Below are 47,781 nucleotides of genomic sequence, written 5' to 3'. Positions count from 1 at the left end.
CTCGGGCCGCAGGTCGACGAGCGCGCGGCCGACGGCCGCCGCGGGTTCGACCCCGAGCGCCGACGCGAGCCGCTCGTTGATCGCCTCCACGCGGCCGCGCGCGTCGAGCGCGACCACGCCGTCGCGCAGGTGCTGGAGCAGGTTGTCGAGCCGCTGGCGGCGGAACGCCTCGGCATGCGTCGCGTACGCGACTTCGAGCGCCGTCTCGACGGCCTTGCGCACCGACGCGTGCGAATACAGGAACACCGCGCCCATGCCGGCGCTGGCGGCGAGATCGGTGACGAGGCCGGGGCCGACGATCGTCTCGATGCCGCGGTCGCGCAGCTCGTGCACGCAGGCTTCCGCTTCCTGCGCGGACTGATATGACGCAAACTGCACGTCGAGGCCGTATGCGGCGACGAAGCGGCGCACTTCGGGCGGCGTTTCGCCTGCGCTGACGAGCGCGATCCGCGACGCGTCGCGCCGGGCGCGCGCGAGCGCCTGCATCACGTCGAAGCCGGTCGGCGACACGACCACCACCGGCACCTGCGCACGCGTCTTCAGGAAGCCGCCGTTCGAGCCGGCCGCGACGATCACGTCGGGCCGCGCGGTGCCGGCCTCGGCGATCGCGCTGAGCGCATCCTCATAGGCGCGCGTCACGATGCGCACGTCGGCGCGTTCGTCGAATTCGCCGGCGATCTCGCGAAAGAGTTCGCGCAGGCGGCTGATGCCCATCGCCCAGATGCGCGGGCGCGCCGCGCGATCCGCCGGGCCGACGGGCTTGGTCGAGGAGAGGTCCATGACGGTCGATTATGCGCGCGCGATTTCATTTTTGAAACATGAAATTGCTGAATTGAAATCGCCGGGTGCGGCATCGCCCGTGCCGGTTGCTTAAGAATCAGAGGGTTAGCGACATTCCGCGAGCTGGCCCGGTCCTTGCTGTTATCGGGCATTCCATCAGGAGGCCGTTCATGAGCAACACGCATCTTCAGAGCGCCGGCGCGAAATTCCGCGCGGCAGTCGCGGCCGAGCAGCCGCTGCAGGTGGTCGGCGCGATCACCGCGTACGCGGCCAAGATGGCGCAGGCCGTCGGCTTCAAGGCCGTGTACCTGTCGGGCGGCGGCGTCGCCGCGAACTCGCTCGGAATCCCCGACCTCGGCATCAGCACGATGGAAGACGTGCTGATCGACGCGAACCGGATCACCAACGCGACCGACCTGCCGCTGCTGGTCGACATCGATACGGGCTGGGGCGGCGCGTTCAACATCGCGCGCACGGTGCGCTCGTTCATCAAGGCCGGCGTCGCGGCCGTGCACCTGGAAGACCAGGTCGGCCAGAAGCGCTGCGGCCACCGTCCGGGCAAGGAAGTCGTGCCGGCCGACGAAATGGTCGATCGCATCAAGGCCGCGGTCGACGCGCGCACCGACGATCAATTCGTGATCATGGCGCGCACCGACGCCGCCGCCGCCGAAGGGATCGATTCGGCGATCGAGCGCGCGGTGGCCTATGTCGAGGCCGGCGCGGACATGATCTTCCCGGAAGCGATGAAGACGCTCGACGACTACCGCCGCTTCAAGGCGGCCGTGAAGGTGCCGATCCTCGCGAACCTGACCGAGTTCGGCTCGACGCCGCTGTTCACGCTCGACGAGCTGCGCGAGGCGAACGTCGACATCGCGCTGTACTGCTGCGGCGCGTATCGCGCGATGAACAAGGCCGCGCTGAACTTCTACGAGACGTTGCGCCGCGACGGCACGCAGAAGGCGGCCGTGCCGACGATGCAGACGCGCGCCGAGCTGTACGACTTCCTCGGCTATCACGAATACGAGCGCAAGCTCGACGAGCTGTTCGCGCAGGGCAAGAAGTAACGCGGCCCGCGCGCCGGGCACGATTCCCGGCATGCCTTGCATGAAACCGGGCCGCGCGCACCCGTGCCGCGCCCGGCGGACATGACACCCACGATACATATTGGAGAACGGAAAGATGAGCGAGACGAAAGACGCAGCAGCACCGGCCGCCGCAGGCGCATTCAAGCCGAAGAAATCGGTGGCGCTGTCGGGCGTGACGGCCGGCAACACGGCGCTGTGCACGGTCGGCAAGACCGGCAACGACCTGCACTATCGCGGCTACGACATTCTCGACGTCGCCGAGTCGTGCGAATTCGAGGAAATCGCGCACCTGCTCGTTCACGGCACGCTGCCGAACCTGACCGAACTGGCCGCGTACAAGGCGAAGCTGCGCGCGCTGCGCGGCCTGCCGAACGCGCTGAAGGCCGCGCTCGAGCAGATCCCGGCATCCGCGCACCCGATGGACGTGATGCGCACGGGCGTGTCGGTGCTCGGCACCGTGCTGCCGGAGAAGGACGACCACAACCTGCCGGGCGCGCGCGACATCGCCGACCGCCTGATGGCATCGCTCGGTTCGATGCTGCTGTACTGGTATCACTTCTCGCACAACGGCAAGCGCATCGAGACGGAAACCGACGACGACTCGATCGGCGGCCACTTCCTGCACCTGCTGCACGGCAAGACGCCGTCGAAGTCGTGGGTCGAGGCGATGCACACGTCGCTGATCCTGTACGCGGAGCACGAATTCAACGCGTCGACGTTCACCGGCCGCGTGATCGCGGGCACGGGCTCGGACATCTACTCGGCGATTACCGGCGCGATCGGCGCGCTGCGCGGGCCGAAGCACGGCGGCGCGAACGAAGTCGCATATGAAATCCAGAGCCGCTACAGCTCGCCGGACGACGCCGAAGCCGATATCCGCCGCCGCGTCGAGAACAAGGAAGTCGTGATCGGCTTCGGCCACCCGGTCTACACGATCTCCGATCCGCGCAACAAGGTGATCAAGGGCGTCGCGCACAAGCTGTCGAAGGAAGCGGGCGACCTGAAGCTGTACAACATCGCCGAGCGCCTCGAATCGGTGATGTGGGAAGCGAAGAAGATGTTCCCGAACCTCGACTGGTTCAGCGCGGTGTCGTATCACATGATGGGCGTGCCGACCGCGATGTTCACGCCGCTGTTCGTGATCTCGCGCACGTCGGGCTGGAGCGCGCACATCATCGAGCAGCGCATCGACAACAAGATCATCCGCCCGAGCGCGAACTACACCGGTCCGGAAGACCTGCAGTTCGTGCCGATCGAGAAGCGCTGAAACGCCCGCCGCGCGCGCCGGCGCCCGTGATGCGGGCCGCCGGCGCGCGCGGAACGTCTTACCCCGAATTCCGCCCCACATCATGAATACCGCCAACCGCAAACCCCTGCCCGGCACGTCGCTGGACTATTTCGACGCGCGCGCCGCGGTCGACGCGATCGCGCCCGGCGCCTACGACACGCTGCCGTACACGTCGCGCGTGCTCGCCGAAAACCTCGTGCGCCGTTGCGATCCGGCGATCCTCGCCGATTCGCTGAAGCAGATCATCGAGCGCAAGCGCGAACGCGACTTCCCGTGGTTCCCGGCGCGGGTCGTGTGCCACGACATCCTCGGGCAGACGGCGCTCGTCGATCTCGCGGGCCTGCGCGACGCGATCGCCGATGGCGGCGGCGACCCGGCGAAGGTGAACCCGGTCGTGCCCGTGCAGCTGATCGTCGACCATTCGCTCGCCGTCGAGTGCGGCGGCTTCGATCCGGATGCGTTCGCGAAGAACCGCGCGATCGAGGATCGCCGCAACGAGGATCGCTTCCACTTCATCGAGTGGACGAAGAAGGCGTTCGAGAACGTCGACGTGATCCCGCCGGGCAACGGCATCATGCACCAGATCAACCTCGAGAAGATGTCGCCGGTGATCCAGGCGCAGGACGGCGTCGCGTACCCGGACACCTGCGTCGGCACCGACAGCCACACGCCGCACGTCGACGCGCTCGGCGTGATCGCGATCGGCGTCGGCGGTCTCGAAGCGGAGAACGTGATGCTGGGCCGCGCGTCGTGGATGCGCCTGCCCGACATCGTCGGCGTCGAGCTGACCGGCAAGCGCCAGCCCGGCATCACCGCGACCGACATCGTGCTCGCGCTGACCGAGTTCCTGCGCAAGGAAAAGGTGGTCGGCGCGTATCTGGAATTCCGTGGCGAAGGCGCGGCGAGCCTCACGCTCGGCGATCGCGCGACGATCTCGAACATGGCGCCCGAATACGGCGCGACGGCCGCGATGTTCTTCATCGACGGCCAGACGACCGACTACCTGCGCCTCACCGGCCGCAGCGACGAGCAGGTGAAGCTCGTCGAGACCTACGCGAAGGCGGCGGGCCTGTGGGCCGATACGCTGAACGATGCGCAGTACGAGCGCACGCTGACGTTCGACCTGTCGAGCGTGGTGCGCAACATGGCCGGCCCGTCGAACCCGCACAAGCGGCTGCCGACGTCCGACCTCGCTGCGCGCGGCATCGCCGGCCAGTGGGAAGAGAAGACGGGCGAGATGCCCGACGGCGCGGTGATCATCGCCGCGATCACGAGCTGCACGAACACCAGCAACCCGCGCAACGTGATCGCCGCGGCCCTGCTCGCGCGCAACGCGAACGCGAAGGGCCTCACGCGCAAGCCGTGGGTGAAGAGCTCGCTCGCGCCCGGCTCGAAGGCGGTCGAGCTGTACCTGGAGGAAGCGAACCTGCTGCCCGAACTCGAGAAGCTCGGCTTCGGCATCGTCGCGTTCGCGTGCACGACCTGCAACGGGATGTCGGGCGCGCTCGACCCGAAGATCCAGCAGGAGATCGTCGATCGCGACCTGTACGCGACGGCCGTGCTGTCCGGCAACCGCAACTTCGACGGCCGCATCCACCCGTATGCGAAGCAGGCGTTCCTCGCGTCGCCGCCGCTCGTCGTCGCGTATGCGATCGCCGGCACGATCCGCTTCGACATCGAGAAGGACGCGCTCGGCCACGACCCGGACGGCAAGCCCGTCACGCTGAAGGACATCTGGCCGACCGACGAGGAGATCGATGCGATCGTCGCGTCGAGCGTGAAGCCCGAGCAGTTCCGCAAGGTCTACGAGCCGATGTTCGCGCGCAGCGCCGATGCGGGCGAGCGCGCGGCGCCGCTGTACGACTGGCGCCCGCAGAGCACGTACATCCGCCGTCCGCCATACTGGGAAGGTGCGCTGGCCGGCGAACGCACGCTGCAGGGCATGCGCCCGCTCGCGGTGCTCGGCGACAACATCACGACCGACCACCTGTCGCCGTCGAACGCGATCCTGCTCGACAGCGCGGCCGGCGAATACCTCGCGAAGATGGGCCTGCCGGAAGAAGACTTCAACTCGTACGCGACGCACCGGGGAGACCACCTGACCGCGCAGCGCGCGACCTTCGCGAACCCGACGCTGATCAACGAGATGGCGGTGGTCGACGGCGTGGTGAAGAAGGGCTCGCTCGCGCGCGTCGAGCCGGAAGGCAAGGTCATGCGGATGTGGGAAGCGATCGAGACGTACATGAATCGCAAGCAGCCGCTGATCGTCGTGGCCGGCGCCGACTACGGCCAGGGCTCGTCGCGCGACTGGGCCGCGAAGGGCGTGCGGCTCGCGGGCGTCGAGGCGATCGCCGCCGAAGGCTTCGAGCGGATCCACCGCACGAACCTGATCGGGATGGGCGTGCTGCCGCTCGAGTTCAAGCCCGGCACGAACCGGACGACGCTCGGCATCGACGGCACCGAGACCTTCGACGTGATCGGCGAGCGCACGCCGCGAGCCGACCTGACGCTCGTGATTCACCGCAAGAACGGCGAGCGCGTCGAGGTGCCGATGACGTGCCGGCTCGATACGGCCGAGGAAGTGTCGATCTACGAGGCGGGCGGCGTGCTGCAGCGCTTCGCGCAGGACTTCCTCGAATCGTCGCAGGCGGCCTGACGGGCCTACGGAGAGAACACGGACATGGCTCACATTCCTCAAATCAGGGTTCCCGCGACCTATATCCGCGGCGGCACCAGCAAGGGTGTGTTCTTCCGGCTGCAGGACCTGCCGGATGCCGCGCAGGCGCCGGGCGCCGCGCGCGACGCGCTGCTGCTGCGCGTGATCGGCAGCCCCGATCCGTACGGCAAGCAGATCGACGGGATGGGCGGCGCGACGTCGTCCACCAGCAAGACGGTGATCGTGTCGAAGAGCACGCGGCCCGGCCACGACGTCGACTACCTGTTCGGGCAGGTCGCGATCGACAAGGCGTTCGTCGACTGGACCGGCAACTGCGGCAACCTGTCGGCGGCCGTCGGCCCGTTCGCGATCGGCGGCGGGCTCGTCGATCCGTCGCGCGTGCCGCGCGACGGCATCGCGACCGTGCGGATCTGGCAGGCGAACATCGGCAAGACGATCGTGGCGCACGTGCCGATCGTGAACGGCGCGGTGCAGGAGACGGGCGACTTCGAGCTGGACGGCGTCACGTTCCCGGCCGCGGAAGTGCAGCTCGAATTCATGGACCCGGCCGCCGAGGAGGAAGGCGCGGGCGGGTCGATGTTCCCGACCGGCAATCTCGTCGACGATCTCGCGGTGCCGGGCGTCGGCACGCTGAAGGCGACGATGATCAACGCGGGCATCCCGACGATCTTCGTCGAGGCGGAAGCGATCGGCTATACGGGCACCGAGCTGCAGGACGCGATCAACGGCGATGCGAAGGCGCTCGAGAAGTTCGAGACGATCCGTGCGCACGGCGCGCTGCGCATGGGCCTGATCGACACGCTCGACGAAATCGCGACGCGGCAGCATACGCCGAAGATCGCGTTCGTCGCGAAGCCGGCCGATTACGTCGCGTCGAGCGGCAAGCGCGTGAACGCGGGCGACGTCGACCTGCTGGTGCGCGCGATGTCGATGGGCAAGCTGCACCACGCGATGATGGGCACGGCGGCGGTCGCGATCGGCACGGCCGCGGCGATCCCCGGCACGCTCGTCAACCTGGCGGCGGGCGGCGGCGAACGCAACGCGGTGCGCTTCGGGCATCCGTCGGGCACGCTGCGCGTCGGCGCGGAAGCGCAGCAGCAGGAGAACGGCGAGTGGACCGTCACCAAGGCGATCATGAGCCGCAGCGCGCGCGTGCTGATGGAAGGCTGGGTGCGGGTGCCGGGCGACGCGTTCTGATCGTTGCCGGCGGTATCGGCGCGGATGCGGGCGGCTTCGGCCGCCCGCGTCGTTTTCGTCAGCCGTGCAGGAAGCGGCGCAGCGCGTCGTGGCTCAGGCGGCGCGCCGTTTCGGCGATGCGCGCGCCGGGCACGATGTCGAAACCGTGCACGCCGCCGGGCAGCACGTGCAGTTCGGTCGGCACGCCCGCGCGGAGCAGGCGCCGCGCATAGTCGAGGTTTTCGTCGAGGAACAGGTCGAGCGAGCCGACCGACAGGAACGCGGGCGGCAGGCCGTCGAGCCGCGTGGCGCGCGCGGCGGCCGCGTAGGGCGACACGCCGTCGATGCCCGGCGCGTGACCGAGCAGCGAGGTCCAGCCGAACCGGTTGTTGGCCGCGTGCCAGACGAACTCGCCGGCATGCGGGTGCGGCGTGCGCGTGCAGGTGCGATCGTCGAGCATCGGGTAGATCAGATGCTGGAACGCGAGCCGGTATTCGCCGCGGTCGCGGGCCAGCAGCGCCAGCGACGCGGCGAGTCCGCCGCCCGCGCTCTCGCCCGCCACGCCGATCCGCGACGCATCGATGCCGAGCGTATCGGCGTGGCGGAAGACCCACGCGAGCGCCGCGTAGCAATCCTCGATCGCGCCGGGAAACACGGTTTCAGGCGCGAGCCGGTAGTCGATCGAGATCAGCGCGCAGCCGAGCTGCGTCACGAGCGGCCGGTGCACCGCCTCGAGATCCTTCGCCTTGCCGCGCACGAAGCCGCCGCCATGCAGGTGAACGATCGCCGGGAGCGGGCGCGCGTGATGGTCGGGCAGGTAGACGAGGACCGGGACGTCCGGCGCACCGGCGGGGCCGGGCACCGTGCGGTGTTCGAGCGTGCTGCCGGCCAGGTCGGGCGGCGGCAGCGGCAGCACGCGTTCGCGCGACTGCGCGAGGTTGTCGATGCCGAGCGTGACGGTCGGCCAGGTCTCGAGCAGCGGGCGGATTTCAGGGTCGACGAGATGCAGGGTGTCCAACGCATGGCTCCATCGTGAAGGTGGGCGGTGCGCCGCGGTCAGAGCGCGCTGCGCGCGATGACCCAGCGGTGCACCTCGGTCGGGCCTTCGAAGATGCGCATCAGCCGCGCTTCGCTGGCCATCTGCTGCAACGGCATTTCCTTCGTCATGCCCATCGCGCCGAGCGTCTGCATCGCATGATCGATGACGCTCGACGCCATTTCGGTGGCGAACACCTTGACCATCGAGATCTGCGTGCGTGCATCCTGGCCGGCATCCACGCGCACGGCCGCTTCGTAGGTCATGAGGCGGCACGCGTGGATCTGCGTGAGCGCGTCGGCGACCCACCACTGGACCGCCTGGCGTTCCGCGAGCGGCACGCCGAAGGTCTTGCGCTGTTTCGCATGGTCGCACAGCATCGCGACCGCGCGCTCGGCGCGGCCGATGCACCATGCGGCCATCTCCAGCCGCCGGTTCGCGAGCCGTGCCTGCATCGGCGCGAAGCCGGCACCTTCCTGGCCCAGCAGTTGCGCGGCGGGAATGCGGCAGTCGTCCAGCACGATTTCGTAGGTCGACAGCCCGCCGATCATCGGGATCCGCCGTTCGATGATGAAACCGGGCGTGCCGCGGTCGACGATGAATGCCGACATGCCGCCGCGCTTGCCCTTGCTTCGATCGGTGAGCGCCATCACGATCGTCCAGTCGGCTTCGGGCGCGTGGCTGATCCAGATCTTCCGTCCGTTCAGCACCCAGTTGTCACCGTCGCGCACGGCCGTCGTCGACAGCGCGCCCGGGTCCGAGCCGGCGCCCGGTTCGGAGATCGCCATCGCGGCACGCGTGACGCCGCGTGCGTACGGTTCGAGATAACGCGCGCGCTGCGCGTCGTCGGCCACGTCGCACAGCATCCGCAGGTTCGGCGAATCGGGCGGCAGGATGTACGGCGTCACGGTCGTGCCGATCGCTTCGTTGACGCCGACCATCGCGACGGCCGGCAGGTCCGAGCCGCCGGCGTCGAGCGGCGCGTCGAGGCCCCACAGGCCGAGCTGCCGGGAACGCTCGTCGAGGTGGGCGCGTTCTTCGTCGAGCAGCCCGAAGCGCTGGCCGTCGGCCTCGCGGGCCATGACCGCTGCTTCGAGCGGGATCAGCTCGTCCTGCACGAAACGTGCGACGAGGTCGCGGATCATCCGGTGTTCGAGTTCAAGGTCGAAATTCATGGGAGTCGATGAGGGTGAGTAAAGGGGGGCGATGCCGTCAGCCGGCGTTCGCACGCGACACCGCGCGGGTGCGCAGCGTGCCGAGCAAGGCGACGGCGCCGGCCGCGAGCAGCGCGGCGTTGAAATAGAGGCCGCCGCGCATCGACCCGGTGGCCGTGTTGAGCACGCCCATCAGGAACGGGCTCGCGAACCCGCCGATCGCGCCGGACATCGTGATCGCCGCGATCGCGACCGCCATCGAGCGCTTCGGCAGCGCGAGCCCCGGCAGCACCCAGAACGCGGGCAGGGCCGCGGCGTGCGTGGCGACCGCGACGCAGAGCGCGATCATCAGGTGTGATGTGCCGGCGGTGCTCGCCAGCCCGGCGAGCGAGGCCGCGCACGCGAGCATCGCGACCGCGCCGTGCCCGCGCCATTCGCGCCGCCGCTCGGTGCGCCAGCCCATCGCGAGCATGCCGACGATGCCGCACAGGTAGGGCAGCGCGGACAGCACCCCGATCCGCATCGCGCCATGCAGGCCGCCGCGATGCAGGATCACGGGCATCCAGAACACGAGCGCGTAGCCGGCGGCTGCGATCGCGAAATTGGCCGCGCACAGCAGCCAGAAATCGCGGTGGGCAAGCAGCGGCCGTGCCGCGTTCGCGTCCGGTGTGGCGGCTTCGGCGTGCGCGTGCGCGGCGCGCAGCGCGGCCTTGTCGGCGTCCGACAGCCAGCGCGCGTCGTCCGGCCGGTCGTCGAGAAAGCGCAGCGCGACGAGGCCGAGCACGCTGCTCGGCAGCCCTTCGACGAGGAACAGCCACTGCCAGCCGCTCAGGCCGGCGGCGCCGTCGAAGAACGAGAGGATGGCGCCCGACACGGGGCCGGCGATCAGCCCGGCGAGGTACAGCGCGGTCATGAACAGCGCGAACGCCTTCGCGCGCTGCCGCGGCGGATACCACGCGCCGAGATAGAACAGGATGCCGGGGAAGAAGCCGGCCTCGAACACGCCGAGCAGGAAGCGGCACGCGTAGAACTGCGCGGGCGTCGTGACGAACATCGTCGCGGCCGAGCCGAGCCCCCACAGCACCATGATCCGGGCAATCGTCTTGCGTGCGCCGATCCGCGCCAGCAGCGCGTTGCTCGGAATCTCGAACGCCATGTAGCCGATGAAGAAGATGCCCGCGCCGAGCCCGTAGACGGCGTCGGAGAAGTGCAGTTCGGCGGCCATCTGCGCATGCGCGAAACCGATGTTGATCCGGTCGATGAACGACAGCGTGTAGCAGAGGATCAGGAACGGCAGCAGCCGGCGCGAGATCCGCCGGTAGAGCGCCTGCGTCGCGCGATCGCCGGCGGCGGCCGCGTGAGTGGAAAGGGTCGGGGTCATGGACACTCCGTCAGAAGCGGTGGGCGATGCCGAGCGCGAACACCTGCCCGGTGCCGCCCGGTTGCGGCTGCAGGCCGACGACGACCGTGTTGCGGGCGTCGCCGCCGTTCTTCACGTACAGATAGCGGGCGTAGAGCGACGTGCGCTTCGACAGCGGATGGTCGTAGCCGACGCCGAGCGCGGTCGCGTCGTTCGCCGAGCCTTTCACGTCGCGACGCACGACCGAGACGAGCACGCGATCGAGCGCGCCGACGTTGATCGACGCGCCGGCGCTCGCGGTCGAGAACGCCGGCAGGTGCGCCGCCGTGCCGACGCCGTACAGGAACGCGGCGTACAGCTTGACGCGCGCGAATGCGTAGTTGGCCGCGAACACGTAGTGGCGCGTCGTCGACGGCGAGACGACGGGCGCCAGGTTGCCGGCCGACGTGTCGCCCTGGAAGCCGGCGCCGAGATAGAGCCCGCCGATCCGGTACTGGAGCCCGGCGCCGTAGTTGCGCCCGGCCTGCGTGGACAGCGCGTTGGGCGTCGGAAAGCCGTACGTGGCCATCACGCGCAGGCCGTTCCAGTCGGGGCTCAGGTACGACGCCGCCTGGTTGAAGCGCGGAATCGGCGGCGTCGTGTTGCTCGTGATCGTGTCCGTCGACGTCGCGAGCAGCGCGAGCGGCGACAGCCGTTCGTTGAGCCCGAACGGATCGCCGTCGTACACGATGTAGAACGCGGGCGTGTATTGGCGGCCGAGCCGAAGGTCGCCGTAGCGCGTGTTCTGCAGCGACACGTAGGCCTGCCGGTAGAACAGCGTGCCGCCCTGGAACGATCCGTCGGCCGGCGAGAAGCCGCTTTCCAGCACGAACTTCGTCGACGTGCCGCCGCCGAGATCCTCGACGCCCGTCAGTCCGATGCGGCTCGTCGACGATCCGCCGCCGCTTTGCCGCAGGCTCGACAGGCTGCCGATGCGGTCGAATTCGACGTAGCTGTCGACGATCCCGTACAGCGTGACCGACGATGCGTGCGCCGACGTGGCGCTCAGCACGCACGCGCCGATCAGGAATGCTTTCCGTTGCATGAAGGTGTCTCCGTTCCATGTCTTGTTGTGGCGCGCCCGCGTTCTGGGAGCGGTTGCGCGCGGGGTGCCGCCGTGCCGCGTCGGTTCAGCGCCCCTTGAATACCGGCTTGCGTTTCTCGAGAAACGCGCGGGCGCCCTCGATCCGGTCCTCGCTCGCGTAGACGTCGGGGCCGACGTCCAGCCGCAGCGCGGCGGCCGCCGGCAGCCCCTGGCTGCGTGTCGCGGTTTCCTTGATGCGGCGGATCGTGAGCGGCGCGTTTTCGGAGATCGTCCGCGCCAGTTCGCGCACGGTGTCGTCGAGCGCGGCGGCGGGGACGACGCGGTTCAGCAAGCCGACGCGCTGCGCCTCGTCCGCGTCGAGGCGACGGCCCGTGAACAGCAGCTCCATCGCGATCGCGCGCGGCAGCAGGCGCGGCAGCAGCACGCTCGCGAAGTTCGCGCCCATCCCGACGCGCGCCTCGGGCAGCGCGAAGGTCGCGTGATCGGCGGCGATCCGCAGGTCGCACGCGAGCGCGATTTCAAAGCCGCCGCCGACGGCGAAGCCGTTGATGGCCGCGATGGTTGGCTTGCGCAGTTCCAGGATCAACTCGTGCACGTTGCGGGCGAGCCCGCGCATCGGCCGCATCCCGCGAATCTCGGGATCGCCGAGATCGACGCCCGCGCTAAATGCGCGCTCGCCCGCGCCGCGGATCACGATGACGCGGATCGACGGGTTGTCGTCGAGCGTGACCAGTTCGTCGCACAGGCGCCGGATCGCGTCGGCGGACAGCGCGTTGGCGACGTGCGGGCGATGGATCGTCAGCCACGCGATGCCGTCGTCGTCGTTGCGCAGGATCGACGGGGCGTCGTCGCCCGTCAGCGAGGAAAATGCGCCCGGCGTGGTCATGACGCGCTCCCGGCAGCATTCGCGCGCGTGTCGTGGAGCACGCCCGCCTGCCGCAACGCGTCCCGGCGCGCCGCGTCGATACCGAACGCGTCGAGCACGGCGTCGGTGTCGGCGGCGAACGGCTGCGGCGGCCGGCGTATCGATCCGGGCGTACGGGAAAGCTTGGCGGGGATGCCTGCGCCGGTGTACGTGTCGGTGTCGACGAACATCGCGTTGCGCGCCGCCTGCGGGTGGCCGAACGCGTCGGCGACGGTGTTCACCGGCCCCGTCGCGACGCCCGCGTGCATCAGCCGCTCGACGACCTCGTCGGCACGCAGCTCGGCGGTCAGCTGGCCGAGCAGCGTGTCGAGCGCATCGCGATGCGCGACGCGCTGCGCGTTGGTCGCGAAGCGCGGATCGCGCGCCAGCTCCGGCACGCCGAGCGCTTCGACGAGCCGCGCAAACGTGCGGTTGTTGCCGGCGCCGGTCGCGACCGGCTTGTCCTTGCACGGATAGACGCCGTACGGCGCGATCGCGCCGTACACGTTGCCGGTCGCGACGGGAACCTCGCCGGTCGCCATCCAGCTCGTGCTGACCGGATGCAGCATCGACAGCGCCGTGCTGAACAGGTCGATGTCGACGTGCTGGCCGAGGCCGGAGCGCGTCCGTTCGACCAGCGCAAGCAGGACGCTCGATACGGCGCTCATGCCGGCCGCGAAGTCGACGACCGGAAACGGCACCTTGAGCGGCATGCCGCCCGGTTCGCCGTTGATCGACATGAAGCCGGCGAGGCCCTGCGCGACGGCGTCGTAGCCCGGAAACCGCGCGAGCGGGCCGTCGGTGCCGTATCCGGAGATCGAGCAGTGAACGAGGCGCGGAAAGCGCTCGCGCAGGCAGTCTTCGTAGCCGATGCCCCAGCGTTCGAGCGTGCCCTGCTTGAAGTTGTCGACCAGCACATCGGCTTTCTCGAGCAGGCGGAACAGCACGTCGCGTCCGTCGGGATGCGACAGGTCGAGCGCGAGATTGAGCTTGTTGCGGTTGAGCCCCCAGTAGTAGCTGGAGAGGCCGTTCGGCATCGCGGGCCCCCAGTCGCGCGTTTCGTCGCCCTGCGGCGGTTCGATCTTGATGACGTCCGCGCCGTGGTCGGCGAGCGTCTGCGCGCAGAACGGCCCCGCATAGACGCGGCTCAGGTCCACCACACGCACGCCCGCGAGCGCGCCTTCGTTACTGCTGGTCATGACGATGTCTCCTTCGATGGGGATGCGATGCGCCGGCAGACCGGCACGCGCCGGCTGCACGGCCGTGATGCGTCGGGGTTCAGCTGCGTGCGGCGAAGAGTGCGTCGACCGCCGCGCGATGTTCCGGGGTCGCGTGCGCGAACGCCTGGTACGACGCCGACAGGTCGAGCACCGTGTCGAGGCTTGCATGGCGGCTTTCGCGCAGCAGGCGCTTGGTCAGGCGCAACGCGGTGCCCGAGTGGCGGGCGATGCGGCCGGCCAGTTCATGGGCGTGCGCGAGGAGGTCGGCGTCGGGCACGACGCGCGACACGAGCCCGCAGCGCAGCGCGGCCTGCGCGTCCAGTGCATCGCCCGTGAACGACATTTCCGCGGCGACGGCGGCGCCGACGATCTGCGGCAGGAACCATGCGCCGCCGTCGCCGGGCACGAGGCCGAGGGCGATGAAGCTCTCGGCGAAGCGCGCGCGGTCGGCGGCGATGCGGATGTCGCACATGCACGCGAGGTCGGTGCCGGCGCCGATCGCCGGGCCGTTGACCGCCGCGATGGCCGGCACCTCGAGTTGCTGGAACGCTCGTGCAAGGCGCTGAATGCCGCGGCGGTAGCCGGACCGGATCGCGGCAAGGTCGTGCGACTCCGATTCCATGAATGCGCGCATCGCCTTTACGTTGCCGCCCGACGAGAACGTCGTGCCGGCGCCGGTCAGGATCAGCACGCGGATCGACTCGTCGCGGTTCGCGTCGTCGCAGCATTCGGTCAGCGCGTCGATCGCATCGGTGTCCGAAATGGCGTTGCGGGTTTCGGGACGGTTCATCGTGACGGTCAGGATCGGGCCCTGCCGTTCACGGATCAGAAAGGCTGCCATGATGTCTCCGTGTGTTCTGTGCCGCGGGGCTTCACGCCGCGGGCCGAAGCCTAGTATCGTCACGACGGTTGGCGGCGGGAAATTCCGTTCCACATATGTGGAAGGCCCGTCCCGGTTGCAGCGGAGAGGGCGGGATGAGCGGAAACGTGGTCAAGAGCGCGGCGCGCGTGTTCGAGGTGCTGGAACTCTTCAGCGCATTGCAGCGGCCGCTGAGCGTGCGCGAGATCGCCACGCGTTGCGGGTATCCGGGTTCGAGCGCGGCGGCGCTGCTGACCAGCATGAAGGCGCTCGGCTATCTTTCGTACGACGACGCAACCCACGCGTATGCGCCGACCGCACGGCTCGTCAACCTCGGCGAAGCGCTCGTCGATTCCGCGGCCGGCAGCCGGCGGCACTGGCATGCCGTCGCGAAACGGCTGGCGCTGCGCACGCACGAGGCGGTCGTGATCGCGGTGCAGAGCGACCTGTACGTGCAGTACATCGACGCGGTCGAGGGCTCGCATACGATTCCGATCCAGTTCTACGCGCCGATCGGCACGCGTCGCGAGATCTGCATGTCGGGGCTCGGCTGGGCGCTACTGAGCCTTCAGCCGGACAGCACGATCCGCCGGCTCGTATCGCGCAGCATTCGCCGGATCGGGAAATCGGGCAGGACGATCGACGAGGACGTCGTGCTCGACAAGGTCGAACAGACGCGCCGGCTCGGTTATTCCTATTCGGCGCATACGGTCACGCAGGGCGCCGCGATGATCTCGATGGTGATCGCGGACGGCTGGAACGGCCTGCCGCTGGCCATGGGCGTGGCCGGGCCCGTCGAGCGGATCGGCGCGCGTCGCGACGCGATCGTGCGGGCGATGCGGGAGGCGCTGGACGCGCAGCGTCCGGATGTGGCGTCCGGCTAGCCGGCCGAGGCCGGCGCGCGCCGGCATTCGCATAGAATCGGGCGGTTTCGCCGCTCTTGTCCCGACTGCATTTCAGCGAGGCTGTCATGTCATTGAACGCGCCGCTTTCCGGCATCCGCATCATTGAATTCGAAGGTCTCGGCCCCGGCCCGCTCGCGGGCTGGATGCTCGCGGGGATGGGGGCGCGGATCACGCTGATCGCGCGCCCGGCCGGCCGCACGAGCGCGCCGGACGCATTGAAGGCCCGCGACGGCGACCTGCTGCGCGAAGGCAAGACGATCGTCGAACTCGACCTGAAGTCGCCGGCCGGCCGCGAGGCCGCGCTCGACCTGATCGCGCAGGCCGATGCGCTGATCGAGGGCCTGCGGCCCGGCGTGATGGAGCGGCTCGGCCTCGGGCCTGAAGATTGCGCGCGCCGCAATCCGAAGCTCGTGTACGGCCGGATGACCGGCTGGGGCCAGCACGGCCCGCTCGCGGCCGCGGCCGGGCACGACCTGAACTACGTCGCGCTGACAGGGCTGCTGTCGCTGTCCGCGCCGCGCGACGGCCGGCCGGGGTTGCCGCCAACCGTCGTCGGCGATGCGGGCGGCGCGCTCGGGCTCGCGTTCGGGATCGTCTGCGCGCTGTTCGACGTGCGCGGCGGCGGGCCGGGGCGGGTGGTCGACGGCGCGATCGTCGACATCGTGTCGATGCTCGGTTCGCTCGCGCTGTGGGCACGCGCGAACGGGCAGCTCGACGGTGCGCAGCCGAGCCTGTTCCACGATGCGCCGTTCTACGACGTGTATCGCTGCGCGGACGGCGAGTGCGTGACGATCGGCGCGCTCGAGCCCCCGTTCTACGCGCTGCTGGTCGAACGGCTCGGGCTGACCGACGTCGATCCGGCATCGCAGTACGACCGCGCACGCTGGCCCGCGCTGAAGGCGCGTTTCGCCGACGTGTTCGCGCAGCAGCCGTCCGCGTACTGGCGCGCGCTGCTCGAAGGCACCGACGTGTGCTTCGCGCCGCTGCTGAGCGTGGCGGATGCGGTCGCGCATCCGCATAACGTCGCACGCGGGATCTATCGAACGGACGAGAACGGCCACGTGCGGGCGCGGGTGGCGCCGCGGTTTTTGCCGCTGGCGGGGGATGAGGCCGAGTAGCGCGTCGAAGCTCGCGGTGAGGGAGCAAACCCGGCGTTATCGTGAGGGCATTCTGGATAGAGCCAAAGTTGGTACCGAACAAGGTACGGTGAAATTTCGATCGAATCAGGAGCGGACATGCTCCACACCATTCTGGCCAGCGTGACGGCGAGCGTTTCGGAGCTGAAGCGGAACCCGATGGGAACCGTGGCGGCGGGCGAGGGCTTCCCGGTTGCGATCCTGAGCCACAACGAACCTGCGTTCTACTGCGTCCCGGCGAAGACATGGGAGGCGATGGTCGAACGTCTCGAGGATATCGAAGACAACGCGCTCGTCGATTCGCGCGCCAACGGGAAAGTCGTCAAGGTCAAACTGGTTGACCTTTGAGTTCGCGTTGCTCGAACCTGCGTTGAAGGCGTGGAAGAAGCTCGACCGCACCGTTCGCGATCGGTTCGAGGCGAGACTTGCCGAACGGCTCGAAAATCCTCGCATTCCTTCGGCCAGGCCGTGCGACACGCGCCGTGGCTTCGGCGTTTCGCGGCTTGTCTCGTCGAACCGGCCGGTGCCGCCCGTCAGGCCGTCTCTTCCGGCGCATCCGGCATCTTCCCGTCGCCGACGCGGTTGATCGTGCCTTGCGCGATCGCGACGAGCCGTTCGTGATCGCCGTCGATGACGAACACGTGACACTGGCAGGTCGCCTGGTGCCGGCCCGCGTACACGAGCTTCGCGCGCGCGACGAGCGTGCCGTTCACGGCCGGCCGCAGGTAGTTGATCTTGTATTCGGCCGTAATCACGCGCGGGCCCAGCACGAGCGCGCCGGCGAACGTCAGCGCGTTGTCCGCCAGGTAGCTGATGACGCCGCCGTGCACGAACCCGTGTTGCTGCCGCAGTTCCTCGCGCACGGGCAGGCACAGCGACACTTCGTTGTCGCCGATATGCATCAGCTCCGTGCCCAGCAGCATGCTGAACGGTTGCGCGCGCAATGCGCCGCGCGCGTGATCCGTGATGTCGGTCATCGAACTTCCTTCGAAATGAGCGCCCGCTTGCGCTGAACTCTAGGAAGGGGGCTGCGGATAAGCAAGGAAATTCGTCCGCATTTCGTGCAAATTCCGGCGCGATGCGACGCGATTATTGCGTCGAATACCGAAGATCCCCCGGTTTGCCGGCGATTCCGCGGGAATGCACGAGCAACGTGAACTTTGCCGTCTCCCGGTCCTAAAGTCCGACGAAGAAATGCCGCTAATGCCGGGGCATTGCCTCATCGTCCGCTTTCCAGGAATCTCCCCCATGTTCGGAAAAATCAAGCTCGCGTCGGGTCTGCTCGGCGTGTTGACCGTGTTCTGCCTTTTCCTGTTCGCGATCGAGGCGCTCGGCTTCTGGGCGCTCACGTCGACGCGCAGCGGCGTCGACGACCTGTCGAACGTCGCGATCACGCAGGTCGGCGCGGCGAGCCAGGCCACCCAGCAACTGCTCGACGCGCGCATCAACCTGTCGCGCGCCGGCACGCGGATGGTGCGCGGCGGCCCGAAGCCGGACGACATCATCCGCCATGCCGGCGCGTCGCTCGCGGAAGCCGACAAGGCGTTCGCCGCGCTGACGGCCGTGCAGCCGGTCGACGAGACCAACCGCGCGCGCGTCGCGGCGCTCACCGAGCGTTATCGCGCGCTGCGCGGCGCGCTGGGCGAACTCGTGCAGTTCCTCGACGCCGACAACATCCAGGCATTCCTCGACCAGCCGACGCAGGGCATCCAGGACGCCTATATCGCCGAGCTGCGCCGCTTCACCGACTACGGCGGCACATCGAGCCGCTCGGCGCTCGATACGATCGACGGCGGCATGCTGTGGTTCAAGTCGGTCGGCATCGTGCTGCTGGTGGCGATGCTCGTGGCGAGCGCGGCGATCTACGCGGCCGCGCGCCGCGCGGTCGTCGCGCCGCTGGAAGAAGCCGGCCGCCATTTCGAGCGGATCGCGCAGGGCCGGCTCGATGAAGTCGTGCGGGCAGGCGGCGTGTTCGAGATCGACCGGATGCTGCGCGGCCTCGCGACGATGCAGACGAGCATCGCGGGCACCGTGCGCACGGTGCGCCAGGCGTCCGATGCGATCCACCTCGGCGCGGGCGAGATCGCGGGCGGCAACGCCGACCTGTCGGCGCGCACCGGCACCCAGGCCGCGTCGCTCGAGGAAACGGCCGCGAGCATGGAGGAGCTGACGGCAACCGTCCGTCAGAACACCGACAGCGCCCGCGCGGCGAGCGCGCTGGCCGACGCGGCGCTCGAGGCGACGAGCCACGGCGGCGGCGTGGTCGACAGCGTGATCGACCGGATGCGCGGCATCGCGCAGAGCTCGGGGCGGATCGCGGAGATCATCTCGGTGATCGACGGCATCGCGTTCCAGACCAACATCCTGGCGCTGAACGCGGCCGTCGAGGCCGCGCGGGCCGGCGAACAGGGCCGCGGCTTCGCGGTCGTCGCGGGCGAAGTGCGCTCGCTCGCGCAGCGCAGCGCGCAATCGGCGAAGGAGATCAAGGCGCTGATCGAGGATTCGGTCGCGCAGATCAACGGCGGCGCGGAGCTCGTCGAGCGCGCCGGCGAAGCGATGCGGACGGTGTCGACGTCGATCACGCGCGTCGTGCAGACGATGTCCGAGATCACCTCGGCGTCGGTCGAGCAGAGCGTCGGGATCGAGCAGGTGAACCAGGCCGTCACGCAGATGGATCAGCTCACGCAGCAGAACGCGGCGCTGGTCGAGGAAGTCGCGGCGGCGGCCGCGTCGCTGAACGACCAGACCGCGCACCTGATGCAGGCCGTGTCGGTATTCGAACTGGGCGACGGCCGTGCCGCGCGCGACGAACGCGCGGCGTCGTCGTTCGCCGGGACGGGTTACGAACCGGCCGGCAGCGCCGCGTAGGCGGTCGCGAGGTGGTAGGGCGTCGTCGACGGCATGTCGGCGCGCGACACCTGCCCGTCAGCCGTCTTGCACTCGAACCAGCCGCGCGGATGCAGGAAGCGCGCGGCGAAGCGCTCGATCTGCCGTGCGAGCGGCGCGGAGGCCGGCGTGCCGCCGTGCGTCGCGAGCGCGCGCAGGTACTCCGTCTGCGCCCAGATCCGCTGCGTGCCGTCGACGCACGCGCCTTGCGCATCGAGCGCCGCGCAGACGCCGCCCGTCTGCGGATCGACACCGTATTGCTCCGCAAAGCCGAACGCGCGCGACAGCGCAGCGGGGAGCCCCGTTTGCGCGAGCCGCGCGCCGGCCGCATCGACCAGATAGAACCACTCGAACTGATGACCGGGCTCGAAACGGTTGTCTGCCGCGCCGAGCGGCAGCTCGGCGACGCAGCCGGTCGCCGCGTCGACGAACGTGCGCTCGACGGCCTGCGCGGTGTGCGCGAGCGCGTCGTCGAACGCCGCGTCGCCGAATGCATCGGCAGCCGCGAGCCAGGCTTCGGTCAGGTGCATCAGCGGATTCTGCAGCGCCCCGCTGCCGGATGACGAGAAATCGGCGTGGCGCGCCGCATCGAGCAGCGCGTCGCCGGGATGCGGCGCGAAACGGTCGCGGATCAGCGCGGCGGTCTCCTCGGCCGTCGTGCGCGCGGCGGCGTCGCCCGACGCCGCGTACCAGGCGGCACACGCGAACACGATGAATGCGTGCGTATAGAGATCCTTGGTCGTGTCGAGCGGCGCGCCCTGCGCGTCGACGCTGTAGATCCAGCCGCCGTGGCGCGTGTCGCGAAAGCGCCGGCCCAGCGCGTCGAACAGCGTGGCTGCATGCGCGGTGTCGCCGGCCTGCGCGAACACGAACAGTTGCCGTGCGCACGCCATTGCGCGATAACGGGTCACGGGCAGCGGCGCGTGGGTGGCCGGATCGACGGCTTCGAACGGCAGTTGCAATGTCTGGTCGAACCCTGAACCCCGCCAGATCGGCAAGACGACGTGCGCGAAATGGTGGCGCAGCTGGGCGGCCTGGGCGGAAGCGGAGTCGGAAACGGACATGACGGGGTTGAGCGCTGGGTTCGAAACGTGTCGGCGCGGCCCGGAGGATCGGCGCGGCCGGGGCCAAGGATAAAACATTCCGCGCGGCCGGCACCAAAAAAGGAGATAAATCGCATGCTGAGCAACCTGGAACTCGTGATGCGGCTCGTTCTCGCGGCGGCGCTCGGCAGCGTCATCGGCTTCGAGCGCGAGCGCCTGTCGTGGGCCGCCGGTCTGCGCACGCACATGCTCGTCTGTGTCGGTTCGACGCTGATCATGATCGTGTCGGCGTTCGGTTTCGCCGACGTGCTCGGCAGCAGCGACCACATCATGCTCGATCCGTCGCGGATCGCCGCGCAGGTCGTGTCGGGCATCGGCTTCCTCGGCGCGGGTTCGATCCTGCTGCGCGGCGAGATCGTGCGCGGGCTGACGACCGCCGCGAGCCTGTGGTCGGTCGCCGCGATCGGCCTTGCGGTGGGGGGCGGGCTGTACGTCGCGTCGATTTCGGCGACGATCATCATCCTGATCATCCTGGCCGGCATCAAGCCGCTGGAGCGGCGCTATTTCACGGTGCGGCAGCGCCGTCAGGTCGCGCTGACGGTCGTGAGCGGCACGCTGAACTTCGATTCGCTGCATGCGGCGCTCGGCCCGGACAGTGCGCGCGTGAAGCAGTTCATCGTGCAGCGTGCCGACGACACGGGCGAGCACGACGAGGTGCGCATCGCGCTCGCGCGGGTGTCGGCGCTCGAATACCAGGCGATCTGCGACAAGCTGCGCGCGCTGAAGGGCGTGACGCGTTTTGAAGAGGGCAACGGGCTGTCGGGCGACGAATAGGCTGAATCGGCAACGGGGCATGCGACAATGGCCGACCACCGATTCCGTTCGACATCCGGTTCCGTGTTCGCGGGCCCCGCTATCCGATTTCCATGACCTCTGCCAAGAGTAGCGGATAAAGCCAATAAATTCAATTGGTTATTCGGTATCGGATTTATTGGCCCATCGCGCAGCCTATCATTCGATTTGGGCTTGCGATAGGAGGATGTGGCTGGGGTTAGGGACGTTGGCTTGCTTTCGCATCATGCGATGTCGCAGGCGCAGAGGGGGGGCGACGAAAAGGCCGGCCCTTATACTTGACACATTGCCAACGCACACAAACGGGGCCAAAGTGCAAGTTCGAGTCAAACTCTCGTCCGATCCGCTCATCGACTTCCGAGATTTTTCCTACGCCATTGCTGACGCCGTTTGTCCAACCGGCGAGAAGGGCCTTGAAGGTATCGATTGCGTAATCGGAAAAATCGTGACACGTCAAGTTCCGATCCCGACATCTCCCGGTGCCCCGATCTCGAGTCCGTATTACCACGCTTGGCAGAGTGTGTTGATCTCTGATGGCTGGCACGTTCATTCCGCGTGAGCAAGCTATTGCCTATCTGAAGCGACATGGATTCGAGTACGGTGACGACGCGCCTGACGCAGTTGTACCGGACATCATGACGCAATTCAACAGCGAGGTCGAGAAGGATGGAGCATCAGAATTGTCGGAGGGCAATTCCAAGAGGCGAATCGGCGTCAGCAAACATAGCGCTGCCGAACGCGCAGCCGCCGTGAAGCTGTACTGGGACTTGAAGGAATCGCAGGAACAGGACTTCGCGGCCCAGGTAGCGAAGAAATACGGTGTCACCGAACGCACCGTCAACAACTGGGTCAATCAGGAAGTGGAGAAAGCAACGGAGCAAAAGCGGCGCGCCGCGAGCCCATTCGTGCTCGGAAACAAAACTGGTTCTGAATGAGTTCCGACTTGTTTCCGAGCCGATCGGGCGCTGTTCGATCACATGGTCGGCCATGTCTGCAAGCTCGAGACAGGCGGAGATCATCGCGCGAACCACTTCCACTGCATCTTCTTCTTCGATGGAGCCCAGGTGAGCCAGGCCGAATTGCTCCAAATGAAGTATCGGATCGCCGATCGCTGGCGCAGAGTGACGCGCGGGCAAGGCCTGATGTACGACTGCCACGAAAGAGCCGATCAGGCGAAGCTCAGAGCCGCAGGGCGCTGGGCGATTGATCCGATCGACTGCTCGGATGCCGTGCAGGTCGCCAGATTGATCGAGTACGTCGTCTGGTATTTCGCGAAGGACGACGGCCAGATCGTTCGCGTGAAGCCTACAGCGAAGGCGAGGACGCTGACGATGGGAAGGTGATTCACCCATACGAGCGTTAACAAGTCGCTGCGGCAGGAGGTTGTTCGAAGCGAACTCGATGTCCGCAGGTCGCTCTAATGTCGACCGCAGTCAACTTGTTGCGGGCGCAACGCCGAATTTCGGCGTCCAATATGTTCGGGGTGACGTGGAGGTGCGATGGGAATCAGGATGGCATCGGCGCTTGATGCGCGCGGTCAAGAATGGGCGGCGGAGACATATTCGAAAGGCAAGGGCGTCGAGCCGTTGCGGTGCTTGAGTTGTTCTGCGGGAGTCACGTTCCAGAGCGCATATGCGTGTGAACGACATAACAAGGACATCAAGGTCGACGCCTATTTTCGTCTCCTGAAGGAACAGGAACATACTGGCGGTTGCCCTCATGCAATCGAAGGCAAAATCAAGAAGCTTGTCACGCCATCGGAGGGGTTGATCGAGGCGTTGCAAGAGGGGAAGTATCGTCTCCGTCTCATGATGATTGCCGAGGCGTTATCTGCGGCGGGAAAGCCCGCGTCATCGTCGCCGGCCGGCGCGGCACGTAGAGGCGGAGCGGTTTATCAGCGAAAGTCTGGGAAGTTACCCGCCTACATCAATTCCGCGAAGAACGTGCTCTTGCTTCGAGCCGCGTGTGACGACGACCAGAACATCGCGGAATACCTGGAACTGGTATTCGAGGGAAATACGGTGGTGCCATGGTCCTCGTTCTACTTCGAGGCGGAGCGGTACATGGAAGCGTATCGGGCGGTGTCACTTCAGACCGTCAAGCATCCGATTGCATTGCACGGTGTCGTTAAATCAAAGCGGAGTCCGATCGTCAACGGGCGACCGAAAAGCGTGATAAATCTCCATATTCCGAAGTACGGCGATGATGCTGAAGACGAGTCGCATGGCATGAGCGTGGAACCGAGCATCTGGACGGATCATGCAGATTGGTTCGAAGGCATTGAAGAGGACATGGAGGTTGTCGTGCTCGGCGTATGGAAGGCGAAGCCTGGAGAGCGTGAGGAGTCGAAAGACCCGGACAAATATCGCCATTCAACGTTTACGAAGCATAAACTGAATCTCACGCTATCGTTGAAGGCTCAGATTGCAAGGGTGCCGAAGGGGCGTTGAGGGCTACTGTCGATGCCACTGGCTTTCGAGCGGCTCTGGGCTTGTGGCAGGCAGGCGAACTGCTTCGGCGCGAGTCCCAGAAGCTTTCGCGACAACTGGCAAAATAACTGCGCGTTCTTTCAGCACATGGACACCAATAAACTCACCGACATCGTTAATCAATCCGGCTTCCCGTTGCAGATGGGGGTAGTCGCCCAGATCGAAAAGACAAAAGATTCCCACGGTTGGAGCGTCCGATTTGTGGAGCATGCCTGGAAAAATCAATTTGATGGCGACGGCGGATTCATTGACATCGTACTTGAAGACAGGCATCGCACGACTGTCATGGTTGTTGAGTGCAAGAGGGTTTTGGAATCATCCTGGATCTTTCTCAAGGCCAACACAGGCTCGCCTCTTCGCAGGCATGCCAAGGCATGGGTCACTCATTTCTCGAGCAATGAGTTGAAACACGCTGGCTGGACGGATCTGACGCTTGATCCGTCGACGCCTGAATCCGCATTTTGTGTTGTCCATGGACAAGACTCGAAATCGAGGCCGATGCTTGAGCGGGTCGCTGCCGAATTGGTGTCCGCGACAGAGGCTTATGCGATCGAAGATCAGGCGTACATGGCGAAGCAATTCGACTTGTTCCGGATGTGTTTCGGCGTCATCGTCACGACCGCGACGCTGAAGGTCTGCACGTTCAATCCCGAGGAAGTATCTGTGACTGATGGAAAGGTGGCATCAACAGAATTCCTGGAGGTGCCGTTCTTACGCTTCAGAAAGCAACTGAGTGCACGACCGTTGGATTCGCAATTGACACTGGCTGGTGGCTTCTACGACGTCGCCCGGGCTAAGGAGCATACTGTGTTCGTGGTTAATGCTGCGTCCCTTGCGCAATTCCTTTCGGAGTTTGAAGTGAGCAATGACGCCGTAAGAAGATTCGTTTAGAGATAATAGTTTTTTTCGTACGACTGAGCGCGGCAACATTCTCGCGCGAAAGCGTTGCACTGCCTTCTAGCGTTATGGTCCATCGCTCGACATTCGCGTCAAGTGTAATGAGGGCTGATTCTACGACGCCGATCAAGAATGCAACGGTGCGAATGCGGTTACCGGCGGTCTCGACATTCGCGAGGCAGAATGATCAGTAAAGTTGGTCGAGGTTCCACATGGGGCAGATGGGAACAAAGGAAATTTCTGGGTGTTCTCGCGGCGGATGTTTCTAAGGATGTGACGAGCGTCGACACATTTGCGCTTGCCTCGATTGAGGGGGCCTGATGTGAATGCGATCAAAGTCGTGCAAAGATTGCGGTGAATAAATGGGGTCACAACAAATGCGCGTGGTTGCTCGGCACGGTGACGTGGTCAGGGTGTTCTGACCTTAGCTGAAATAGCTAGGCCGACGGAGTGGCGTTGAATTCGGCTCGGGGTACGGGCGTTGAATTGTCGCTCTCCAACCGCAACCCGAGCGATAATGACAGCGAGATTCCACCACTTCATAGCGAGACCATCATGAGTGACAGTTTTGATTCTTTTATCCGGGAGCAAGCGAGCTCTGCTAACAAGGAGGAGGGGAAGCTTGATCTTGAGCGGGAAAAGCAGACTTGGCTTCTCAAACTCGATACGCTCTTCGATTTGGTTCGCCGCAGTCTAGACGCGTACCTAAAAGATGGCACCATTTCGTTTGTCCCGACGGAGTACAACCTGCATGAGGAGCTTTTGGGGAGCTATGTCGCCAAAGGGGCGGATCTTATTGTTGGGCGTCATCTCGTGAAGCTCAAGCCCGTGGGTACGTTTCTTCTTGGGGCTCGGGGGCGGGTTGATATGATTGGTCCAAGGGGCATAGCAAAGCTCGTTATCGTTCCTCCGGACTCCACCCAGGTAAAAGTCACCGTGACAATTGTCGAGCCTGGTCAGCCTCGTCCTGAATCGAAGCCGGGTGTTCCGCCGGAACAGTGGGTATGGAAGATCGCGACGCCGCCGCCCCGGATAATCTATACAACTCTTAATGAAGATTCGTTTCGTAGCGCACTGATGGGGGTCATGGGGGGCGTGGATGAATGACAGGGTTAGCTTTTCTCGACAGGAGTTGACCATAGAGGCGGTGGCTGCGCATCATGACAACATGAAGGCTGCCTTGTTTGAGTTTTTCTCAAGCGGATCGGATGCGTTGTATGCGCGCTTTGCTTTGGAAAATATCATCGAGGCGCGTGAAAATTCACTTGATGAGTTGGATTTGGGAAGCTCAATGACGGTGATGGCTTCGTTGGAGGCCGCCATCAGGGTTGATTATCTGACGCGAGTGTACGAACGCCGTAAAGATGAACTATCGAAAGCGATGCGGGCACTTCACCAAGAGAAGGCGAACAAAGCAAAGCTTGAGAATGACATTCTCACACTCTGGCAAGACTGCACAACGATTTCGAAGGGCCTTATTGGTCAGGTCAAGGGTGCATTCAAATACCGACATTGGATTGCTCATGGGCGGTATTGGACACCGAAGATCGGGAGAGCCTACGATTTTGACACGCTGTATGCACTGGCGGATACGTTCGTCAACGAAATGGATGCGTATGCATGAGGTATCTCAATTCGAGCGCTTTCCGACCGGCAACAGCGTTGAAATAGCCGATATTGAATGAAAAGCGACTGACCGGTGGCCGATGGACCGTCCTCGCTCATGCCCGCGGTGTCGCCAACATGCCACGCGAGCAGTTGACCAGCGCGGCCGTCGGTCGCCGGTGCCGCGTTGCGACAATTGAACGGCTTGTCCAGTGCTCGTGACGTAGGGCGCGTAATCGATTATGAGTCGACTGCTCTAACCAACTGAGCTACGGGACCGAGAATCGGCATGCCGCAGCGCCGCGAGCGTGATTGTATCCGAGTGTGTGAGGTCAAACGGAGCATTGCTGCGTTATCGGACACACGGAGTGCAAGGTCTGGGCGATTGACGATGCTCTTGGGCTGCTGTTGCAAATCCGGAGACATTATGCTTTGTGTCAAAGGCCGTGATTCAGTGCCTAGGCGATGTTTCGGATTAAGTGTGGCAAGTCTTGGATTAAATTTTTATTCGGATGATCATGTAATAATTTCGCTCCAAAGCTCACTGGTCTGAAAGACTGCGTAAAATACAACGTATCCAACAGTAATTAGCATCGGCCATCCTAGTTTCAGTGATTCTGGAGTTAGCATGGCGAAGCCAAAGAGGCTGGCAATTGCCGAGTTGAACACGAAGTGCCCCTCAAACCAAAGTATGCCTGCCACGAAGCTCAGTAATGACATTGCCCCACCGGTTGCCGCAACTAGCAATAGAGACACGTTGCCATCATTGAAGCGTGATAGCAAGAGAAAGCAGATGGCGAGTGTGCCGAATAATAGGAAAAATCTAGGGACGTCTTGCTGTGTAGTGAAGGAAATTATGGATACGACGATGATCATGATCGGGTAGGCATAGTACAATCTCGATGATTCTGTTAGATACGAGAATCCGCCTGCCAATACAAAAAAGAAGAGAAACGATGTGTAGTAAAATGCAACACCTAGAATCTTGAGTGCCATAGAAAGCTGTTCGCCAAGCGCATAATTGAACAGTGGTAATACTACTGGTGCTTGATCGTTGAGTAGATAGAATGCGGCAACGAAAGGCAGCGCTAGTCCAAGATTGTAGCTGGGGTGTTCGATTATTTTTTTCGCAAGTCCAAAGCTGACGGCCATTGTCGATCCTAAAGTAAGTTGTGAGGTAATCTTGCCACTGAAGTGGCGTGGCGACAATGCACATTTGTGAAAAAACATTCTATTGGCGATCTTTTCTATGGGATTTAGATCTGTGTCGGCTTGCTGGTTCGCCGATCAGGATAATTGCGTGGAGGTAAGGGGGAGATGTTGTTGTTCAAGTCTGACTTGGAATGCACCTGAACGATCGATTGTGGATGCTATCTACGTTGAGTTGTTGCGAGCCACTAGCGGGCGTTATCTTGTAGTCGTCTAGAAATCGAACGGCTCTCTTCTAAGGGAAAAAAAGAATGGATGAAGCGTTAAGAGGCGTGCCGAGCGGCACGCCTCGCCGACCGGTAGCTCTGCGTGGTCGACTTGCCGCGCAGCTTCAACTCCAGCGGCAAACAGGCGAGCAGATTGCCCGATACGGCACGGAAATAGTGCAGACGCGCAGCCAGCGTCCGAATGCTGTTGTATGACGTCGTGCGCAGGATGAACGAGCCCATCTCATCGTCGTCACCGACGATTACGTTCAAGCGCCCGTAAGGCTTGCAATTGCCTTGACGACCGAATGTGCAGCCATCCGGCGACGGGCAGGGCATCGCTTCGATCCCAGCATCGGTGACGCGTCGGCACTGTTCTCCGTTACCGACACAGACTGGCCGGCCGGTATCGCGATCGAACAGCGTGTAGTCGGCACGCAGGTTCAGATCCGGATCGTTGAACAGCACACGCACCGGTATCGCGCGCAGCTTGCCGGAGGTGGCCTTGCGCAGCGTCTCGTTCAGCGGGTGCAGCATCCATTCACCGCGCTGCTGCACCTGGGTGGTGAGGGTGAACTGGTCATCCATTTCCGGAACGCGCTTGCCATTCTTCTCGACAATGCGCCCAATGGAGATTCGCCCGACAACGGGCGGCGTGATGGCGAGACCTTTGAGCATGGTGGTCCTCAAAATAGAAAAAAGGGGGAAGGGAACTGCGAGCGATGCAGACTATCGGGAAAAATGCGCTTCGAGCTTGGCGTGGATTTCCAGGGCGACGCCCTGCCAGGCACGAGCACTGACCATTGGGTTGGCTTGCAACTGATCGGGTGGTGTTGTCGCAACGCGCTCCGCGTGCTGGCTGAGCGCATCCATCACGAACGCTTGTGCGAGCGCGCCGTATCGCGAGAACGTCATGATCTCGGTGAGACATTCGAGGTTGGTCATGGGGATTGGAATCAGGTGGAAACGAGAAAACGTCGGGAACCCGGCTTCGAGATGGCGTACTGCGTTTCGAACTCGGGGTGATCGGCCAGCAGACGAGCCAGATCGACGCCAGACGAATCCTTGCTGCGCTTGAATGACACGGCGCCGGTCTGGAATACGGCCCGGTTTGCGTCACCCATGGCTTGCTGGATTGTCTGCTTGAACTGCGCTTCGAGCTGCTGGCGCGTCTCGATCTCGGCTCGCACGGCGACCAGATCGGCGAATACGGAGGACAGCATCCGGTCGTCGCTGAAGTCGATCGTTTCGCCGTTGCCGGGATACAAGTGGCGTAGCGCGCGATCAGCCGATTCCGATCCGTCCGCTGGCGGCGGCGTGTCGGTTTCCACGAAGCGCCAGAAACGCGCCTCCAGTTCGACGAGCCGACCGATCAACGCGTCGTCGCGCTCGATCCGATGCACTTCGAGCGCCTGACCACAGAGCAGCACGGCGACGTGCGCCGCCGTTTTACCGGTCACGGCCAACTGGTGCTGCACCTGGATCTGCACGTACTCGGGCACGCCTTCTCGCCAGAGTCGCACACCAAACTCGCCGGCCGTTTTACATTCCAGAATCTGTACGTCCGGAACGCCGACGATTTCGCGATCGATGTTCGCGAGCATGAACGGGATAGAGGGATGCCGCAGCACGGCGTTTACGCGCCGAACTCGGTTGCCAGTCTGCTTCGTGTACGACGCAGCAACGATCGGCTCCAGTAGCGTTCCCCAGTACGTCGGCGACGTCGTATCATCCGGGTCAGGGCGGGGCAGGCCGTCGGCGCGGCCGGTCTTGTCGAGCCACAATTCCAGTGCGCTCATGTATGGGTTGAGGCCGACCGCAGCAGAGGCATCCGATCCGCCGATGCCGGTTCGGCGCACGGCGAGCCAGTCGTCGCGACTCAGCTCTTGCGTCTTGACGAGCTTCAGTGCGTGCTTACGTGCACGGGGTGGTTCAGGGTGAGGTGTCGTCATGGTTTGCTCCGAAAACAAAAAAGCCCGGCAGAGCGAATCTGACCGGGCGAGAGGTGATGGGTTGGGCGCGCGCTATTCGGAACCGATACGGCGAATGGCGTCTTGCAATGCGTCGTACGCGAACGTCACGAGCTTGCCGTTTCCGAGGTGGGCAGTCGTACCCTGAGGTTTGATTTGCAGGATCGTGGCGTAACGGCCGCCGAACCGTAACCCTGCTCCGCGCGGAATCTGAATTCGCGTGTCGACTGCCAGAGGCGGGATGGGCTCGGTCATGCGACAAGCTTCATGGCCTCGTCCCAAGCGCGTTGCTTGAGCGTCGCGCCTGCCCCGAACCAGGCGGCATCGAGGCGGTGATCGTCAGTGCGTGCGCGGCGATGGTGATCGACATACTCTGTCACTGCGTTCAGAAGACCCCACGCCGTACCCGACGCCGAAGCCAAATCCGAGCCTTTTCCATGTCCGGCATAGAGCTGACCGACCGCCTTGATCGCGCGCTCGTTGACAGCCACCGCTTCACGATCGGGAAGATTGGTCGTCGAGTAGGTCAAGACGCGCCGCAGGAATGCCTCGGCCGCCGAGCGGGTCACCTTGCGTTCGGACAACGCTTTGGCACGGACCATGAACGCGTCCCACGTGGAGACGGCGATGCCGAGCTGGCGTTTGACGGCAGCAGCGTCGAATTGCGATCGGTGTGAAACCTTGATTGCGCCGGCGCTGTTACCTAAAGCGATTTGCAAAGTATTGTTGCAGACGACACGGACCGACGTGAATTGCGCCGTCGTCGCGAGCGTGCCGTCGCAGGCCGTCGCGAGCAGAAGGTAGCCGTTGACCTCATCCTTGCCTTTGAGAGTGCCGGACTGCCCCGTGCGTGCGAGCGCCCAGAGCTTGCGGCCTTCCTTGAGCACACCGGCCGTCTCGAGCTGGAAACCGCCGATCTCGGTCAGGTCTCGATAAAACTCCAGAATCTCTTCGGGTTGCACGACCTGATAGCGCGCGGAGACGACGGACAACGGCGCCTTGTTGTCCGACCGGTACAGCACTTTCTGTTCGGGAAACGCGTGGATCGAGCCGAGGCTGCGGCTGCCGGCCGCGACGAAGCGTACTTCGGCTTCTTCGATGCGCCAGTCCATGCCGGCGGCGCGAGCCCAGACTTCGAGCGGTTGTTTGGGGGCGAGCTTGTTGCCAAGACCGTGCCAGGGTTCGGCACCGACATAGGCCATCGATTGAACGAGATGCATGGGCGAAACTCCTATTCAAAAATCACAGTGCATAAAGCCCGGCCGAGGCCGAGCGGAACCAAATCAGTGAGGGGAATGCGAGTGACGAATTAGCGGGGCTGGATGCTGAAGGTGCGTCCGCAGGTGAGGCATCGCCAGTTGTCGAGAATCTTTTGGTCGACGGTTTCGCCAAAGGCGGCACCGGTTGCACAACCAGCCGCACCAGCGATCAGGTCGGCGAGGATCGCACCGGCCACGCCGCCACATGCCGAGCCGATCGGACCAGCGATCAATCCAGCCGTTGCGCCGGCTTCCGCGCCAGACAAAGCGATAGCGACGGCGCCGGTTGCGCCGGCCGCTGCACCGACGGTTCCGCCAATACGTCGTGCGACATGGCGCGGCTCCGTACGGGGCGATTGGCACTGCGGACACGGATAAATCGGTGCCGAGCCAGAGCGGTATTGAGCTGATTCAGTGGTGTCCGATCGTGACGAATGGACGGAGCCGAATTCGTCATCGTCGAGCGGGCGATGGTCATGCATGTGCCGGAACCTCCTTGCGGATCTTGCCGACGTATTTGCAGTGGCAGGCGGCCACCGGGACCCCGCCGACGAACGCGAGCGCGAAAGCGGCGAGGTGATCGAGGGGAGAGGGCATGGTGGGTTTCCTGAGAACGGGCGAACGCGACGCGGTGCGACGGCCTGCCGACGCGAACCGATCGTTCGGAAATTAAGTGCTTTCGACCTTTTGCGTGGATCAGAGGCACGGACCGGTCTCAACGAAGGGTCGAGCCGAAGCCGTGGCCGCACGTCAGACACCGATAGTTGTTGAGCACGTTGTCGTCGAGCACACCGCCGACAGCGGAGCCGGCAACAGATCCGGCCGCGCTGCCTAGGAGGCCGGCGATTACCGCACCGGCCAGTCCACCGAACACCGCACCCACCGGTCCGCCGACTGCGCCAACGACTGCGCCGGCTTCAGCGCCGGACAGCGCCATGGCAAAACCGCTGGTCGCGCCGGCGACGCTGCCGATCGTACCGCCGGTCTTGCGACCGACATTGAGCGTTTCAATACGCGCCGAGCCGCAATGGGGGCAGCTATGTGCGGTCGCTGGGGATGGGGTTGTTTCCGTCGCCGGCTGCGGCGCATAGGAGAAGTAGTCGGAGGGCGGCGGCGCGCGATGAGCCTCCGGTGCGGGTGAGGCGGCTCCAAAAATGGATTCATCGAAGTCCGACGGTGTGAACGACGATCGAGCGGATGCCGCATGGCTAGACGATACCGAAACTGGCTTGTGTTGGGCGTCCAGCGCATGATCGGGACACGGTGCTTGTGCTTCCCATTCATCGTGTTCGTCGATCACAGTGGACGACGGCGAGGAAGGGGCTGGGGTTTGAGGGGAAGCGGGACGATCTTTAGTGACAAGCCAATAGCACCCGAATGCGAACATTGCGACCAGTACGAGTGCCAGGCCAGCCAGTACGGCGGTGTAGAGAGTGGAATTCACGAAGTCTCCTGAGCGAAGTGCGCCGACGCGGAAGTACATCGGCGGAGCGGCCGTAGCGGGCCGTGCTCGTGGAGGTGATATAGATTTGAAAAAATTAGATTCGCGGTGCCCAGAGAGCCGGCAGAGATCGTTAAAAATCGATTGGTGCGCCAGTTGGGCGTCGAGGTAGCACATTGGCTAATCGAATTTGCAGTATCGTACAAGCGGCACGGGCTGTCGCTTGTGGTGTGCGACGGATTACAGCCACACCCAGTAATGCAGATTCATCACGCGGAGTATCGACGTTGTCGATTGATCAATTGAAACGATTACGCGAGGCGCTTTTGCCGTACGGATTGAAGCTACTGAAATCCGATTGGCAGGGATGGAATGCTCAATATCGCTTCCGTTGCAGCAACGGCCACGAGGTCAGCCGATCCGGATCACATCTGTACTACCACCTCGTCGCGTGTCCAACTTGTCGTGATGAGGAATCGCTGCGGCAGCTTGATCAACTTGCACGGCAAGCAGGTGGGCGCTGTGTGTCGGTGAGGTATGCCGGACGTAAGGCAAGCTATAAATTTATCTGCCGCGAAGGACATGTCTTCGAGAAGACGGCTGGCAACTTGCAGAACGGATCGTGGTGCGTGTTGTGTGCTCGTGTGGAGCATTCAAAGCGGATGTCCGATCCGGATGGGATGAAACGCCTGCGTGCGGCCGCACGGAATCGCGGCGGGAAATGCTTGTCGACGACCTACACAAAGCTTGCAGATCGCTATCGCTTTCGGTGCGCGGAAGGACACGAGTGGGAGACCGTTGGTCTCGAGGTGCTACGAGGCTCGTGGTGTCGACAATGCGCGAACAAGCAGAAGTCTGAGGCGTATCGCCGTGCTGACGGTTTGCAGGTGATGCAGGCCCAGGCGTTAGAGCGTGGCGGTGTGTGTCTCGCTACCGAATATGTGGGGAACGATGCCTATTACCGCTTCCGTTGCGAGCACGGTCACGAATGGGAAACGCGGGGCGCAAAGATCTTTCTAGGATCGTGGTGCCCAAGATGCCAGAACAAGGGCAACGTCTATGGCATTGCCGATATGCGTCGGTTGGCGAAGGCACGGGGCGGCCGATGTTTGTCTCGGGCCTACCAGAACGCTGCGACGAAACTGGAATGGATGTGTGCTCATGGTCACCGCTGGCAAGCAAGGCCGGAATCAATTATCGCGGGACGGTGGTGTCGCATTTGCGGTCGCGAGTCTTTGAAGTTAGGTATCGAACTGATGTGGACGATTGCTGCCGAGCGCGGCGGTCAATGCATCTCGACGGAGTATGTGAATGCCGGCACGAAGCTTGAATGGGAGTGTCGTATCGGACATCGTTGGTTTGCACCGCCGAATGCGATCCGAAACGGACACTGGTGTCGACTATGCGCTTATCTTGAGATGACGACAAATCCGAAGACAATTCGCAAACGTCGCCATCTTCCGGTAAGCATCAAGGGCAGGTTGGGGCCGGCTTAGAGTGGACGCCACTTTGAGCAAATCGTAAAGATACATGCGTCGGATGGAAAGCATTGTCGCTGTCATGCCGCATGAGCGGGGATAGCCCCCGCTGGCTGTCTATTTTGATAAGCTTACCGCGCAGCACTTCTTGAGTGCCGCGAACCGTGCAAGATCTCGTGAAGCATGCCAGGAAGTTTGAACGCAACATTCAAAATCAGGAAAGACAGTGGCCAGTAAAGCACACAAGTTCAATTATGTTGCACTGGTGATCGGTGTTTGCGTCGCGATCTGGACGCTAATTTTGCTCAGCGGCAGGCTGGACTTCATCAAATCTACTGTTGCAACACAAGGTACGGTTGTTCAGCTGAACTATGGCAAGCGTCACCCCGAAATTACCTTTGTGACACAAACTGGCGAACACGTATCGTTTCCTGCGAGCTTTGTCTCGGTGGCAGTTGGGGATTCTGTTCCTGTTCGCTACGATCCGGCCAAGCCTCGGGCAACGGCAGAGGTCGACACGTTTATGAACATGTGGCTTGAGACCCTTATATCAGCCGCGTTTACGATCGCGTTCCTTTATGCTGGGTTGACAGGCCAGTCATTCCGACCAAGGTATGGATAATCCATGTGGATAAAGACACTGAGAGAAAGCGAGTGGAAATACGATACTGGAGCGGGCGGCGGTGCTGGTCTTGAGCTGCTTCTTGCTTCGGGCGGCGTCATGGTGTTTGACCCGCCATCTGGCCAGCCCGAGCAGTTCGCATACGCGGGCGTGGGTATCGGGTTGTCTCTTCCCATTCTCAAATGGCTAAAGCTGGGCAAACTCGAACTACCGAAACTCAATGTTCGTGGACGCAGCGTCGGTGGAACCGGTGCGACAAAAGGTTTCGACAGCGGTGGCACGGTATACATGACCGAAGCATTTCGTGGTCAAGAATTGCAACTCAAGAACTTTGAAGGTGGCGTGATCTATGTCGATTGGTCGATCGGCTACCTTGCTGGTTGGAGCGGCACGTATATGCTCGCCGGAATCGATCCGCATCTGATGAAGCTTGCCACGGTCCCGTTGGCTGGGGCGGTATTTATGCGACAAGCGATCATGTCGGCACCGGTTTGCATCAAAACGCGCGGTCGAATGGAAGGGTGGACGGATTCCTTTGGCGCCGGAGTCATGTTTGGCCAAATGACGTATCAAGGCACAGAGCCCATTCCGCGACAGGGGCCGCTCAGTGAATTGCCGGGCGTGAACTGATTGGCTAAAAAGCGTGATTGGTGGTCGGAATGCGACAGGTCCTCGATGTCGTGAGTCGATTAAAGCACGGGGCGGGTCCCTGGCCGAGCTGGGCAGCGTAGCAGTTCCGTACCACTCAGCGCCGACCGGAGGACGAGTTGCACGTAGCTATTCGTCGGCGCGTAGGGGGCGAAGAATCGATCAAGCACCCGTGCGAACAGGCTCAGCGTGACGTCGCGTAGCGCGCCCTCGTCCAGAGACACGATGATTTCCGCTCCGCGTACGAACGACGGAAATTGGCTGGCTAGCGACATCCATTTGATAGCAGGCTGATAGTCAAGTCCGGTGATTGCGTCGATGCTGCGTTGTGCGATGACGCTCGCGCGTGGCGCGTGTAGTCGAAGAAAATCCTTGAAGGCCTTCAAGCCCATTTGAGTCAGGTCAAACGGATGGAGCGACATGCCGGCCAGAACCCGCCACAAAGAGTCATGTCCGCGTGGCAGTGTGCTTGGCAAGGTCGGCCGTGTGCGAAGTCGGATCGGGCACGCTAACGCGGCACCGTCGTGCAGCAGATCGCTATCGGGCGCTCCGATGGGTAGGCGGGACGGCAAATCTCCATTGGTTGCCGTGACATCTACTTCTATTTGCGGGTGTTTCGAATGTGCAGCGTTTCCCGCCAAACCTACCAGTGACAGCAGGAGCGGCGAACGAGATGCACCGGCTGCCGAGTGAGGGGCTGGAAAGGCCGTCCAGTAGACATTGGCTGTATCGGCCGGTCGGCTGTGACTAAACGCATGATACGGTAGGACTGTCGTGCGAGCGGTCTGGCGAGTCGTCGTAACGTTGTCCTGATCAGATTGTGTTCGATCACCGAGATAGACGGCGTCGATCGAATACACGTCGAGGGGGGCGCCTGATTGTAGCGGGGCGGGCGTTACGGGGTACGCAGTGTCCGTGCTCGTCAATTGGATTGGCGTTACATCTCGCTTGAATAGATTGACGACTGGGGTGCAGAACAGCTGGAAAGCGGTAGCATCCAGGTTGTTTATCGCTTGGCTCGTGCTCGATTTCCGGATCGTGTTGCGAATCGCGACGTGCAGCGTCAGCAGCCGCGCTTCAGGTGCGCGTGCGGCGCGTCGCATTCGTCCCAGATCGACGTCGACGAAATCGAATTTCTCCGGGAACGCGAAAGATTCGATTAAGTATTGGAGTGCGGCAGACGTATTGACGGGCTCCTTCGGTAATAGCTGTTCGTTCTCGTCGAAGCCCACCACCTCGATTGGAACTTTTGACAATGCGCTCCACCGTCCGCTTTGGTCGGCCTCGACGAACGCAGCACAAGCGTGCTGCAGCAAAGCGTCGGTCAGCGTCGCGATCAGCTGCCTATCGCCGGACAGGTGTGTGCGAACGAAGTCGGACGGGATCGCGGAATCGAAGGTTTCAGACGGCGTTGCGCTGGCGAACGTGATCGAGACGATGCCGGTGACGTCTGTTGGCAACCGAACGGCGGCAGGGACCAGCGTAGCTGGTGCATAGCGTGCCGAATGAACGCGTAGTGGCGACAGTACTACGTCATAAACGGTTCGGAACCGGCACGCCGCAGCATTGGCATCGAGCGATGTGCCGCGTGTCACCATGAGCGGTGTCGTCAGTTGGTTGAACAGGGCGCTCGGGTCGAATTGCGCAATCGCGCAGGCAGGTACCGTGCGCAGGTACTGCGGGTACATTGTTTCGAGCAACGCTTCGGCGAATTCAGGATAGCTGTCCTCAAGCTTCGCATCGATCCGGGCAGCTAGTAGCGCGAACGTCTGGATCATCCGGTCGACGTGCAGATCACCATGACCATTTCCGATCCCGAGCCGTGCCCCGATCTTCGGGTAACGCTGGGTAAACTCCGTCAGACCGCGTAACAGCAGGCCGACCTCGTATTCGTAGTGGGGCAGCAGAGTTTCCATTCACCTTCCGTGCAGCTATGTCCCCAATATTAAAGACACAAGAATCGTAAAACTTGAGTCAGCTGGGGACAAGCAGTTTAAAATCCACCGACGAATAATATCCTGCCCCTCCACTGCGAGGTTCCGAGGCTGCCATGCAGATGTCAGATATTGCGAGTTTTTTTGGTCTTCAGACCAACCGGCTTTTCACCATTCAGACGCCCATGAAAGGGCGGTCCGATCTGGTGCTTGTCGATTTTCAGTGTGCCGAGGGCTTATCTCAAAATTTCGAGATTCACGTTCGTCTCGCATCGCAAGATCCGAATATCGAACTGAAAAAGATGATCGGCCAACCTGTGACTATTACGTTACAGTTGACCGATGCGCTGGCGAGTTCGGAGGAGCGGTACTTTCACGGTTACGTTGCCAACTTCACTCACCTCGACAACGACGGCGGTTTCACGGTCTATAGCGCGGTCATCGTGCCGTGGCTCTGGATGCTGTCTCGCCGTCGCGACATTCGTGTTTTCCAGGAGGAAAACACCGAGGACATTCTTTCGAAGGTATTTCAAGAGTACGGGAAGATCGCGTCGTTCGAGTTCCGGCTGTCGAAAGGTACGAAGAACCGCAGTTACTGCACTCAGTATCGTGAAACCGATCTCGAATTCGTCGAACGGCTGATGCAGGAAGACGGCCTGTTCTTTTTCTTCGAGCATGCGAAGGATGGTCACAAGTTGATCGTCACGGATAACTCGATCGCAGCGAAGCCGATTGATGGCCGTAGCCGGGTGCTCCAGTACACGAAGGACGAGGCGCTCGACAATCTAGCAGTGGTGACATCCTTCCAGGCGAGCCGGCAACTGGAATCGAGTAGCGTCGGCCTGAAGACATTCGACTACAAGGTCCCGCATGCGCGCCGGTTTGTATCGGGCGGCACGGAGGTAAATCAGGGCGAAGTGCCGTCGTACGAGGTTTACGACTATCTTGGGGAGCACGGTTTTGCCGACAGCGACCGAGGAGAGGAGTTGACGCGCTTCAGGACGCAAGCGCTCGCAGCCAATAGCAAGGTCTTCGTCGGGACGAGCAGTAGTCGGCGGTTGTCGCCGTGCCGGTATTTCGAGCTGGACGATCACTACGACCACGGCGATGCAAAACCGGAGGATCGTCAGTTTCTGATCACCTCAGTGACGCACAGCGGCACGAACAACTATCAGGCGGGCGAAGGCGCGGGGAGCTATCAGTGCAGCTTCACCTGTATCCGCAAGAAGATCCCATATCGTCCGGTCTTTACGATTGAGCGGCCGTCTATCATCGGACCGCAAACTGCGATCGTTGTGGGTCCCGAGGGCGAAGAGATCTACACGGACAACCTCGGTCGCGTGAAGGTGCAGTTCCATTGGGATCGTCTTGGCAAACGCAATCAAGGCAGTTCCTGCTGGGTGCGTGTCGGGCAGCCGTGGGCAGGGCGCGGATTCGGGATGATTCAGATTCCGCGCATCGGCGATGAAGTGGTCGTGATTTTCTTGGACGGAAATCCGGATCGCCCTCTAATTATCTCGAGCGTTTACAACGCAGGGAATATGCCGCCGTGGGGACTTCCCGCGAACGCGACGCAGAGCGGGATCCTCACTCGTTCAACCAAGACTGGTAACGTCAACACTGCGAACGCGATCCGCTTCGAGGACAAGAAGGGCGAGGAAGAGGTCTGGCTTCACGCCGAGAAAAATCAGCGTATCGAGGTCGAGCACGACGAGTCGCACTGGGTAGGCAACGACCGTACCAAGAATATCGACCACGATGAAACGGTCCACGTCGGTCACGATCGTACGGAAACGGTCGACAACAATGAGACGATTCACGTTGGGGTGGATCGCACAGAGACCGTTGGCAACAACGAGACGCTGACGGTGGGCGGCAATCGGAACGAGACGATACAGGGGATGGAAAATCTCCTGATTGCACTGACGTCTACGGAGACGGTGGGACTTGCAAAGGCATTGACGGTCGGGGGCGGGTATCAGGTGACCGTGGCCGGAGCAGTCAATACGTCTGCGGGGCTGGCTAGCGCTGAAGAAGTCGGCCTGTCGAAGGTCACGATGGTGGGGCAGTCCTATACGATCAAGGCAGGTAAGGTTTTCGAGATTACGGTGGGCAAGTCGACATTTCGCATGGACGAAGACGGCAACATCACCCTCAAGGGTGTCAAGTTGCTGATTGAAGGATCTGGTCCGGTGGAAATCAACGGCAAAGACGTGGATGTGAACTGATCCGATGGAGTTCATCAACCACACTCCTTTTCCCGCGCTGGCTTTCGCGGGTGTTGATGCGCGTGAGCATGAATTCCATGTTGTGGTTTTGCGGCAGACCCTGACGTGGAACGACGCGCGCGACCTCTATTTCTCTGACGCGCAACAACCGTTGTGTGAGGCAGACGAGCTCTTTGGTCCGGACATGCAGGGCGGTGTTCGACAGGAATCGGACTTGTGCCAGTACAAGCCGCGATGCGACGTGATCGTTAACGCGACGGCTTATCCGCCCAGACGGCCAGACGGTAGCGTGCCGGCTAAATTCGACGTTCGGTTTGCGGTGAGTCGACCCGGTTCGCCCGTGCCACTGCCGCCGGAGCCGCATGGACTCAATCCGTTAATGCCCGCTTCGCCAGAGGAAATCCGGGCGTGGAATGCGGAAGTCGAACGAGCAAAGAAGACGCCACCGCAAGGTGAACGCCTGATCGAAAAGACGCTTGTCGTAACGGGAGAGCGTCACTTCGTCCGACGGACTGGGTTGCGGCGTCTCGCAGCCGTGCTGCTCAGGATTGGCTCTCTGGGCATTGTCCGCATGCCAGCATGGCAATTAACGTCTCCAGAGCCAGCGCGCGATATTCAGGTTAACTTAGAGCATGCATTCGGTGGTCAATGTCGTATTGAGATGGGCGACAAGGCGGCCGACAGAGTCTCAAAGAAGCAACGATTAACCCCGGAGCAGGCCGATGCCCATCCCGACGCGCCCCGCGCTCCGATCGCCCATGATGCGTTCTCAGCCAACGTTTATGGACAGGGATTTGTACGCGACTGGTATGTGGAGGCAACAGGCATCAACGCGGTTGCCGTGCCGCAAATCGAATATTCGACGCGACCCATTACCTTGGCAGACTTCGATGCGGCTCGCCTTGGAAAGCTCGCTGAATCGGCACCGCTCGTCGCCGGGCTCGGTGTTCGGCCGAAGGGGCATCCCGAACGAGCCAAACTGGTGGGTACCATCGATCGCGCGTTCATCGAAAGTGGTGCGCCGTTGCCGAAGGATTTTGATTTTGCAGTCTGGAATGCAGCGTGGCCTGATCAGCAGTTGGACGCGTTGCGAGGTGATGAGCAGATCGAACTGGTGAATTTGTGCACGCCGACCACGCCGCGCGCCACGAAAGACACCTCTGGCAATGTCGCGTTGACGTTGAACCTTCCCGGCCACCTGCCGTTTGCGCTGGTGCGGTTCGAAACCGGGGGTATCGGAGAGCTGGAGGCGCGACTCGATACCGTGCTGATCGATCCCGACCAGCGCGAAGTGTCGTGCGTGTGGCGAGCGACGCTGGCCAAGCAACCCGGTGTGCGTGTCATCGAGCTGCGCATGCTCGAGCGTGGCGACGTTGACGTGATGACGGCCACTATCTCAGAGGGCGAGAGGGGGGCGCATGGCTAATCACCTTGGGGCCCGGAAGGACAGCGCGTTCAAGGCGGTTTCAACAGCGCCGTCCATCAATAAGACACCGGTCGGCAGCAGCACGCCTCCGTTGCCGTACCCAGTGACCGAGGATTTGTCGAGCAGTCTGGGCACTGTGCCGAACGTACGCTTCAACGGCGATCCGGCATACGTGCTCAGTCAGAGCACGCAGCCGAGTTGCAAAGGGGATGCCGCCGGGTCTTGCAACGGGGTGAAGAGCGGGACCGTAAGTGGCGAGGTCAAACCGGTTAAGGGTTCAAGCACCGTGCGCATCACGGGCAAGCCGGTCATTCGTGAAGGAGATCCGTGCACCCTCAACGGCGGGAATTGCCCCGGCATTTATGTAACACAGTCTGCCCCTGGCGCAACCATTGAAGGCGGCAAGCCAAGTGCGAGCAGCAACCCGCCGGTAAAACCGGAAACGCCCAAGGAAGAAGGCTGGTGGGGCGCAGCGAGTCCGTGGGTACACGGTGTGCTTGGCGTCGCGAGTTTTGTGCCGGGACTTTCTGTTGTGACCGGGGCCGTGGATGCCGGGATTTATGCGGCTGAAGGCGATATGGTCGAGGCCGGGTTGTCAGCTGCGAGCATGATCCCCGGCGGGAAAGTAGTGACCACGGCCGGCAAGCTTGCAAAAGGTGCTGTGGGCCTCGCAAAGGGGGCGCATGTAGCAGAAGAAGCAGCCAAAGCGGCCAAGGTGGCGAAGGAGGCTGAAGAGGCTGCGAAGGCGGCCAAGTTGGCGAAGGAGGCCGAAGAGGCTAAGAAAGCCCAAGCGGAGGCAGAACGACTTCGGAAATTGAAGGAGGAGGGGGAGGCGGCCGAAAAGGGCAAAGATGGCCTCAAGGTCAAGCTGAAGCGGATGAAGGAGCACTTGGTTAAGTGCTTCAAGAAGAACGCGAAAGGCGATCCGAAGGAGTATGACCGTCAGCTGCTCGAGCAGGAAAAGGGCCTGAATGACCTAAGCGTGAAGGAGTATCTGGAAGGGCGAGCGCGCTACCAAGAGATTGGGCGCGCGGGCACCGGCGCCGCGCAGGAACAGGCAAGAGCCGCGTACTCGGCCGAATTGACGGCCAAGTTCGAAAAGGCACTGAGCAAGCAGGGTATTGCGGGCGAGGCGGCCGTGGAGCAAGCAAAAGCGATGGCGGCTGAACGGATGAAGACACTGGCAGCGCTGCATAACCCGGACATGATCGCCGGCGGTAAGGATGTCGTCACCATGATGGGCGATCGCGGCGTAAACTCGTCTATCGGATCGCAGTGGAAGGATCGTGTAGCTGAGCTTGATGACGCGGCGAAAAAAGTTCCAGAAGCTGAACGAGGGGGCACTAAAATGAACGCTAAGCTCAAGCGATGCCAATAGTGAGGAAGGGCAATGGATAAGTTCATGGAGAATTTCTTGGGGTACAAGGAATTCGGACCGGCAATCGATCGGCGCGACGTGCCAGCTGAAAAGATCGAGAAATTCCGGGGCAAGTTGCCAAATAAACTTCTGGAATACTGGCAAGAGTACGGATGGTGCGGATATGGCAAGGGGTTGCTGTGGACCGTCGATCCGGACGAGTGGGAAGATGAGCTGGAAGCGTGGATTGGCGAGACGGAATTCATGGAGCGCGATGCGTATTACGTAATTGCGCGCACGGCTTTTGGCGGGCTGGTCCTGTGGGGCGAGAAGACTGGGCAGTCGCTGAAGGTCACCACACCGTACGGCATGATTTTTCCGTCTTTCGATGAGGAGGAGTACCGAGAGGACGGCCCGGATCTAACCATCCAGCTTTTTTTTAGTACGGCCAGCAAAGAGATGTTTGATCTGCTGGATAGCGAAAAAGCTCCGCTTTTCGAGCGCGCGCTAGAAAAGTTGGGGTCTCTCGATCACACCACAATGTACGGGTTTGTGCCAGCGCTCGCGTTGGGCGGGACGCCGGTGCTCGAGCGGCTTCAAAAGCTCGATGCACACGTTCATCTCGATATTTTGTCTCAGGTGACGGAGCTGCGCGTTATGCGCGATATTGCTCAAGATGCGCGAGATGCTGGATTGCTCTAACACGATATTGCAGGTGCCATGTACGTACGCGTCGGACACTGATCACTCGGTTAGCGTTCGACGCTTCGCTGATAACTGTCGCATTTTCAATAAGTAAGAGAGAAGGACTGTAGGTGGGGAAAACTGCGATGAGCCGAAGTGGACGGCCAGCGTTGACGAAAGAGATGCTGTTGCCGCTGTCGACCGAGAAAGTGCGATCGCTGTCGCTGGAGAATCACATGGCGCTGGCCGTGGTCTGCTCGGGAAGTGGAGGTTGCGACCAAGTTGTTTCCCTTCTGCGAGTCGTCTATCTGGCCTTCTTTATGCGAAGTGAGACGGAGTCTGGCTCGGATCTTGATCTCTACCGCCGCGCTGAAGCCGTGCTGGATGCCTGTATCGCCCGAGCAGAGTGCGGCGAGCCGTGGATGCTTCACGAGAACGAAGCTGCTGATGTGGAGCGGCTTCTAGTCGTGCATGACGCACAACTGGCAGCGGTACCAAAGCACCGCTATCTTTAGGCGTGGGGTTGAGATTCCAGCGTCTTGTGGCAGGAGCTAGGCGTTTGCTGATTCCAGTCGCTGGAGTTTGGGGGTGAGAGAACTTCGCTGGCGGTGCGAGCCGGTAGAGAATTTCAACTCGCGAAATGCCGACGTGTTGCTGTTGCAACGAGAGCTACAGGCTGGTCGCGCCTGTAGCTATTATGTCCCTTTTTATTTGGTCAGATCAGGCAGAGCAGACGTGTCTGGCCCATGCTTCCATTAGTGGCCGACGTTGCTCCAATAGGTCCGTGCGGTGATAGGCGGCCTCGACTTGATTCTTCACTGTGTGAGCCAGTGCGCGTTCGGCAAGGTCCCGTGCGTAGCCTTGTTCGCTGGCCCAATCCCGGAAACTTGAACGGAATCCATGAGCTGTTGCCACGCGGTCGGGCGTATCACTTTGTGCCTTAGCGCGACGAAGAAATGCAGTCAGCGTCATGTCGTTCAGCACTTTCTCACGTGGCGATGGAAAGACTAGTGTTTCGTGCAGTTGATGTTGCTGAAGCCATTTGAGAAGGGTTAACACCTTCTCAGACAGCGGGATGCGATGAGCCTCCTTGGCCTTCATGCGTGAAGCTGGGATGTTCCAAACGCGTCCAACCAGATCGAATTCGTCCCACGTCGCGCCTCGCACTTCGCCACTGCGGGCTGCGGTGAGTATCAGGAAAAGCAAGGCGGCACGCGTACTATCGGTAGGTGTGTGCTTTGCAAGGTGAGTCGCTACGAATTGAGGCACCTGGCGCCACGGCATCGTTGGTTGGTGCGTCGTCTTGGTCGACTGTTTGGGAAGGATGTAATCAACGGCCATAACGGGATTCGCAGCTATATGGCCGTGTGCCCAAGCCCACTGCATGACGGTATGCATGCGTTGACGAGTGCGGCTGCCTTGCCGTCGAAAACGGGTTTGTCTGTTGGTTTGAGCGCTTTGGCTTGTTTGTCGGTTAGCATCGGATTGTGGCCCATCACTTAGCCCATCGAGGATCATTGGATAGGGCTGGATGGTGTCAGAGTAAATTGGACGGGTTGATGATGCAAGCTATTGATTTATTGGTGAATAATTGGATTCCGATGGATGTTCTTGGACAATAACTTGGCAGACATGACCGAATCCGTTTCCTCGCCTCGCTCCCGTTCCCGTTCCCGTTCCAATCGTTCGTCGGCCCGTTCCCGCCAGCGCTCGGCTGCTGCCGCGGGGAGTACGTCCGCGAGGGCGACGGCGCGATCCGGCAGTGCGCCGGCCGCCGACACGTCGCGGGACGAGCGAACGCTCGACCTGTTCGGCGATCCGGTGTTGGAGCCGGGCGAGCGCGCGCCGGCTGCGGTTCGCGACGAAGCGGGGGCGCAGGCCGATGCAGCGGTCGATATCGCGGACGATGTGACCTCCGGGCGGCAGCCCGCGCTGGACGGGTTCGGTGCGCGGGAAGGGGCAGGCGCGGCGGCACATGCGGAAGCGGCAGAGGGCGCGGTGACGCCGGAAGTCGCGACGGTGGCCCATGGCGTTTCGGTGCCGCAAGGTGAGGAGGTTGCAGATGCCGACATCGTGCCGGCCTCCGGGGCTGTTGCGATGAAGGCGGTCGATATTCCCGTGGCGGGTGGCGTTGCAACGAAATCCGCCGATGTGCCTGCGGCCGACGCCGTCACGATGGCGGCGACCAGGCTGCAAGCGGCCGATGATACGGCGCCGAAGGTGGCCGAAGCGCAAGCAGCTGGCGGCGAAGTCGAGCAGGCTGTTGTCGCCGCTGCCGCCGCCGTCAAATCCCGCGAAGGGCGATCTTCCGGCGACGCCGTGAAGGAGCGTCGTGCGTCGTCGGGCGGCAAACGTCGGGCGGCTGCCGGTGCAAGCGACGCGACAGCAGAGCAATCTGCGCCAGTCGTGACGAGCGTCGACACGGCGCGAGCGGCGGCCGGGGCGAGTCCTGCACCGGACGCGGTGTCGATCGTCGAGCCGCAGGCGTCGGCGGAGCCGACCAAGCCGGCAATCGCCGCGAACACGGTGAACACGGTGAACACGGCGAATATTGCGAAGGCCGTGGACGCCGCGCCGCACCCCGACACCACCGTATCCCCTGCCATCCAGCCGGTGGCTTCCGCTGCGTCCTTTGTCACGAAGCCGTCGGTGGAGCGCGCGCAACCGGCCGCGCCGGTCTTCGATCCGGATACGCACCTGCGCCCGCTGACCGACCGCCTCGCCGCGCTGCAGGCCGACGTCGACGGTTTGACGCGCACCGCCGATCGCGAGATGCGCCGCGTCAACCGCCTGCTGCTGGCCTTGGCCGTCGTCGTGCTGGCCGGGCTCGTTGCGCTGGTGCTTCAGACGCGGCAGATCGCGCACCTGAAGCAGGACGTCGCCACGAAGCAGCAGCGGATCGATCGCCTCGCGGCCGATCTGTCGACGCAGCAGGCAACGCTGATGACGCTCGAGGAGCATCACGAGGCGCTTCTGTCGCAAGTCGACCGGCTCCAGCGCAACGCGAATCGCGAGGCGGCCGTCGCGAAACGTGCGCACCGCACGCGCTAATCGTTTCGACCCTATCCTGGGAGCCCGACGGAGCAAGGATCGCGGTTCCGCGTCGGCGATCAGGCGCCGCGCGCATGCGGCAAATGGATGCGGTGCGCTGGCAGAGTTCAGGGAAAACCCTTAGAATAGCGTCCATCTAAGGGAAAACCCTAGCCACGTCTGTCAGGAGTCTCACATGAGCTTCATCCTCGCCCTGCTGCAAAAGATCGACGACCTCTTCGTGTCGCCCCACCTGCCGCTCGACGCCGAATACTCGTACGCTGCGCGTCGTGCCGAAGCCGAGCGCGTGCGCCGTGCGCACCTCGTGCCGATCGTCCTGTATCGTCGCTGATTCGCTGATTCGCTGATTCGCTGATTCGCTGATTCGCTGATTCGCTGATTCGCGGCCAGCGCGGCCCCCGCCGCACCTGCCTGCCCGCTTTCCGCCGCCGCATCGCGCGCCGGCGCGACCGTCCCGCTACACTGGAAGTCCGAATCCGTTCACGGTGACCGGGCCATGCTGCAGATGCGGCCGATGACGGCCAGAGAATTCCACGCGTACCGTACGCGAGCCATCGACGGCTACGCGCGCGATCTCGTTTCATCCGGACAAAATGCTGTCGAAGACGCGACCAGCCGGGCGCGCGCCTGTTTCGACACGCTGCTGCCGGATGGCTTGCGGACCTCCGGTCAGACCCTCGTCGTGCTCGTCGACACCGCCAGCGGCGACGCGGTGGGCGACCTCTGGTACGCGATCGTGCCCGAAGGGCCGAACCGCACGCTGTTCATCTACGACCTCGACATCGTCCCGTCCCGGCGTCGCCAGGGCTGGGCCACACGCACGCTCGATGCGCTCGACGCCGAGGCGCGCCGCTACGGCATCACCGAGATCGGGCTGTCGGTGTTCAATCACAACACGGCGGCCCGCGCGCTGTATCGTGCGTGCGGCTTCGCGCCGATCACGACGACGTTGATCAAGCCGGTCATTCCGGGCTGAATCGGCTGGCAGGCGCACAGCTGGGACTTGTGGCCAACCGGGTACGTCGCGGGCGGCCTGCACCGTCCACACTCCCGATCCTTCCTGCTCGCCGAGCGCCGAGCGCCGAGCCCCGAGCCCCGAGCCCCAAACACCCATCACCGACCCCGACCATCAAACACCGACAGCCGAACGGCCCTCCGACCCTTCGACCGTCCTGCACGCGCCGCCCACACCCGCTCAGTGCGCGCGCCCTTTCCATCTCCGCAGCAGCAACGCATTGGTCACGACGCTGACGCTGGAAAACGCCATCGCCGCGCCCGCGATCACCGGGTTCAGCCAGCCGAGCGCCGCGAGCGGCACGCCGACCAGGTTGTAGACGAACGCCCAGAACAGGTTCTGCTGGATCTTCCGGTACGTGCGTCTGGAGATGTCGATCGCGTCGGCAACGAGCGCCGGGTCGCCGCGCATCAGCGTGATGCCGGCCGTGTGCATCGCGACGTCGGTGCCGGTGGCCATCGCGATGCCGACGTCGGCCGCGGCAAGCGCGGGCGCATCGTTGATCCCGTCGCCGACCATCGCGACGATTCCGCCGTGCGTGCGCTTCAGCTCGGCGACGACGCGCGCCTTGTCGTCGGGCAGCACCTGCGCATGCACCTCGCCGATGCCGAGCGCCGCCGCGACGGCCGCCGCGCTGCCACGGTTGTCGCCCGTCACGAGCACGCTCGCGACGCCGCGCGCCGACAGTGCCGCGATCGCGTCGCGGGCGCCCGGCTTCACGGTGTCGCCGAAAGCGATCAGCGCGAGCAACGCGCGCGGCGCATCGGCGCGCATCAGCCACGAGATCGTGTTGCCCGCGCGTTCGAGCTCCGCCGCG

Annotated in this window: 47 protein-coding genes and 1 pseudogene; 26 read left to right on the top strand and 22 right to left on the bottom strand. The window is 63.3% G+C overall.

Going from position 1 to position 47,781, the window contains the following annotated elements:
* Nucleotides 1-780: PrpR N-terminal domain-containing protein (locus DPV74_RS12340; protein ID WP_119337278.1), on the bottom strand; the 780-nt coding region annotated here is incomplete at its 3' end.
* Between the two features lie 170 nt (nt 781-950).
* On the opposite strand from DPV74_RS12340, the gene prpB reads away from it, so the two are divergent.
* From prpB to prpF, 4 genes are all read left to right on the top strand, one after another.
* Nucleotides 951-1,844 (top strand): methylisocitrate lyase, encoded by an 894-nt coding sequence (gene prpB, locus DPV74_RS12335; RefSeq protein ID WP_027790337.1) that lies wholly within the window; start codon nt 951-953, stop codon nt 1,842-1,844.
* A 115-nt stretch (nt 1,845-1,959) separates the two neighbouring features.
* Nucleotides 1,960-3,132: a 2-methylcitrate synthase gene (prpC, locus tag DPV74_RS12330; RefSeq protein ID WP_027790338.1), complete on the top strand. Its 1,173-nt coding sequence runs from the start codon at nt 1,960-1,962 to the stop codon at nt 3,130-3,132.
* A gap of 82 nt (nt 3,133-3,214) precedes the next feature.
* Nucleotides 3,215-5,809: a Fe/S-dependent 2-methylisocitrate dehydratase AcnD gene (acnD, locus tag DPV74_RS12325; RefSeq protein ID WP_119337275.1), complete on the top strand. Its 2,595-nt coding sequence runs from the start codon at nt 3,215-3,217 to the stop codon at nt 5,807-5,809.
* A gap of 24 nt (nt 5,810-5,833) precedes the next feature.
* Nucleotides 5,834-7,027, top strand: coding sequence for a 2-methylaconitate cis-trans isomerase PrpF (gene prpF / locus DPV74_RS12320; protein ID WP_059693069.1), 1,194 nt, complete (start codon nt 5,834-5,836; stop codon nt 7,025-7,027).
* 58 nt (nt 7,028-7,085) lie between these two features.
* On the opposite strand, the gene DPV74_RS12315 is transcribed toward prpF, so the two are convergent.
* The 7 genes from DPV74_RS12315 to DPV74_RS12285 all read right to left on the bottom strand — a co-directional run bounded on the left by DPV74_RS12315 (nt 7,086) and on the right by DPV74_RS12285 (nt 14,605).
* Nucleotides 7,086-8,024 (bottom strand): alpha/beta hydrolase, encoded by a 939-nt coding sequence (locus DPV74_RS12315; protein ID WP_119337274.1) that lies wholly within the window; start codon nt 8,022-8,024, stop codon nt 7,086-7,088.
* Between the two features lie 38 nt (nt 8,025-8,062).
* Nucleotides 8,063-9,217, bottom strand: coding sequence for an acyl-CoA dehydrogenase family protein (locus tag DPV74_RS12310; RefSeq protein WP_119337273.1), 1,155 nt, complete (start codon nt 9,215-9,217; stop codon nt 8,063-8,065).
* 37 nt (nt 9,218-9,254) lie between these two features.
* Entirely contained in the window at nt 9,255-10,577 is a 1,323-nt protein-coding gene (locus tag DPV74_RS12305; RefSeq protein ID WP_119337272.1) for an MFS transporter, read from the bottom strand.
* Nucleotides 10,578-10,587: 10 nt separating this feature from the next.
* On the bottom strand, nt 10,588-11,640 hold the full coding sequence (locus DPV74_RS12300) for a porin (protein ID WP_060315732.1): 1,053 nt from the start codon (nt 11,638-11,640) through the stop codon (nt 10,588-10,590).
* Nucleotides 11,641-11,725: 85 nt separating this feature from the next.
* Entirely contained in the window at nt 11,726-12,526 is an 801-nt protein-coding gene (locus DPV74_RS12295; RefSeq protein WP_119337271.1) for an enoyl-CoA hydratase/isomerase family protein, read from the bottom strand.
* A complete protein-coding gene (locus DPV74_RS12290) occupies nt 12,523-13,743 on the bottom strand; it encodes a CaiB/BaiF CoA-transferase family protein (RefSeq protein WP_119337277.1) in 1,221 nt (406 codons plus the stop codon). Before DPV74_RS12290 ends, DPV74_RS12295 begins: the two co-directional genes overlap by 4 nt.
* Nucleotides 13,744-13,822: 79 nt before the next feature.
* On the bottom strand, nt 13,823-14,605 hold the full coding sequence (locus tag DPV74_RS12285; protein WP_119337270.1) for a crotonase/enoyl-CoA hydratase family protein: 783 nt from the start codon (nt 14,603-14,605) through the stop codon (nt 13,823-13,825).
* Nucleotides 14,606-14,739: 134 nt separating this feature from the next.
* Between DPV74_RS12285 and DPV74_RS12280 the strand changes: the two genes are divergently transcribed.
* From DPV74_RS12280 to DPV74_RS12270, 3 genes are all read left to right on the top strand, one after another.
* Nucleotides 14,740-15,507: an IclR family transcriptional regulator gene (locus DPV74_RS12280; RefSeq protein ID WP_119337269.1), complete on the top strand. Its 768-nt coding sequence runs from the start codon at nt 14,740-14,742 to the stop codon at nt 15,505-15,507.
* An 86-nt stretch (nt 15,508-15,593) separates the two neighbouring features.
* Nucleotides 15,594-16,646 (top strand): CaiB/BaiF CoA-transferase family protein, encoded by a 1,053-nt coding sequence (locus DPV74_RS12275; protein ID WP_119337268.1) that lies wholly within the window; start codon nt 15,594-15,596, stop codon nt 16,644-16,646.
* Between the two features lie 117 nt (nt 16,647-16,763).
* Nucleotides 16,764-17,012: a type II toxin-antitoxin system Phd/YefM family antitoxin gene (locus DPV74_RS12270; protein ID WP_119337267.1), complete on the top strand. Its 249-nt coding sequence runs from the start codon at nt 16,764-16,766 to the stop codon at nt 17,010-17,012.
* 185 nt (nt 17,013-17,197) lie between these two features.
* On the opposite strand, the gene DPV74_RS12265 is transcribed toward DPV74_RS12270, so the two are convergent.
* Nucleotides 17,198-17,641, bottom strand: coding sequence for a PaaI family thioesterase (locus DPV74_RS12265; RefSeq protein WP_011353771.1), 444 nt, complete (start codon nt 17,639-17,641; stop codon nt 17,198-17,200).
* A gap of 271 nt (nt 17,642-17,912) precedes the next feature.
* On the opposite strand from DPV74_RS12265, the gene DPV74_RS12260 reads away from it, so the two are divergent.
* Complete coding sequence (locus DPV74_RS12260) at nt 17,913-19,532, top strand: methyl-accepting chemotaxis protein (protein WP_119337266.1); 1,620 nt, start codon at nt 17,913-17,915, stop codon at nt 19,530-19,532.
* Here DPV74_RS12260 and DPV74_RS12255 read toward each other — a convergent pair.
* Nucleotides 19,505-20,614 (bottom strand): AGE family epimerase/isomerase, encoded by a 1,110-nt coding sequence (locus DPV74_RS12255; protein WP_027790352.1) that lies wholly within the window; start codon nt 20,612-20,614, stop codon nt 19,505-19,507. The genes DPV74_RS12260 and DPV74_RS12255 overlap by 28 nt on opposite strands.
* A 114-nt stretch (nt 20,615-20,728) precedes the next feature.
* Here DPV74_RS12255 and DPV74_RS12250 point away from each other — a divergent pair, with 114 nt between their 5' ends.
* The 7 genes from DPV74_RS12250 (at nt 20,729) to DPV74_RS12220 (ending at nt 26,455) form a co-directional block, all read left to right on the top strand.
* Nucleotides 20,729-21,427: an MgtC/SapB family protein gene (locus DPV74_RS12250; protein WP_059693051.1), complete on the top strand. Its 699-nt coding sequence runs from the start codon at nt 20,729-20,731 to the stop codon at nt 21,425-21,427.
* Nucleotides 21,428-21,978: 551 nt separating this feature from the next.
* Nucleotides 21,979-22,380 (top strand): hypothetical protein, encoded by a 402-nt coding sequence (locus DPV74_RS12245; protein WP_119337265.1) that lies wholly within the window; start codon nt 21,979-21,981, stop codon nt 22,378-22,380.
* Between the two features lie 42 nt (nt 22,381-22,422).
* A complete protein-coding gene (locus tag DPV74_RS12240; RefSeq protein WP_119337264.1) occupies nt 22,423-22,788 on the top strand; it encodes a hypothetical protein in 366 nt (121 codons plus the stop codon).
* Nucleotides 22,789-22,944: 156 nt separating this feature from the next.
* Entirely contained in the window at nt 22,945-23,895 is a 951-nt protein-coding gene (locus tag DPV74_RS12235; protein WP_119337263.1) for a hypothetical protein, read from the top strand.
* Between the two features lie 12 nt (nt 23,896-23,907).
* Nucleotides 23,908-24,825, top strand: coding sequence for a hypothetical protein (locus DPV74_RS12230; RefSeq protein ID WP_162923023.1), 918 nt, complete (start codon nt 23,908-23,910; stop codon nt 24,823-24,825).
* Between the two features lie 561 nt (nt 24,826-25,386).
* Nucleotides 25,387-25,938, top strand: a complete 552-nt coding sequence (locus DPV74_RS12225) for a hypothetical protein (protein WP_119337261.1) — start codon at nt 25,387-25,389, stop codon at nt 25,936-25,938.
* Complete coding sequence (locus tag DPV74_RS12220; RefSeq protein WP_119337260.1) at nt 25,931-26,455, top strand: hypothetical protein; 525 nt, start codon at nt 25,931-25,933, stop codon at nt 26,453-26,455. The genes DPV74_RS12225 and DPV74_RS12220 overlap by 8 nt, the downstream gene beginning before the upstream one ends.
* 497 nt (nt 26,456-26,952) lie before the next feature.
* Here the strand turns inward: DPV74_RS12220 and DPV74_RS12215 are convergent, their stop codons facing one another.
* The 9 genes and pseudogenes from DPV74_RS12215 to DPV74_RS12175 all read right to left on the bottom strand — a co-directional run bounded on the left by DPV74_RS12215 (nt 26,953) and on the right by DPV74_RS12175 (nt 32,524).
* Nucleotides 26,953-27,588, bottom strand: coding sequence for a hypothetical protein (locus DPV74_RS12215; RefSeq protein WP_162923022.1), 636 nt, complete (start codon nt 27,586-27,588; stop codon nt 26,953-26,955).
* Between the two features lie 347 nt (nt 27,589-27,935).
* Nucleotides 27,936-28,529 (bottom strand): annotated as a pseudogene (locus DPV74_RS12210) (phage capsid protein); the annotation flags it as partial.
* Between the two features lie 51 nt (nt 28,530-28,580).
* Complete coding sequence (locus DPV74_RS12205; RefSeq protein WP_119337258.1) at nt 28,581-28,796, bottom strand: hypothetical protein; 216 nt, start codon at nt 28,794-28,796, stop codon at nt 28,581-28,583.
* Between the two features lie 11 nt (nt 28,797-28,807).
* A complete protein-coding gene (locus DPV74_RS12200; RefSeq protein ID WP_119337257.1) occupies nt 28,808-29,803 on the bottom strand; it encodes a YqaJ viral recombinase family protein in 996 nt (331 codons plus the stop codon).
* A gap of 72 nt (nt 29,804-29,875) precedes the next feature.
* Nucleotides 29,876-30,076, bottom strand: a complete 201-nt coding sequence (locus DPV74_RS12195) for a hypothetical protein (RefSeq protein WP_119337256.1) — start codon at nt 30,074-30,076, stop codon at nt 29,876-29,878.
* A complete protein-coding gene (locus tag DPV74_RS12190) occupies nt 30,073-31,041 on the bottom strand; it encodes a DUF932 domain-containing protein (RefSeq protein ID WP_119337255.1) in 969 nt (322 codons plus the stop codon). Before DPV74_RS12190 ends, DPV74_RS12195 begins: the two co-directional genes overlap by 4 nt.
* An 89-nt stretch (nt 31,042-31,130) precedes the next feature.
* Entirely contained in the window at nt 31,131-31,562 is a 432-nt protein-coding gene (locus DPV74_RS12185) for a hypothetical protein (RefSeq protein ID WP_119337254.1), read from the bottom strand.
* Entirely contained in the window at nt 31,555-31,677 is a 123-nt protein-coding gene (locus DPV74_RS12180) for a hypothetical protein (protein ID WP_257943091.1), read from the bottom strand. The genes DPV74_RS12185 and DPV74_RS12180 overlap by 8 nt, the downstream gene beginning before the upstream one ends.
* A 118-nt stretch (nt 31,678-31,795) precedes the next feature.
* Complete coding sequence (locus DPV74_RS12175) at nt 31,796-32,524, bottom strand: hypothetical protein (RefSeq protein WP_240439964.1); 729 nt, start codon at nt 32,522-32,524, stop codon at nt 31,796-31,798.
* A 284-nt stretch (nt 32,525-32,808) separates the two neighbouring features.
* Between DPV74_RS12175 and DPV74_RS12170 the strand changes: the two genes are divergently transcribed.
* From DPV74_RS12170 to DPV74_RS12160, 3 genes are all read left to right on the top strand, one after another.
* Entirely contained in the window at nt 32,809-34,017 is a 1,209-nt protein-coding gene (locus tag DPV74_RS12170) for a hypothetical protein (protein ID WP_119337253.1), read from the top strand.
* A gap of 208 nt (nt 34,018-34,225) precedes the next feature.
* Nucleotides 34,226-34,621: a DUF3592 domain-containing protein gene (locus DPV74_RS12165; protein WP_119337252.1), complete on the top strand. Its 396-nt coding sequence runs from the start codon at nt 34,226-34,228 to the stop codon at nt 34,619-34,621.
* A gap of 3 nt (nt 34,622-34,624) precedes the next feature.
* Nucleotides 34,625-35,251 carry a hypothetical protein gene (locus tag DPV74_RS12160; protein WP_143323336.1) on the top strand — a complete coding sequence of 209 codons (627 nt, stop codon included), beginning with the start codon at nt 34,625-34,627 and terminating at the stop codon, nt 35,249-35,251.
* 59 nt (nt 35,252-35,310) lie between these two features.
* Here DPV74_RS12160 and tssF read toward each other — a convergent pair whose 3' ends face one another.
* A complete protein-coding gene (gene tssF / locus DPV74_RS12155; protein WP_119337251.1) occupies nt 35,311-37,185 on the bottom strand; it encodes a type VI secretion system baseplate subunit TssF in 1,875 nt (624 codons plus the stop codon).
* A 134-nt stretch (nt 37,186-37,319) separates the two neighbouring features.
* Between tssF and DPV74_RS12150 the strand changes: the two genes are divergently transcribed.
* From DPV74_RS12150 to DPV74_RS12130, 5 genes are all read left to right on the top strand, one after another.
* Complete coding sequence (locus DPV74_RS12150) at nt 37,320-39,431, top strand: type VI secretion system Vgr family protein (RefSeq protein WP_119337250.1); 2,112 nt, start codon at nt 37,320-37,322, stop codon at nt 39,429-39,431.
* Between the two features lie 4 nt (nt 39,432-39,435).
* Entirely contained in the window at nt 39,436-40,857 is a 1,422-nt protein-coding gene (locus DPV74_RS12145; protein WP_119337249.1) for a DUF2169 domain-containing protein, read from the top strand.
* Complete coding sequence (locus tag DPV74_RS12140) at nt 40,850-42,235, top strand: polymorphic toxin type 15 domain-containing protein (RefSeq protein WP_119337248.1); 1,386 nt, start codon at nt 40,850-40,852, stop codon at nt 42,233-42,235. Before DPV74_RS12145 ends, DPV74_RS12140 begins: the two co-directional genes overlap by 8 nt.
* A gap of 12 nt (nt 42,236-42,247) precedes the next feature.
* The gene (locus DPV74_RS12135; protein ID WP_119337247.1) at nt 42,248-42,916 is read left to right on the top strand and encodes a GAD-like domain-containing protein; all 669 of its coding nucleotides are present in this window, start codon (nt 42,248-42,250) and stop codon (nt 42,914-42,916) included.
* Between the two features lie 164 nt (nt 42,917-43,080).
* Entirely contained in the window at nt 43,081-43,413 is a 333-nt protein-coding gene (locus DPV74_RS12130; RefSeq protein ID WP_119337246.1) for a hypothetical protein, read from the top strand.
* Between the two features lie 205 nt (nt 43,414-43,618).
* Here the strand turns inward: DPV74_RS12130 and DPV74_RS12125 are convergent, their stop codons facing one another.
* Nucleotides 43,619-44,239, bottom strand: coding sequence for a site-specific integrase (locus tag DPV74_RS12125; RefSeq protein WP_240439963.1), 621 nt, complete (start codon nt 44,237-44,239; stop codon nt 43,619-43,621).
* 291 nt (nt 44,240-44,530) lie between these two features.
* On the opposite strand from DPV74_RS12125, the gene DPV74_RS12120 reads away from it, so the two are divergent.
* From DPV74_RS12120 to DPV74_RS12110, 3 genes are all read left to right on the top strand, one after another.
* Complete coding sequence (locus DPV74_RS12120; RefSeq protein ID WP_119337244.1) at nt 44,531-45,949, top strand: flagellar hook-length control protein FliK; 1,419 nt, start codon at nt 44,531-44,533, stop codon at nt 45,947-45,949.
* A gap of 175 nt (nt 45,950-46,124) precedes the next feature.
* Nucleotides 46,125-46,280 (top strand): hypothetical protein, encoded by a 156-nt coding sequence (locus DPV74_RS12115; protein ID WP_006481665.1) that lies wholly within the window; start codon nt 46,125-46,127, stop codon nt 46,278-46,280.
* Between the two features lie 165 nt (nt 46,281-46,445).
* Entirely contained in the window at nt 46,446-46,925 is a 480-nt protein-coding gene (locus DPV74_RS12110; RefSeq protein WP_060083820.1) for a GNAT family N-acetyltransferase, read from the top strand.
* Between the two features lie 219 nt (nt 46,926-47,144).
* Here the strand turns inward: DPV74_RS12110 and DPV74_RS12105 are convergent.
* Nucleotides 47,145-47,781, bottom strand: a 637-nt coding sequence (locus DPV74_RS12105; RefSeq protein WP_119337243.1) for a cation-translocating P-type ATPase, incomplete at its 5' end; no start/stop codon positions are given.

This window comes from Burkholderia sp. HAN2018, from assembly GCF_024704855.1.
GTDB classification, from domain to species: domain Bacteria; phylum Pseudomonadota; class Gammaproteobacteria; order Burkholderiales; family Burkholderiaceae; genus Burkholderia; species Burkholderia cepacia.
This window is presented reverse-complemented; position numbering and strand designations above follow the sequence as displayed.

Coding starts and splice junctions, on each gene's coding strand:
- prpB (WP_027790337.1), top strand. CDS start 951: ATGAGCAACACGCATCTTCAGAGCGCCGGCGCGAAATTCCGCGCGGCA.
- prpC (WP_027790338.1), top strand. CDS start 1,960: ATGAGCGAGACGAAAGACGCAGCAGCACCGGCCGCCGCAGGCGCATTC.
- acnD (WP_119337275.1), top strand. CDS start 3,215: ATGAATACCGCCAACCGCAAACCCCTGCCCGGCACGTCGCTGGACTAT.
- prpF (WP_059693069.1), top strand. CDS start 5,834: ATGGCTCACATTCCTCAAATCAGGGTTCCCGCGACCTATATCCGCGGC.
- DPV74_RS12310 (WP_119337273.1), bottom strand. CDS start 9,217: ATGAATTTCGACCTTGAACTCGAACACCGGATGATCCGCGACCTCGTC.
- DPV74_RS12305 (WP_119337272.1), bottom strand. CDS start 10,577: ATGACCCCGACCCTTTCCACTCACGCGGCCGCCGCCGGCGATCGCGCG.
- DPV74_RS12300 (WP_060315732.1), bottom strand. CDS start 11,640: ATGCAACGGAAAGCATTCCTGATCGGCGCGTGCGTGCTGAGCGCCACG.
- DPV74_RS12295 (WP_119337271.1), bottom strand. CDS start 12,526: ATGACCACGCCGGGCGCATTTTCCTCGCTGACGGGCGACGACGCCCCG.
- DPV74_RS12290 (WP_119337277.1), bottom strand. CDS start 13,743: ATGACCAGCAGTAACGAAGGCGCGCTCGCGGGCGTGCGTGTGGTGGAC.
- DPV74_RS12285 (WP_119337270.1), bottom strand. CDS start 14,605: ATGGCAGCCTTTCTGATCCGTGAACGGCAGGGCCCGATCCTGACCGTC.
- DPV74_RS12280 (WP_119337269.1), top strand. CDS start 14,740: ATGAGCGGAAACGTGGTCAAGAGCGCGGCGCGCGTGTTCGAGGTGCTG.
- DPV74_RS12275 (WP_119337268.1), top strand. CDS start 15,594: ATGTCATTGAACGCGCCGCTTTCCGGCATCCGCATCATTGAATTCGAA.
- DPV74_RS12270 (WP_119337267.1), top strand. CDS start 16,764: ATGCTCCACACCATTCTGGCCAGCGTGACGGCGAGCGTTTCGGAGCTG.
- DPV74_RS12265 (WP_011353771.1), bottom strand. CDS start 17,641: ATGACCGACATCACGGATCACGCGCGCGGCGCATTGCGCGCGCAACCG.
- DPV74_RS12260 (WP_119337266.1), top strand. CDS start 17,913: ATGTTCGGAAAAATCAAGCTCGCGTCGGGTCTGCTCGGCGTGTTGACC.
- DPV74_RS12255 (WP_027790352.1), bottom strand. CDS start 20,614: ATGTCCGTTTCCGACTCCGCTTCCGCCCAGGCCGCCCAGCTGCGCCAC.
- DPV74_RS12250 (WP_059693051.1), top strand. CDS start 20,729: ATGCTGAGCAACCTGGAACTCGTGATGCGGCTCGTTCTCGCGGCGGCG.
- DPV74_RS12245 (WP_119337265.1), top strand. CDS start 21,979: ATGGCTGGCACGTTCATTCCGCGTGAGCAAGCTATTGCCTATCTGAAG.
- DPV74_RS12240 (WP_119337264.1), top strand. CDS start 22,423: ATGGTCGGCCATGTCTGCAAGCTCGAGACAGGCGGAGATCATCGCGCG.
- DPV74_RS12235 (WP_119337263.1), top strand. CDS start 22,945: ATGGGAATCAGGATGGCATCGGCGCTTGATGCGCGCGGTCAAGAATGG.
- DPV74_RS12230 (WP_162923023.1), top strand. CDS start 23,908: ATGCCACTGGCTTTCGAGCGGCTCTGGGCTTGTGGCAGGCAGGCGAAC.
- DPV74_RS12225 (WP_119337261.1), top strand. CDS start 25,387: ATGAGTGACAGTTTTGATTCTTTTATCCGGGAGCAAGCGAGCTCTGCT.
- DPV74_RS12220 (WP_119337260.1), top strand. CDS start 25,931: ATGAATGACAGGGTTAGCTTTTCTCGACAGGAGTTGACCATAGAGGCG.
- DPV74_RS12215 (WP_162923022.1), bottom strand. CDS start 27,588: ATGGCCGTCAGCTTTGGACTTGCGAAAAAAATAATCGAACACCCCAGC.
- DPV74_RS12205 (WP_119337258.1), bottom strand. CDS start 28,796: ATGACCAACCTCGAATGTCTCACCGAGATCATGACGTTCTCGCGATAC.
- DPV74_RS12200 (WP_119337257.1), bottom strand. CDS start 29,803: ATGACGACACCTCACCCTGAACCACCCCGTGCACGTAAGCACGCACTG.
- DPV74_RS12195 (WP_119337256.1), bottom strand. CDS start 30,076: ATGACCGAGCCCATCCCGCCTCTGGCAGTCGACACGCGAATTCAGATT.
- DPV74_RS12190 (WP_119337255.1), bottom strand. CDS start 31,041: ATGCATCTCGTTCAATCGATGGCCTATGTCGGTGCCGAACCCTGGCAC.
- DPV74_RS12185 (WP_119337254.1), bottom strand. CDS start 31,562: ATGCATGACCATCGCCCGCTCGACGATGACGAATTCGGCTCCGTCCAT.
- DPV74_RS12180 (WP_257943091.1), bottom strand. CDS start 31,677: ATGCCCTCTCCCCTCGATCACCTCGCCGCTTTCGCGCTCGCGTTCGTC.
- DPV74_RS12160 (WP_143323336.1), top strand. CDS start 34,625: ATGTGGATAAAGACACTGAGAGAAAGCGAGTGGAAATACGATACTGGA.
- tssF (WP_119337251.1), bottom strand. CDS start 37,185: ATGGAAACTCTGCTGCCCCACTACGAATACGAGGTCGGCCTGCTGTTA.
- DPV74_RS12150 (WP_119337250.1), top strand. CDS start 37,320: ATGCAGATGTCAGATATTGCGAGTTTTTTTGGTCTTCAGACCAACCGG.
- DPV74_RS12145 (WP_119337249.1), top strand. CDS start 39,436: ATGGAGTTCATCAACCACACTCCTTTTCCCGCGCTGGCTTTCGCGGGT.
- DPV74_RS12140 (WP_119337248.1), top strand. CDS start 40,850: ATGGCTAATCACCTTGGGGCCCGGAAGGACAGCGCGTTCAAGGCGGTT.
- DPV74_RS12135 (WP_119337247.1), top strand. CDS start 42,248: ATGGATAAGTTCATGGAGAATTTCTTGGGGTACAAGGAATTCGGACCG.
- DPV74_RS12130 (WP_119337246.1), top strand. CDS start 43,081: ATGCTGTTGCCGCTGTCGACCGAGAAAGTGCGATCGCTGTCGCTGGAG.
- DPV74_RS12125 (WP_240439963.1), bottom strand. CDS start 44,239: ATGGCCGTTGATTACATCCTTCCCAAACAGTCGACCAAGACGACGCAC.
- DPV74_RS12120 (WP_119337244.1), top strand. CDS start 44,531: ATGACCGAATCCGTTTCCTCGCCTCGCTCCCGTTCCCGTTCCCGTTCC.
- DPV74_RS12115 (WP_006481665.1), top strand. CDS start 46,125: ATGAGCTTCATCCTCGCCCTGCTGCAAAAGATCGACGACCTCTTCGTG.
- DPV74_RS12110 (WP_060083820.1), top strand. CDS start 46,446: ATGCTGCAGATGCGGCCGATGACGGCCAGAGAATTCCACGCGTACCGT.